The 55,673-nt window shown below is 68.2% G+C and carries 59 protein-coding genes (1 of these 59 running past the window's edge); 27 read left to right on the plus strand and 32 right to left on the minus strand.

Going from position 1 to position 55,673, the window contains the following annotated elements; all coding sequences use genetic code 11:
* Positions 1-53: 53 nt before the first annotated feature.
* Positions 54-1,007, minus strand: a complete 954-nt coding sequence (locus K7711_RS42670; RefSeq protein ID WP_222978072.1) for a threonine/serine dehydratase — start codon at positions 1,005-1,007, stop codon at positions 54-56.
* Positions 1,008-1,256: 249 nt separating this feature from the next.
* Here K7711_RS42670 and K7711_RS42675 point away from each other — a divergent pair, with 249 nt between their 5' ends.
* Entirely contained in the window at positions 1,257-1,973 is a 717-nt protein-coding gene (locus K7711_RS42675) for an oxygen-binding di-iron domain-containing protein (protein WP_222978073.1), read from the plus strand.
* 89 nt (positions 1,974-2,062) lie between these two features.
* Here the strand turns inward: K7711_RS42675 and K7711_RS42680 are convergent, their stop codons facing one another.
* Positions 2,063-2,677: a TetR/AcrR family transcriptional regulator gene (locus tag K7711_RS42680; protein WP_222978075.1), complete on the minus strand. Its 615-nt coding sequence runs from the start codon at positions 2,675-2,677 to the stop codon at positions 2,063-2,065.
* A 121-nt stretch (positions 2,678-2,798) separates the two neighbouring features.
* Here K7711_RS42680 and K7711_RS42685 point away from each other — a divergent pair, with 121 nt between their 5' ends.
* Complete coding sequence (locus K7711_RS42685) at positions 2,799-3,680, plus strand: NAD-dependent epimerase/dehydratase family protein (protein WP_222978076.1); 882 nt, start codon at positions 2,799-2,801, stop codon at positions 3,678-3,680.
* 149 nt (positions 3,681-3,829) lie between these two features.
* Here K7711_RS42685 and K7711_RS42690 read toward each other — a convergent pair whose 3' ends face one another.
* From K7711_RS42690 to K7711_RS42700, 3 genes are all read right to left on the minus strand, one after another.
* A complete protein-coding gene (locus K7711_RS42690) occupies positions 3,830-5,059 on the minus strand; it encodes a site-specific integrase (RefSeq protein WP_222978078.1) in 1,230 nt (409 codons plus the stop codon).
* A 109-nt stretch (positions 5,060-5,168) separates the two neighbouring features.
* A complete protein-coding gene (gene murJ, locus K7711_RS42695) occupies positions 5,169-6,773 on the minus strand; it encodes a murein biosynthesis integral membrane protein MurJ (RefSeq protein ID WP_222978080.1) in 1,605 nt (534 codons plus the stop codon).
* 35 nt (positions 6,774-6,808) lie between these two features.
* Positions 6,809-8,020, minus strand: coding sequence for a pyridoxal phosphate-dependent aminotransferase (locus tag K7711_RS42700; RefSeq protein ID WP_222978082.1), 1,212 nt, complete (start codon positions 8,018-8,020; stop codon positions 6,809-6,811).
* A gap of 92 nt (positions 8,021-8,112) precedes the next feature.
* Between K7711_RS42700 and K7711_RS42705 the strand changes: the two genes are divergently transcribed.
* The gene (locus K7711_RS42705; RefSeq protein WP_222978083.1) at positions 8,113-8,685 is read left to right on the plus strand and encodes a winged helix-turn-helix transcriptional regulator; all 573 of its coding nucleotides are present in this window, start codon (positions 8,113-8,115) and stop codon (positions 8,683-8,685) included.
* Positions 8,686-8,701: 16 nt separating this feature from the next.
* On the opposite strand, the gene K7711_RS49160 is transcribed toward K7711_RS42705, so the two are convergent.
* From K7711_RS49160 to K7711_RS42725, 4 genes are all read right to left on the minus strand, one after another.
* The gene (locus K7711_RS49160; protein WP_222978085.1) at positions 8,702-9,949 is read right to left on the minus strand and encodes an FAD-binding protein; all 1,248 of its coding nucleotides are present in this window, start codon (positions 9,947-9,949) and stop codon (positions 8,702-8,704) included.
* Positions 9,950-10,067: 118 nt separating this feature from the next.
* A complete protein-coding gene (locus K7711_RS42715; protein WP_222978087.1) occupies positions 10,068-10,922 on the minus strand; it encodes a class I SAM-dependent methyltransferase in 855 nt (284 codons plus the stop codon).
* Entirely contained in the window at positions 10,919-11,266 is a 348-nt protein-coding gene (locus tag K7711_RS42720; RefSeq protein ID WP_222978089.1) for a VOC family protein, read from the minus strand. Before K7711_RS42720 ends, K7711_RS42715 begins: the two co-directional genes overlap by 4 nt.
* Positions 11,263-11,442 carry a ribbon-helix-helix domain-containing protein gene (locus tag K7711_RS42725; RefSeq protein WP_040822205.1) on the minus strand — a complete coding sequence of 60 codons (180 nt, stop codon included), beginning with the start codon at positions 11,440-11,442 and terminating at the stop codon, positions 11,263-11,265. Before K7711_RS42725 ends, K7711_RS42720 begins: the two co-directional genes overlap by 4 nt.
* A gap of 75 nt (positions 11,443-11,517) precedes the next feature.
* Here K7711_RS42725 and K7711_RS42730 point away from each other — a divergent pair, with 75 nt between their 5' ends.
* From K7711_RS42730 to K7711_RS42740, 3 genes are read left to right on the plus strand one after another with little or no spacing between them, the layout of a single operon-like run.
* The gene (locus tag K7711_RS42730) at positions 11,518-12,525 is read left to right on the plus strand and encodes an alpha/beta fold hydrolase (protein WP_308015201.1); all 1,008 of its coding nucleotides are present in this window, start codon (positions 11,518-11,520) and stop codon (positions 12,523-12,525) included.
* Positions 12,526-12,568: 43 nt separating this feature from the next.
* Entirely contained in the window at positions 12,569-13,153 is a 585-nt protein-coding gene (locus K7711_RS42735) for a TetR/AcrR family transcriptional regulator (protein WP_222978093.1), read from the plus strand.
* 58 nt (positions 13,154-13,211) lie between these two features.
* Positions 13,212-14,003 (plus strand): SDR family NAD(P)-dependent oxidoreductase, encoded by a 792-nt coding sequence (locus K7711_RS42740; RefSeq protein ID WP_222978095.1) that lies wholly within the window; start codon positions 13,212-13,214, stop codon positions 14,001-14,003.
* Here the strand turns inward: K7711_RS42740 and K7711_RS42745 are convergent.
* Together K7711_RS42745 and K7711_RS42750 are read right to left on the minus strand one after the other, a co-directional pair.
* Positions 14,000-15,637, minus strand: coding sequence for an ABC-F family ATP-binding cassette domain-containing protein (locus K7711_RS42745; RefSeq protein WP_222978097.1), 1,638 nt, complete (start codon positions 15,635-15,637; stop codon positions 14,000-14,002). The genes K7711_RS42740 and K7711_RS42745 overlap by 4 nt on opposite strands.
* Positions 15,638-15,835: 198 nt before the next feature.
* Positions 15,836-16,321: a MarR family winged helix-turn-helix transcriptional regulator gene (locus K7711_RS42750; protein WP_222978099.1), complete on the minus strand. Its 486-nt coding sequence runs from the start codon at positions 16,319-16,321 to the stop codon at positions 15,836-15,838.
* Positions 16,322-16,479: 158 nt separating this feature from the next.
* Between K7711_RS42750 and K7711_RS42755 the strand changes: the two genes are divergently transcribed.
* Positions 16,480-17,481: a pirin family protein gene (locus tag K7711_RS42755; RefSeq protein ID WP_222978101.1), complete on the plus strand. Its 1,002-nt coding sequence runs from the start codon at positions 16,480-16,482 to the stop codon at positions 17,479-17,481.
* Positions 17,482-17,674: 193 nt separating this feature from the next.
* Positions 17,675-18,391 carry a class I SAM-dependent methyltransferase gene (locus K7711_RS42760; RefSeq protein ID WP_222978108.1) on the plus strand — a complete coding sequence of 239 codons (717 nt, stop codon included), beginning with the start codon at positions 17,675-17,677 and terminating at the stop codon, positions 18,389-18,391.
* 21 nt (positions 18,392-18,412) lie between these two features.
* Here K7711_RS42760 and K7711_RS42765 read toward each other — a convergent pair whose 3' ends face one another.
* Together K7711_RS42765 and K7711_RS42770 are read right to left on the minus strand one after the other, a co-directional pair.
* Positions 18,413-18,844, minus strand: coding sequence for a pyridoxamine 5'-phosphate oxidase family protein (locus K7711_RS42765; protein WP_222978110.1), 432 nt, complete (start codon positions 18,842-18,844; stop codon positions 18,413-18,415).
* 77 nt (positions 18,845-18,921) lie between these two features.
* Positions 18,922-19,503 (minus strand): TetR/AcrR family transcriptional regulator, encoded by a 582-nt coding sequence (locus K7711_RS42770; RefSeq protein ID WP_222978111.1) that lies wholly within the window; start codon positions 19,501-19,503, stop codon positions 18,922-18,924.
* Between the two features lie 129 nt (positions 19,504-19,632).
* On the opposite strand from K7711_RS42770, the gene K7711_RS42775 reads away from it, so the two are divergent.
* From K7711_RS42775 to K7711_RS48150, 4 genes are all read left to right on the plus strand, one after another.
* Positions 19,633-20,508, plus strand: a complete 876-nt coding sequence (locus K7711_RS42775) for an NmrA/HSCARG family protein (RefSeq protein WP_222978112.1) — start codon at positions 19,633-19,635, stop codon at positions 20,506-20,508.
* A gap of 182 nt (positions 20,509-20,690) precedes the next feature.
* Entirely contained in the window at positions 20,691-21,599 is a 909-nt protein-coding gene (locus K7711_RS42780; RefSeq protein WP_222978113.1) for an alpha/beta fold hydrolase, read from the plus strand.
* Positions 21,600-21,639: 40 nt separating this feature from the next.
* Complete coding sequence (locus K7711_RS48145) at positions 21,640-21,942, plus strand: MerR family transcriptional regulator (RefSeq protein WP_308015202.1); 303 nt, start codon at positions 21,640-21,642, stop codon at positions 21,940-21,942.
* Positions 21,939-22,334 (plus strand): hypothetical protein, encoded by a 396-nt coding sequence (locus tag K7711_RS48150; RefSeq protein ID WP_235748686.1) that lies wholly within the window; start codon positions 21,939-21,941, stop codon positions 22,332-22,334. Before K7711_RS48145 ends, K7711_RS48150 begins: the two co-directional genes overlap by 4 nt.
* 35 nt (positions 22,335-22,369) lie before the next feature.
* Here the strand turns inward: K7711_RS48150 and K7711_RS42790 are convergent, their stop codons facing one another.
* The gene (locus tag K7711_RS42790; protein ID WP_222978114.1) at positions 22,370-22,831 is read right to left on the minus strand and encodes a P-loop NTPase family protein; all 462 of its coding nucleotides are present in this window, start codon (positions 22,829-22,831) and stop codon (positions 22,370-22,372) included.
* Between the two features lie 413 nt (positions 22,832-23,244).
* On the opposite strand from K7711_RS42790, the gene K7711_RS42795 reads away from it, so the two are divergent.
* A complete protein-coding gene (locus K7711_RS42795; protein ID WP_235748696.1) occupies positions 23,245-24,378 on the plus strand; it encodes a hypothetical protein in 1,134 nt (377 codons plus the stop codon).
* Positions 24,379-24,850: 472 nt separating this feature from the next.
* On the opposite strand, the gene K7711_RS42800 is transcribed toward K7711_RS42795, so the two are convergent.
* On the minus strand, positions 24,851-25,690 hold the full coding sequence (locus K7711_RS42800; protein WP_222978115.1) for a dienelactone hydrolase family protein: 840 nt from the start codon (positions 25,688-25,690) through the stop codon (positions 24,851-24,853).
* Positions 25,691-25,764: 74 nt separating this feature from the next.
* On the opposite strand from K7711_RS42800, the gene K7711_RS42805 reads away from it, so the two are divergent.
* Positions 25,765-26,751 carry a GlxA family transcriptional regulator gene (locus K7711_RS42805; RefSeq protein ID WP_222978116.1) on the plus strand — a complete coding sequence of 329 codons (987 nt, stop codon included), beginning with the start codon at positions 25,765-25,767 and terminating at the stop codon, positions 26,749-26,751.
* Between the two features lie 45 nt (positions 26,752-26,796).
* On the opposite strand, the gene K7711_RS42810 is transcribed toward K7711_RS42805, so the two are convergent.
* Together K7711_RS42810 and K7711_RS42815 are read right to left on the minus strand one after the other, a co-directional pair.
* Positions 26,797-27,261 carry a YybH family protein gene (locus tag K7711_RS42810; protein WP_222978117.1) on the minus strand — a complete coding sequence of 155 codons (465 nt, stop codon included), beginning with the start codon at positions 27,259-27,261 and terminating at the stop codon, positions 26,797-26,799.
* Positions 27,230-27,862 (minus strand): NADPH-dependent FMN reductase, encoded by a 633-nt coding sequence (locus K7711_RS42815; protein ID WP_308015203.1) that lies wholly within the window; start codon positions 27,860-27,862, stop codon positions 27,230-27,232. The genes K7711_RS42810 and K7711_RS42815 overlap by 32 nt, the downstream gene beginning before the upstream one ends.
* Positions 27,863-27,995: 133 nt before the next feature.
* Between K7711_RS42815 and sigJ the strand changes: the two genes are divergently transcribed.
* The 3 genes from sigJ to K7711_RS42830 are packed head-to-tail and all read left to right on the plus strand — an operon-like array spanning position 27,996 to position 30,651.
* Positions 27,996-28,904, plus strand: coding sequence for an RNA polymerase sigma factor SigJ (gene sigJ, locus K7711_RS42820; protein ID WP_222978121.1), 909 nt, complete (start codon positions 27,996-27,998; stop codon positions 28,902-28,904).
* A gap of 35 nt (positions 28,905-28,939) precedes the next feature.
* Positions 28,940-29,731, plus strand: coding sequence for a class I SAM-dependent methyltransferase (locus K7711_RS42825; protein ID WP_222978123.1), 792 nt, complete (start codon positions 28,940-28,942; stop codon positions 29,729-29,731).
* Positions 29,732-29,778: 47 nt separating this feature from the next.
* Positions 29,779-30,651 carry an NAD(P)-dependent oxidoreductase gene (locus K7711_RS42830; RefSeq protein ID WP_222978125.1) on the plus strand — a complete coding sequence of 291 codons (873 nt, stop codon included), beginning with the start codon at positions 29,779-29,781 and terminating at the stop codon, positions 30,649-30,651.
* A gap of 119 nt (positions 30,652-30,770) precedes the next feature.
* On the opposite strand, the gene K7711_RS42835 is transcribed toward K7711_RS42830, so the two are convergent.
* Positions 30,771-31,361, minus strand: coding sequence for a CGNR zinc finger domain-containing protein (locus K7711_RS42835; protein ID WP_222978127.1), 591 nt, complete (start codon positions 31,359-31,361; stop codon positions 30,771-30,773).
* A 104-nt stretch (positions 31,362-31,465) separates the two neighbouring features.
* Here K7711_RS42835 and K7711_RS42840 point away from each other — a divergent pair, with 104 nt between their 5' ends.
* Positions 31,466-32,653 (plus strand): epoxide hydrolase family protein, encoded by a 1,188-nt coding sequence (locus K7711_RS42840; RefSeq protein ID WP_222978128.1) that lies wholly within the window; start codon positions 31,466-31,468, stop codon positions 32,651-32,653.
* Between the two features lie 120 nt (positions 32,654-32,773).
* On the opposite strand, the gene K7711_RS42845 is transcribed toward K7711_RS42840, so the two are convergent.
* Complete coding sequence (locus K7711_RS42845) at positions 32,774-33,472, minus strand: TetR/AcrR family transcriptional regulator (RefSeq protein ID WP_222978129.1); 699 nt, start codon at positions 33,470-33,472, stop codon at positions 32,774-32,776.
* Positions 33,473-33,596: 124 nt separating this feature from the next.
* On the opposite strand from K7711_RS42845, the gene K7711_RS42850 reads away from it, so the two are divergent.
* Positions 33,597-34,730, plus strand: a complete 1,134-nt coding sequence (locus K7711_RS42850; protein ID WP_222978131.1) for an FAD-dependent oxidoreductase — start codon at positions 33,597-33,599, stop codon at positions 34,728-34,730.
* Between the two features lie 230 nt (positions 34,731-34,960).
* On the plus strand, positions 34,961-35,776 hold the full coding sequence (locus K7711_RS42855) for an IQM protein middle domain-containing protein (RefSeq protein ID WP_222978133.1): 816 nt from the start codon (positions 34,961-34,963) through the stop codon (positions 35,774-35,776).
* Positions 35,777-35,941: 165 nt separating this feature from the next.
* On the opposite strand, the gene K7711_RS42860 is transcribed toward K7711_RS42855, so the two are convergent.
* Positions 35,942-37,306 (minus strand): cytochrome P450, encoded by a 1,365-nt coding sequence (locus K7711_RS42860; RefSeq protein WP_222978135.1) that lies wholly within the window; start codon positions 37,304-37,306, stop codon positions 35,942-35,944.
* Positions 37,307-37,563: 257 nt separating this feature from the next.
* On the opposite strand from K7711_RS42860, the gene K7711_RS42865 reads away from it, so the two are divergent.
* Genes K7711_RS42865 through K7711_RS42875 form a run of 3 tightly spaced genes read left to right on the plus strand, consistent with a single transcriptional unit; the run spans position 37,564 to position 39,424 of the window.
* Positions 37,564-38,166, plus strand: a complete 603-nt coding sequence (locus K7711_RS42865) for a DUF308 domain-containing protein (protein ID WP_222978137.1) — start codon at positions 37,564-37,566, stop codon at positions 38,164-38,166.
* A gap of 58 nt (positions 38,167-38,224) precedes the next feature.
* Complete coding sequence (locus K7711_RS42870) at positions 38,225-38,800, plus strand: maltokinase N-terminal cap-like domain-containing protein (protein WP_222978138.1); 576 nt, start codon at positions 38,225-38,227, stop codon at positions 38,798-38,800.
* 3 nt (positions 38,801-38,803) lie between these two features.
* Positions 38,804-39,424: a DUF4232 domain-containing protein gene (locus K7711_RS42875; RefSeq protein WP_222978139.1), complete on the plus strand. Its 621-nt coding sequence runs from the start codon at positions 38,804-38,806 to the stop codon at positions 39,422-39,424.
* Between the two features lie 57 nt (positions 39,425-39,481).
* Here the strand turns inward: K7711_RS42875 and K7711_RS42880 are convergent, their stop codons facing one another.
* Together K7711_RS42880 and K7711_RS42885 are read right to left on the minus strand one after the other, a co-directional pair.
* Positions 39,482-40,303 (minus strand): NAD(P)H-binding protein, encoded by an 822-nt coding sequence (locus tag K7711_RS42880; protein WP_222978140.1) that lies wholly within the window; start codon positions 40,301-40,303, stop codon positions 39,482-39,484.
* A 174-nt stretch (positions 40,304-40,477) separates the two neighbouring features.
* Positions 40,478-41,188: a TetR/AcrR family transcriptional regulator gene (locus tag K7711_RS42885; RefSeq protein ID WP_222978141.1), complete on the minus strand. Its 711-nt coding sequence runs from the start codon at positions 41,186-41,188 to the stop codon at positions 40,478-40,480.
* Positions 41,189-41,283: 95 nt separating this feature from the next.
* On the opposite strand from K7711_RS42885, the gene K7711_RS42890 reads away from it, so the two are divergent.
* Complete coding sequence (locus K7711_RS42890) at positions 41,284-42,864, plus strand: FAD-dependent monooxygenase (protein WP_222978142.1); 1,581 nt, start codon at positions 41,284-41,286, stop codon at positions 42,862-42,864.
* A gap of 132 nt (positions 42,865-42,996) precedes the next feature.
* On the opposite strand, the gene K7711_RS42895 is transcribed toward K7711_RS42890, so the two are convergent.
* Positions 42,997-43,992 carry an amidohydrolase family protein gene (locus tag K7711_RS42895; RefSeq protein ID WP_222978143.1) on the minus strand — a complete coding sequence of 332 codons (996 nt, stop codon included), beginning with the start codon at positions 43,990-43,992 and terminating at the stop codon, positions 42,997-42,999.
* A 68-nt stretch (positions 43,993-44,060) separates the two neighbouring features.
* Here K7711_RS42895 and K7711_RS42900 point away from each other — a divergent pair, with 68 nt between their 5' ends.
* Positions 44,061-44,648, plus strand: coding sequence for a TetR/AcrR family transcriptional regulator (locus K7711_RS42900; protein ID WP_222978144.1), 588 nt, complete (start codon positions 44,061-44,063; stop codon positions 44,646-44,648).
* Positions 44,649-44,656: 8 nt separating this feature from the next.
* Here K7711_RS42900 and K7711_RS42905 read toward each other — a convergent pair whose 3' ends face one another.
* Positions 44,657-45,553: an RNA polymerase sigma-70 factor gene (locus tag K7711_RS42905; RefSeq protein ID WP_222978145.1), complete on the minus strand. Its 897-nt coding sequence runs from the start codon at positions 45,551-45,553 to the stop codon at positions 44,657-44,659.
* A gap of 212 nt (positions 45,554-45,765) precedes the next feature.
* Here K7711_RS42905 and K7711_RS42910 point away from each other — a divergent pair, with 212 nt between their 5' ends.
* A complete protein-coding gene (locus K7711_RS42910; RefSeq protein ID WP_222978146.1) occupies positions 45,766-46,461 on the plus strand; it encodes an NAD(P)-dependent oxidoreductase in 696 nt (231 codons plus the stop codon).
* A gap of 185 nt (positions 46,462-46,646) precedes the next feature.
* On the opposite strand, the gene K7711_RS42915 is transcribed toward K7711_RS42910, so the two are convergent.
* The 3 genes from K7711_RS42915 to K7711_RS42925 all read right to left on the minus strand — a co-directional run bounded on the left by K7711_RS42915 (position 46,647) and on the right by K7711_RS42925 (position 49,138).
* Positions 46,647-47,663, minus strand: a complete 1,017-nt coding sequence (locus tag K7711_RS42915; RefSeq protein WP_222978280.1) for a HEAT repeat domain-containing protein — start codon at positions 47,661-47,663, stop codon at positions 46,647-46,649.
* A gap of 29 nt (positions 47,664-47,692) precedes the next feature.
* Complete coding sequence (locus K7711_RS42920; protein WP_235748699.1) at positions 47,693-48,343, minus strand: HEAT repeat domain-containing protein; 651 nt, start codon at positions 48,341-48,343, stop codon at positions 47,693-47,695.
* 99 nt (positions 48,344-48,442) lie between these two features.
* Positions 48,443-49,138, minus strand: a complete 696-nt coding sequence (locus tag K7711_RS42925; RefSeq protein WP_222978282.1) for a MerR family transcriptional regulator — start codon at positions 49,136-49,138, stop codon at positions 48,443-48,445.
* Between the two features lie 114 nt (positions 49,139-49,252).
* Here K7711_RS42925 and K7711_RS42930 point away from each other — a divergent pair, with 114 nt between their 5' ends.
* On the plus strand, positions 49,253-50,470 hold the full coding sequence (locus tag K7711_RS42930; protein WP_222978150.1) for an erythromycin esterase family protein: 1,218 nt from the start codon (positions 49,253-49,255) through the stop codon (positions 50,468-50,470).
* Between the two features lie 4 nt (positions 50,471-50,474).
* Here K7711_RS42930 and K7711_RS42935 read toward each other — a convergent pair whose 3' ends face one another.
* The 5 genes from K7711_RS42935 to K7711_RS42955 form a co-directional block, all read right to left on the minus strand.
* Positions 50,475-51,923 (minus strand): glycosyltransferase family 39 protein, encoded by a 1,449-nt coding sequence (locus K7711_RS42935; protein WP_308015204.1) that lies wholly within the window; start codon positions 51,921-51,923, stop codon positions 50,475-50,477.
* A gap of 448 nt (positions 51,924-52,371) precedes the next feature.
* Entirely contained in the window at positions 52,372-52,842 is a 471-nt protein-coding gene (locus K7711_RS42940; RefSeq protein WP_222978152.1) for a nitroreductase family deazaflavin-dependent oxidoreductase, read from the minus strand.
* 418 nt (positions 52,843-53,260) lie between these two features.
* Positions 53,261-53,641, minus strand: coding sequence for a GFA family protein (locus K7711_RS42945; protein ID WP_222978154.1), 381 nt, complete (start codon positions 53,639-53,641; stop codon positions 53,261-53,263).
* Positions 53,642-53,796: 155 nt separating this feature from the next.
* Positions 53,797-54,981: a hypothetical protein gene (locus K7711_RS48760; protein WP_268929765.1), complete on the minus strand. Its 1,185-nt coding sequence runs from the start codon at positions 54,979-54,981 to the stop codon at positions 53,797-53,799.
* A 125-nt stretch (positions 54,982-55,106) separates the two neighbouring features.
* Positions 55,107-55,673, minus strand: partial view of a hypothetical protein gene (locus K7711_RS42955; RefSeq protein ID WP_222978156.1) — the 3' end only. It continues 1,434 nt past the right edge of the window; the window shows 567 of its 2,001 coding nt (coding positions 1,435-2,001); its start codon lies beyond the right edge, outside the window; its stop codon occupies positions 55,107-55,109.

The following is a 55,673-nucleotide window of genomic DNA, read 5'->3' on the forward strand; positions in this document are numbered from 1 at the left end:
AGCCGACCGCCTGCCACCGAGACCGTCAGCCGAGGGCGCCGATCGGCTGATGGTCAGCCTTCGGGGGTGTCCAGGTCCGCGAGGGTGGTGTTCGCGCCGCACAGGATGACGCACACGGTTTCGCCGGGCTCCGGGACGTATGTGCCGCTGGTGAGCGCCGCCAGGGCGGTGGCGCCGCCGTGCTCGACGGCGAGGCGGCGCTCGTCCCACAGATGTGCGCGGGCGGCGATGATGGCGTCGTCGGAGACCAGCAGTGAGCGGGTGTCGCAGCCCGCCGCGGCGGTCAGGGCCAGCGGGGTGACGGTGCGTGCCCCGAGGGAATCCGCGGCGATCGAGTTCACCGGGACCGGGACGGGGTGACCGGCTTCGAGCCCGGCGTGCAGGGCGCAGCAGTTCTCCGGTTCGACCGCGATCGCACGCACACCGTAATGGGCTGCGGCGGTGGTGATTCCGGCATACAGGCCGCCTCCGCCGACGGCGACCAGCACGGTGTCCAGACTCGGCAGGTGTGCGTGGATCTCCTGCATGAGCGTTCCGGCTCCGGCGGCGATGAGCGGATTGTCGTAGGCGTGCGATTGCAGCGCGCCGGTGTCGGCGGCGAATTGCGCGCAGGCCGCGGCGGCATCGGCGTAACTGTCGCCGATCTGTTTGACCCGCGCCCCGTAGGAGACGAGCCGGGCGACCTTGACCGCGGGTGCGGTGGCGGGCACGAACACCGTCGCGGTGATGTCGTGCCGACGCGCGGCCCACGCGCAGGCCAGACCGGCATTGCCGCCCGAAGCGATGGTGACCCCGGCCTCGGGCAGGGTGTGCTCCTCGAGGTGGGCGGACAGGAAGTTCGCGGCGCCGCGCGCTTTGAAGGTGCCGGTGTGCTGCAGGAATTCCATTGCCAGCCAGAGGGATCCGTCGGATTCGGCCGGGGCGAGGGCGATCGGGCGGGTGTGGCCGTGGATGCGCCGCGTGGCGGCCTCGATGTCGTCGTAGTCGAGGCGGTCGATGGTGTCCATGGCGCTCCTGCACTGGTCGAGTGGTCGGCGGTGGCGGAATCCGCGGCGTCGGTGTCGGCGTTTCGCGCGCGTGATCGGCGGCGGGAGTCCGGACAGACGGGCGACCGTGTGTCCGGCGCATCGTATGCCGGAACCAGGTGCGATGTGCGTGCCGGGGAGGTGGCGAACCGGCTCCGGCGGTGTGGTGTGGCGGGTAGACTCCGAGGCTCCGGATGGTTGTCGGGGCGGCATCAGGGAGGGTGTTGAATCGTGCAGACCAAGACCGATGAGATCGCTGACGGTATCTATCGCTTCGCCACCTTCGTACCGGAGGTCGGTCCGAGCGGCTTCACGTTCAATCAGTTCTTCGTCGACGCCGCGGAGCCGCTGTTGTTCCACACCGGTATGCGGTGGCTGTTCCCGCAGGTTTCCGAAGCGATCGCGCGGATCCGGCCGGTGGAGGAGTTGCGCTGGATCACTTTCGGTCATGTGGAGGCCGACGAGTTGGGGGCGATGAACTCCTTCCTCGCCGCCGCACCGCAGTCGCAGGTGGCGCACGGAGAACTCGGATGCGCCGTATCTCTGGACGATATGGCCGATCGGCTGCCGCGCCGGCTGGCCGATGGTGAGGTGATCGACCTGGGCGGTCGGCGGGTGCAGCATCTGGACACACCACACGCACCGCACAACTGGGAGTCGCGGGTGCTGTTCGAGCAGACCACGGGCGTGCTGTTCTGCGGTGATCTGATGACGCAACTGGGTGACGGTCCCGCATTGACCGATGCCGACCTGGTGGGACCGGCGTCGGTCGCCGAGGACGTGTTCCATCAGACCTCGCTGGGGCCCGCGGTGCCCGCCGCGCTGCGCAGGCTGGCTCGGTTGAAGCCGACCACGTTGGCGATCATGCACGGGTCGAGCTTCACCGGGGACTGCGAGACGGCGCTGAACGACCTCGCCACGGTATATGAAGATCGACTGAATCCCTGAATATTGGTGACCGGAAGATATTGCGGCCCAGCGATATTGAGCAGGGTACGTCGTGACTGCCGGGCGCGAATGTCCGCGAGGGTGATCGCTTACCGTCTCGACGGGGGAGCAGTGATGGCGTGGGACAGGGCCTCTTCGACATGTCGGATGGTGTCCTCGTAGAAGCCCAGTTCACTCGCGACGTACTCGGCGAGTGAACGCTCGTCATCGGCGGCGACCCAGTTGCGGTACCCCTCGTAATACGACCGCACGCCCAGATCCGCGAGCACACCGGCTCGACGCGCGTCACCGAGGCGATGATCCAGTGCTTGTTCGAATGCGGCGGTGATGGCCGAGCGTTTGAATACCGCACGCTCACTCAGTTCGGCGCTCGAAGCCACGATCGGGTCCAGTGCGCGCCCGATGCCCCGATGGTCCTGGGTGTGTGCGCCCGAGAGCGCTCGCACGCCCGCGGTCACCAGTTCCGCAGGGGTGGCCTCGGCGGGCGCGTCCCGCACGGCCTCGGTGATGAGGGTGACGAGCGCGGCCTGTCCTTGGAACACGATCTCGCGTTTGTCCGGGAACAGCCGGAACAGTGTGGTCTTCGTCAGTCCGGCGCGTTCGGCGATCTGGGCCGTCGTGGTCGTGTCGTAGCCATGTTCGGCGAACAGTTCGATTGCCGCGCGGAGTAATCGGCCTCGCGCATCCGGTTCCCAGCGACCCATGAGCTCATCGTAGATGATGTGACTCGGTCACATCACTGCTAGAGTGATGTGACCGAGTCACATCAGGCGGCCGGTCGGCATGAGCCGCCCTCGCCGCCGCATTTCACGAATGGAGAGCGCAATGCGCGTGTTCATCACCGGTGCATCGGGTTGGATCGGCACCGCCCTGAGCAAGGAACTCGTCGCGGCGGGACACGACGTCGTCGGCCTGGCCCGGTCGCGCGCCTCGGCGGACAGGATCGAAGCTCTCGGCGGCACCGCGGTGCTGGGCGACATGTCCGATCACGATCTGATCGTGTCCGAGGCGATCAAGGCCGATGCGGTCGCGCACCTGGCGTTCACGCTGGACTTCGCCGAATTCGAGGCGACCGTGGACAACGAGGTGGCGCTGCTGGGCAGGATCGGCGACGCCCTCGCGGACAGCGGCACAGCGTTCATCGCCGCCTCGGGAACCCCGATCCTGGCCGGGCGGCTCGCGACCGAACGTGACCACCTCGAGGCGGCCGGGCCCGCCGGTGCGCGGGCAAGAACCGCGAATGCCGTTCTGGCGCTGGCAGATCGGGGAATTCGCGCCGGGCTGGTGCGGATGCCGCGTTCGGTGCACGGCGCGGGCGACCGCAACGGCCTGATCTCGGTACTCGTGGGTTTGGACCGGCAACTCGGGACCGCCGCCTACGTCGGCGACGGCCACAACCGCTGGCCCGCAGTGCATATCGACGACGCCGGGCGACTGTTCTTCCTGGCCCTCGAAAAAGCCCCCGCCGGTTCGGTCCTGCACGCGGTCGGCGAAGAAGGCGTACCGATGCGCCGGGTAGCCGAAATCATCGCCGCGAAAACCGGATTGCCCGCAGGCCCCGTCGACCCCGCGCAACTCGGCGCCTTCGGCCAATTGCTCGGCGTCGACCAACCCGCCTCCGCCGAGGAAACCCGTGCACTCATGGATTGGAAGCCGACCGGGCCCACGCTGCTCGAGGACCTCGAGGCGGGGTACTACACCGACTGACCGCGGCGCGGCCAGTCCGAGTTGTCAGCTCATCGCCGCAGCGATGATCCGCACAACCTGAGGCAAGTACCTTGTCAGGCAGCGCACGGGACGTCGCTGCATCACCCTGTGCAGTGTTGCGTTCGATGCAACTCCGCGCGATATCGCGTTCACAAACCCAGGCGGGTGACCGCGTTGTCCTCGAGGGGGTTCGCGGTGCGGATGTAACCGTGCACGGTGCGGGGGTTGGACCAGCGGCCCTGGCGCATGATCTCGCGGTCGCTGGCGCCGCCGAGGGCGGCCTGGGTGGCGAATCCGGCGCGCAGGGAATGTCCGGAGAACAGGGACGGGTCCAGTCCGGCGCGGGCGGCGTAGCGTTTGACCAGTTCAGCGACCGCGCGGCCGGACATGGCCGTTGCGCCGATTCCGCCGTGTCGGGAGACTGCCGGGAACAGCGGCAGGTCCGGATCGGCGAGGGTGGTGCCGGTGAAGCCGTGGCAGCGGTGAATGGCCGGATCGGCAGCGGGGGTGTGTTCGAACCAGGCGGGGAGTGCGTCGCGGCCGTACTGGATGTGGGCCTCGCGCAGACGAATCCAGTCCGCGTACGCACACACCGGGCAGGTGTGCGGGTGGCGTCCACGCGGCAGGGCGACGCGTTGGGCGGCGACACCGGTGGGGTCGGTCTTGGTGGCGGGCAGCTGAATCAGCAGGAGCGGCTCACCGGTGGCGTGGTCGGTGTCCACCTGGACATCGCCGACGCGCAGGCCCGCGATCTCGCTGCGGCGCAACGCCCCGGCGAATCCGACCAGCAGGACCAAGGTGTCGCGGCGGCGGGCGGGTTCGGCCGGCCAGCCCGGATCGGGCAGACCCCGCAGGAGTTGTTCGAGGGTGTGCAGCAGGACCGGGCGCTTGCGCCGCGGTTGGGTGCGGCGAGTGCGGCGGATACCCCGCAGGGTCAGGCGCACCACGTCGGTGCGGGTGGGGGAGGCCAGCCCGTTGGCGGCGTGCACCGCGGCGATCGCGGCGCTCTTGCGTTCGAGCGTGGCCGCGCTGAACGCCCACGCGCCATCTGGTTTGCGGGCATCGGCCGCGGCGGCCAGATAGACCGCCACGTCCAACGGGTCGGCCGGAAGCGCGCAGCGTCCTTCGGCAGCGCACCATGCCGACCAGGCGATCCAGTCCGATCGGTACGCGCGCACCGTGTTCGGGGATTGGGAGGCCTCGAGGTACCGTCCCAGCGCGGCGGCCTGCTCGTGATCGAACCGCTCGCGCACCTGTCGCAGTGCGGCGGCGTCGACCAGGACGCTGCGCACCCCGCGCCGCAACTCGGACCGGACCCGCTCGGGTACCGCGACCTGTCCCGGCGAGCCCGCGTCGGCGGGTTCGGCTGCTGCGCTCATCGGTCGCCACCGTACTCCGCCGACCGTGGTGATCCGGGCGCACCCGCGTGATCGCAACCCGAATGTGGCTGGACACACGCATTTTTCGGGATAGCTGGACAGGAGGGGTTCAGACGCTGAGCAGGCTGCGCGCTCGGCGCACTTCGGGGATGCCGATCACGGTGGCGGCCAGCAGGAACACCGCCGCGCCCGCGGCGGCGCCCACGACAGCCATGAGCAGATGGGCCACGATCGGGTCGGGGAGCAGATGGCGGGTCGAGGCCATGGCCAGCAGACCGGCCCAGCCCGCGGCCGCCGCGGCCCACCCCACGCGCGTGAATGTCGCTGCGACAGCGGAGAATCCGAGCAGCCCGTAGCGGCGGCGCAACAGTATGTGCCCGAGAACCGCCCCGGCCACATAGGACAGTGATCCGCCCACACCGAGCATCACCACGACCACGTGCGGTGGCGCGAGCGCCGCCGCGACGGCGATCACCACGATCTTCACCGCCACCATGACCCCGTTGATGAGCGTGGGAGTGCGCAGGTCGTTGTGGGCGTAGCAGACTCGCATCTGCAGCATCACCAGCGCGAACGGGGCCAGGCCGAACGCGGACAGGGCCAGGCTCGCGCCGATCAGCCGGGCCGCGGCCGGATCGACCCGACCGGTGAACACCACCTGCGCCAGCACCGGCCCCAACAGCGCCATCGCGACGGTCACCGGGATCAGCGCGGTCACCAGATAGCGTGCGCCACGGCCCAGATCGGCGACCACGGCGGCATCGTCACCGGCGGCCGCGGCGCGCGCCAGACGTGGCATCAGCACTGTCAGCAGCGAGACCGCGACAATTCCGTTGGGCACCTGGAACAGCAGATCGGCGTAATAGTTGACCGACACCCCGCCGTGGTCGAACGCGACGCGCAGAGTCAGCGCGACCCCCAGCTGACTCAGCGCGACGTACCCCACGATCCAGCCCAGCATCGGCGCGCCCGCGCGCACCGGACGCCACGTGTAGGGCAGCGGACGCACCCGCCAACTCCACCGGAACCCGGTGCGGCGCAACGCCATCGCAACCCACACCGCTTGTCCGGCGATACCGGCGGTCGTGCCGATGCCCAGCACCGCGACCTGCGCGCCCGACATGGTCGCGGGCGTCACCACGACCGGGCCGGGTATCAGGACGTAAGCCCCGGCAGTGGCCAGCACGATGAGATTGTTGATCACCGGAGCCCAGGCCGCGGCCGCGAAACTCTCCCGCACGTTCAGCACGGCGGTCAACAGCGCGGCCAGGCCGTAACAGAAGATCTCCGGCAGCAGCAGATACGCGAACAGGGTGGTCAGATGGCGTTCGCCGGAGTCTGCGACGAAGATCCGCACGATCAGCGGTGCGCCCGCGATCGCGGCGAGGGTCAGCGCGGCCATGGCCAGGGTGGCCGCGACCAGCAGCCGCTGGGTGAATTCGCGCGAATGTTTGCGACCGTGCCGCCGCGCACGCATCAGCAGCGGCAATACAGCGCTGCTGAGCACGCCACCGATCAGCAACTCGTACACCATGTTCGGCAATGTGTTCGCGCCGTTGTAGGACTCGCCGACCGCGGCGGTGCCCAGCACCGCGGCCAGGGCCACGCTGCGGGCGAATCCGGTGATCCGGCCCACGGCTCCGGCCAGCGCGACGCGGCTGCCGTGGCGCGCGAGCGTCGTGGATGCACTTACCTGCGATGCGGGTTCGGGCATCGTGCCAGGATGTCACAGCGCCGCAGCGCAGGCGATTACTGCCGGTAGGTGGACAGGAATCGGCCGATGCGTTCGATGACCGCCTCGAGATCATCGGCGTGCGGCAGGGTCAGGATGCGGAAATGATCCGGGCGCGGCCAGTTGAATCCGGTGCCCTGCACGATGTGCACCTTCTCCTGCAGCAACAGATCCAGGACGAATCGTTCGTCGTCGTGGATCGGGTACACCGCCGGATCGATGCGCGGGAACGCGTACAGCGCGCCCTTGGGTTTCACACACGACACGCCAGGGATCGAGGTCAGCGCCTCCACGGCGCGGTCGCGTTGTTCGCGCAGCCGCCCGCCGGGCAGGGTCAGGTCGTAGATGCTCTGATATCCGCCCAGTGCGGCCTGAATCGCCTGCTGCGCAGGGACGTTCGCACACAAGCGCAGACCCGAGAGCATGGTCAGGCCCTCGAGATAGTTGGCCGCATGCTGGGTGGGTCCGGACACGACCAGCCAGCCGGAGCGGAATCCGGCGCACCGGTATCCCTTGGACAGACCGGAGAAGGTCAGGCACAGCAGGTCCGGGGCCAGGGAGGCGGTCGCGGTGTGGGTGAGGCCGTCGTAGAGGATCTTGTCGTAGATCTCGTCGGAGAACACCACCAGGTTGTGGCGGCGTGCGATGTCCAGGATCGGGCGCAGCACCTCGGGCGGATACACCGCGCCGGTGGGGTTGTTCGGGTTGATCAGCACGATCGCGCGGGTGCGGTCGGTGATCTTGGCTTCGATATCGGCCGGGTCAGGACACCAGTCCGCGGCCTCGTCGCACACGTAATGCACCGCGCGACCGCCGTTGAGGGTGGTCGCGGCGGTCCACAGCGGGAAATCCGGTGCGGGAACCAGGACTTCGTCGCCGGTTTCGAGCAGCGCGGTCAACGCCATCATGATCAGTTCGGAGACGCCGTTGCCCAGGAACACCTCCTCCACGTCGACCCCGTGCACGCCGAGCGTCTGGTAGTACTGCACCACCGCGCGTCGCGCCGGGAGCAGGCCCTTGGCCGTGCTGTAACCACTCGAGCCGGGCAGAGCGCGCACCATGTCCTGCAGGATTTCCGCGGGGGCCTCGAAGCCGAACAGCTGCGGATTACCGGTGTTGAGTTTGATGACGTGGTGGCCCTCGGCTTCCAGGCGCGCGGCGTGTTCGGCGACCGGGCCACGGATCTCGTACGACACGCCAGCGAGTTTGCTGGACTGGGTGAGCTGCATGAACGTCCCTCCTCGAGATGATTCCGCACACTGTACTTGGAAATTCCAAGTTTGCACTTGGTATTTCCAACCGTTCGGCTACAGTGTGCGGTATGCCCCGCCGAAACTACGACCACTTCTGTTCGGTGAGCCGCGCCCTGGACGTCGTCGGGGATCGCTGGAGCCTGCTGGTGGTGCGCGAATTGTCCTCGGGCCCCAGGCGATACAGCGACCTGTTCGCCGATCTGCCCGGCATCAGCACCGATATGCTGGCCACCCGGCTGCGCGACCTCGAGCAGGACGGCATCCTGATCCGTCGACGTGTCGGTCCGCGCGCGGCGACCACGGTGTACGAACTCACCGAGTCCGGTGCCGCGCTGCGCCCGGTGCTCGAAGCGCTGTCGGACTGGGGCACACCGCGGTTGGGCACACGCCGGGCCACCGACGCGGTGCGCGCGCACTGGTTCGCCCTGCCCCTGGGCCATGCCGTGGCCCGACAACTACCCCAGGGCAGCGCCACGGTGCACATCGGCGACGCGGTGTTCCACTACGTCATCGACCACGACACCATCACCCACCACGACGGCCCCGCCACGGATCCGGACCGCGAGTTCCATCTACAGCTGGACGAGGCGATCGAGGTGGCATTGGGGGCGCCCCTGACCGCAGCGCAGGCCGAGCGCTGAGTTCGCTTGTGCGGGTTCAGGATCGAGTGAAGTAGCGGTCGAGGAACTCGTTGCTGAACTTGCCCGCCGGATCGTACTGCCCCAGCAGACGTTCGAAATCGGCGTAACGGTCGTAGCGGGCACGCACGGTCGCCGCATCGCAGGTGAACAGTTTGCCCCAGTGCGGGCGTGTCGCGAAGGGGCTCAGCAATTCCTCCATCACCGGCAGCAGGGCCAGCACCGCGGGAGTGTCATCGATCCAGGTGAAATGGAATGCGGCCGAATCGCGTTCGGCGGCCGGAGACAGCCACAGTGGTTCCGCGGCGATCGTGCGGATCTCACAGGTCTGCACGAGCGGGGCCATCCGGTCACGGATCGTGTCGAGGGCACGGTAGGCCGCCACGACGTCCGCGCGGGGAACGAAATACTCCGACTGCAGTTCACGACCGGTGCTCGGAGTGAAATCCAGCCGGAAATGCGGCAGGCGGTGCTGCCACGGGCCCGGTTCGCCCAGCTGGGTGGTGCAGTGCCGGGCGTCCATGCCCGGGACCGGATGCCGGGGTACGTCCGCGCGGGTCGCGCCGAACCACCGCGCACCCGGAACATCCGGTGTGCGTGGACCTTTCACCCACACCTGATCCAGATGATCGGCCCGCCAGGTGGTGAACACGCTGACGCTGTATCCCGCGGCGAGGATCTCCTGCGCATGCTCGGCGAAATCCTCTGCGGGCAATCGGTCGTAGACGTACTGCGCCAACTCGAAGGTGGGCACCAGATCCAGAGTCAGCGCCGTGACCACCCCGAACCCGCCCAGCCCGACGACCATCCCCGCGAAATCCGGGTGCCCACGCCGGATCTCGAGCAGCTCACCGTCCGCGGTGACCACCTCGAGACCGGATACCGACGCGGCCAGACTGCGGTTGTCCACTCCTGAGCCGTGCGTCCCGGTGGCCACCGCCCCCGCGACCGAAATATGCGGCAGCGAACCCAGCGTCGGCAATGCGAACCCCGCCGCGTGCAGGCGATCCGCGAAATCCCCGTACCGCAACCCGCCCGCGACCGTGACACACGATGCGTCGGCATCGATCTGGACCCGTGGCGGCAGACCGGTCAGCGAAATCTGCTCACCGGCGGTGTCGGCGATCCGATTGAACGAATGCCCGCTGCCCAGCGCGCGCACCCGCTCGGACCGTGCCACCAGCTCGCGCACCTGATCCACATCGGTGGGCCGATGCACGCCGCGAGCCTCGAAAGCGATATTGCCCGCCCAATTAGTCCGCACCACGCTCTGTCCTCTCCTGACTCCGTTCGCACACGCTAGCGCGGTCCCGGATCTGCGTCGGGTGATCCCGGGCGAGCGCCGAACCGCTGACACCTCGTAGCCGCGAACCGGCCCGATCGTTCTAGGTGCTCGCCACGAGCAACTCCTCCGACGCCGCGGGGCGCAACCCGTCGGGGCGGCCACGGAAGTAGCGGTCGGTCAGATCGTCCCCGGACACGGTGCGGGCGTCGCGGAAACCTGATTCGAGCGCCAGTGCGCGGATTTGCTCGGGATCGTAGAAGCTGATGAACGGCGTGCCCGAGGACCGCGCACCACGCTCGGCGAACTCGCGCAGCATCCGCTCAGGGGCGCCGACTCGATCGATCGGGAGCATGTAGGTCATCACCAGCGTCGACCCCGGTGCGAGGGTGGAAATACGTTGCAGGGTGGCGGTATTGGCGGCATGCGTCAGATACATCGAGACCCCGGTGGAGGCCACCACCGCCGGGCGCTGCGGATCGAAACCTGCCTCGACGAGCCGCTCCCACCACGACTCGGCCTCGAAATCGACCGGCACCAAACGCAATCCGGTCGGCGCGGCCAGTCCCAACTCGTCCAGGCGGCGGCGTTTCCACTCCTGCGGGCCGGGCTGGTCGACCTCGAAAATGGTTATGGCCGAGGCGAGTTCGGGGCGACGCTGGGCCAGCGTGTCCAGGCCCGCGCCCAGTAACACGTACTGCCCGACGCCCGCGGCGGACTGCTCGACGATCAGATCCTCGATGAACCGCGCTCTCGCCACGACTCCCGCGCGCATCGGACGGGTGGAATCGGGATCCATGTCCGGGCGTTCGCGCCAGCCGTCGTCGGGATCGACCAGGCGCAGGCCGATCTCGTCCCGCACCACGTGCGGGGGCGGATCCGCCTCGAGATGCAGTGCGCGCCACAACGCCACCCGCGCCGCGGTGTGCTCGGGCGCGACGGCGTCCGAGCCGCTCATGCCGGATCCGCCGGGGCGGCCTGCAGGGTCCACAACCGTCCGTCCGGATCGCGCACGACCATCTCCCTGGTCCCGAAATGCGTGTCCTCGAACTCGGTGACGACCTCGGCGTCGGAGCCGAAGTGCACGGCCTCGGCATCAGGCACCGACAGGACCAGGCGGGTGTCGGGCTGTTCGTGCGGAACCTCGGCGACGAACACCGAGGGGCCCTGGCTGTTGCGGAACAGGCCGGAGTTGTGATCGGTGGTGAAATCTACTTCGTAGCCCAGGGATTGCATGAACCGGGCGGCCTTGCCCCAGTTGCGGGTCGTGAGATAAACGGCCGCGATACCGGTGGTGGTCACGATCGGCGCTCCTTTCGCTCGGGTGGTTGCTCGGTGGGGGAGTTGTCCAGATGTGCGCGCAGCGCCTCGGCCACGAGCGCCGACAACGACTGCCCCGACTCGATGGCCCGGATCTTGACCTGCTTGATCAAATCCACCGGCAGATACACGTTGAACTGCTTGACCTCGTCACCCACGCCTCGAAGCTAGCATGCTAGCAAGCTAGAAACAACAGCCGGAATACCCCGCCCGTGCACCGGCTTGGGATGAAGGTGACCGATCATGAGATCTTCGAGCTGGGCGATTTCACCCTCGGGGGCATCACCGTGCCCGACGTGCGACTGGCCTACACGACCTACGGTCAACTCGCGCCCGATGCGGCCAACGCCATCGTGTTTCCCACCTGGTTCGCCGGAACTCACGAAGCCAACGAATGGCTGATCGGCGCGGGAAAGGCGCTGGACACGGACCGGTACTTCGTCATCGTGCCCAACCTGTTCGGCAACGGGCTGTCCAGCTCGCCCAGCAACACCCCTGCACCCCACGACCGGGCGCGATTCCCGCACGCGACGATGCTCGACAACGTCACCGCGCAACACCGCCTGGTCACCGAGCGGTTCGGGATCACCCGGCTGGCGCTGGTGCTGGGCGCGTCGATGGGCGCGGGGCAGACGTACCAGTGGGCGGTAGCGCACCCGGACATGGTCGAGCGCATCGCCGCGATCACCGGCTCACCATGCACCAGTCCGCACAATCAGGTGTTCCTGGAAGGGTTGCGCGCAGCGCTCACCGCCGATGCCGACTTCGCCGACGGCGAGTATCGCACCCCGCCTCGGCGCGGGCTGCGCGCGTTCTCCCGGATCTACGCCGGGTGGGGCCTGTCCCAGGCGTTCTACTGGGAGCGGGTGTACGCGGCGCTGGGCTTCGAGACCCTCGAGGATTTCCTGACCGGGGTGTGGGAGAACAACTTCCGTGACTGGGACGCCAACGACCTGCTCGCCATGATGCACACCTGGGAGCACGCGGATATCGGGCGCACGCCCGGATTCGACGGCGACACCCGCGCCGCGCTGGCCTCGATCACCGCTCGGACCCTGTCGATGCCCTCGCGCAAGGACCTGTACTTCCCGCCCGAGGACGAACAGTGGGCCGTGCAGCACATCCCGGATGCGGAACTGCGCGTCATCCCGGGGATCTGGGGACACCTCGCCGGCGGCGGCGCGGACCCCGACGCGGCCGCATTCATCGACGCTGCCCTGCGCGAGCATCTGGGCCGCTGACTTCAATGGACCCGTGAGTCCATTCGATCGGTATCCTCGCGCTATGACGATCACCGCGAAGGGACAGGCCACGCGCCGGCGGATCATCGAGGGCGCCGCGGTGCATCTGCGCAGTGAGGAACCCGGCACGGTGACCCTCGACGACATCCGGGCGATCACCGGCACCAGCAAAGGGCAGATCTTCCACTACTTCCCCGGCGGCAAGGAGGAGTTGCTGGTCGCGGTCGCCCGGTACGAGGCCGAACGCGTGCTCGAGGATCAGCAACCGCATCTGGGTGCATTGACCTCGTGGGCGGCGTGGGAGCGCTGGCGAGACGCGGTGCTGGCCCGGTATCGCGCACAAGGGCGGCACTGTCCGCTGGGTTCGCTGATGGCACAGGTCGGGACCACCGCCGGGACCGCCGAGGTGGTCGGCACACTGCTGGCGCAGTGGTGTGCGCACATCCGGCGGGGCATCGCGACGATGCAGGACGCGGGTCTGGTGCGTGCGCAGGTGGATCCGGACGCGGTCGCGATGACGTTCGTCGCGGCCATCCAGGGCGGGGTGCAGGTGCTGCGCACCACCGGCAGCGTCGAGTACCTGGAGACCTCGATGAACACCCTCGTCACGCACCTGAGGGAGGGGTGAGGCAGTACACCCCACTTTGGACTTGCTGGTCCAAAAATTCGCTCGTAGCGTCGGCCCTATGACACGACTCTCCGGAAAAACAGCCCTCGTCACCGGCTCCACCAGCAATATCGGACGCGCCATCGCCGAGGCGTACGGCGCGCAAGGCGCACACGTCGTGGTCTCCGGCCGCGACGACGCACGCGGCAACGCGGTCGTCGAACGCATCCGCGCCGCGGGCGGGCGCGCGGACTACGTGCACGCCGACCTGGACGGCACCCTGGCCGCGAGCCGCGCCCTGGCCGACGCGGCCACCGGCCTGCTCGGCGGGCGGATCGACATCCTGGTGAACAATGCCGGAATCTACCCGCCCTCGACCACCCCGACCGCCGACGAGGCCATGGTCGATCGCGTCTACGCGGTCAACGTCAAAGCCCCGTTCTTCCTCACCCAGGTCCTCGCGCCCGCCATGGCCGAAGCCGGCGGCGGAGTGATCATCAACCTGGGCTCGTGGGTCGCCCGCCTGGCGGTGCCGGTCGGCGCGCTCTACGCCTCCACCAAGGGCGCGATGGAAACTCTGACCCGCGCGTGGTCCGCGGAGTTCGGCCCGCGGGGTGTGCGGGTGAACGCGATCTCCCCGGGCGTGATCCGCTCCGGAGACCAGATCGCGGACGCGCCCAGCCCCGCGGACACGATGATGTACGGCACCCCGGCCGGCAAGCTCGGCACACCCGAGGCGATCGCCGCCGCGGCGGTATACCTGGCCTCCGACGACGCGGAATTCGTACACGGCACCGTCCTGGACGTCGACGGCGGCCGCACCGGCGTCGCGGTCGTCGCCGAACCCGCCGCGGCCGCCGCGGGGGCCTAGGCCGGATCGGGTGCGGCGACCTGACTCAACCGGCCCTCGGCCACGCGCAGCCACCGCTGCACCCGCACCTCGGTCAGAAAACGTTCGTCATGGCTGACCACGACGAACGCACCCCGATACGCCTCGAGCGCACTCTCGAGCTGCCCGACCCCGACCAGGTCCAGATTGTTCGTCGGCTCGTCCAGCAGCAACAGATGCGGCGCCGGTTCGGCGAACAGCGCGCACGCCAGACTCGCCCGCAACCGTTCCCCACCCGAGAGCGCCCGCACCGGTCGATGCGCGGCCGGTCCGCGAAACAGCAAGCGAGCCAGCACGTTCAGCCGTTCCGCGGCGGACAGCTGCGGTGCGCTCGCGGCGAGATTCTCCGCCACGGTGAGCGTGGGATCGAGCAGATCCAGTCGCTGGGACAGATACGCCACCCGCCCCGGCGCATGGCGCACCCGGCCGCGGCCGGGGGTGAGCGCACCGGCCAGGATGCGTAGCAGGGTGGATTTGCCTGCACCGTTCGGCCCGGTCAGCGCGATCCGTTCGGGTCCGCGGATCGTCAGATCCACCCCGTCGCCGGTGAAGATCTCCCGCCCGCCCAGCTCGATGCCGATCCCCTCACCCTCGAACACCGTGCGCCCAGCGGGAACCTCGGTGCCCGGCAGATCCAGCACGATCCGCTGATCCTCGCGCACCGCACGCTGGGCTCGGTCGAGCCGCTCGCGGGCCGCGCCGACCCGCGCGTTATGGGTCTGATTCGCGCGTGCCGCGGACTCCTGGGCGTTGCGTTTCATGGTGCCCGCGAAGATCTTCGGCAGTCCGGCATCGCCCAGGGTGCGCGCCGCGTTGCCCGCCCGGCGCGCGGCGCGTTCGCGGGCCTGCTGCATTTCGCGCTTCTCCCGCTTGACCTCCTGTTCGGCGTTGCGCACATTCTTCTCAGCGACTTCGCGCGCGGCCTGCACGCCTTGTTCGTAGGCGGTGAAATTGCCGCCGTGGAAACGGATTTCGGCGGACTCGAGTTCGGCGATGCGGTCCATCCGATCCAGGAGCGCGCGGTCGTGACTGACCACGAGCAGACCTCCGGTCCACTCCTCGAGCACCCCGTATAGCCGCTGACGCATATCGATGTCGAGGTTGTTGGTCGGCTCGTCCAGCAGCAGCACATCCGGACGGCGCAGCAGCTGCGCGGCGAGCCCGAGAGTGATGATCTGCCCGCCGCTGAGCGTGTCCAGATCGCGGGACAGTGCGATATCGGCCAGTCCGAGCCGCTCGAGCTGGGCGCGGGTGCGTTCCTCGACGTCCCAGTCCGAGCCGATGACGGTGAAATGCTCCTCGCGCACGTCACCGGACTCCACCGCGGCCAGCGCCGCGAGGACCGGCGCGATGCCCAGAACCTGCGCGACGGTCGATCCCATCGTCAGCGGCAGGGTCTGGGGCAGATACCCCAGCACTCCCTCCACGGTGACGCTGCCGCCGCCGGGGCGCAGGTCGCCGGCGATCAGGCGCAGTAGCGTGCTTTTGCCCGCGCCGTTGGGCGCGACCAGTCCCGTGCGCCCGCCGGGCACGGTGAACGACAGATCCCGGAACACAGGGGTGTCATCGGGCCAGGTGAACGACAGATTCGAACAGACGATGCGAGCATCGGACATGAGGGCGACTCCCGGAGTGAGGCGGGCGCAGATCGGCTGCGCCGCATGGCGTTTCGGTGGAACGACGACATGGCCACAACAGCCGCACCGTGTGCGCTGGTGGCCGGACTCCGGGGTCTATCCGGAGATGTCGAGTTCACCCGCCATGTCTGGTCTCCTCAGGGATCGGATCGAGCGGGCGTCACTGTACCGCACCGCTCACTTTCCGGTGGCCGCGGCGTCGTTCTCCGCACGTTCGAGCCGGGCGCGCGTACGAGTGAAAATCTTTCCCAGACATGCGAGTTCGTCATCGGTGAGCTCGTCCAGGAACAGCTCACGCACGGTGCGGGCGTGCCCGGGAGCCGCGGCCAGGAACGCTTCGAGTCCGGTGGCGGTCAGCACCGCGCGATAGCCGCGCCCGTCGCCGGGGGCGGGTTCGCGGGTGAGCAGGCCGCGTTTGATCATCGAATTGACCTGATAGGTGATGCGGCTGCGGGAGAACACCATGCGATCGGCCAGCTCACTCATCCGCAGCCGGTGTTGCGGGGCTTCGCGCAGCAACAGCAGCAGGTGATAGTCGATCAGACTCAGCCCGCTCGAGGCGCGCAGGGCCGCGTCCACGCAGGTCTCGAGCCGCACGCTGCCCTCGAGATAGGCGCGCCAGGCCTGCACTTGATCCGCACGCAGTTCGCTCGACTCAGGCATCGCACTCCTCACTACTACAAATCTTGATCATACGAGACGACCCGGTGCGCGGACGGCGATCGACCTGCCGGTCGACTTCGCTCTGAACGACCGGGAATGTTCGGCGACGCCCTATGGTTGTCACGGTAGACAAAATTTCAACTACATTGGAGGTCGTCATGCCAGCTGTGACAGCGGACACGCTGACGCTGCCGCGGGTGCCCGCACCGGACGCTGCGGTGATGTCGCAGCGTCGCGTTCGATCGGTGACGACGGCGCCGACCGGATTCGAAGGCGAAGGATTCCCGGTACGCCGCGCGTTCGCCGGGGTCTCGCTCGCGGACCTGGATCCGTTCATCCACATGGACCAGATGGGTGAGGTGGAGTACGCACCGGGCGAGCCCAAGGGCACCCCGTGGCACCCGCACCGCGGATTCGAAACCGTCACCTACATCATGGATGGCACCTTCGAGCACCAGGACTCGCATGGTGGCGGCGGCACCATCAGCAACGGTGACACCCAGTGGATGACCGCGGGCAGCGGCCTCCTGCACATCGAGAAGCCGCCCGAGTCGCTGGTGGTCTCCGGAGGGTTGTTCCATGGCATCCAGCTGTGGGTGAACCTGCCGCGGGCGAACAAATTCAACGCACCCCGCTATCAGGACATCCGCGGCGGACAGGCCACCCTGCTGTCCTCCGAGGACGGCGGCGCGCTGCTGCGGGTGATCGCCGGTGACCTGGACGGGCATGCCGGTCCGGGCAACACCTTCACCCCGATCAGCCTCGTGCACACCACCATCAGCCCCGGAGCCCGGCTGAACCTGCCGTGGAACCGCGAGTTCAACGCGTTGGCCTACGTGATGGCCGGTGTCGGGACCGTCGGGCAGGACCAGCAGCCGATCCGCAAGGGCCAGCTGGCCGTGTTCGGCCCCGGTGACGCGCTCACCCTGACCGCGGGCACATCCACTCCGGCCGCCGAACCGAACCTGGAAGTGCTGCTGCTGGGCGGCGCCCCGATCCGCGAACCGGTCGCGCACTACGGGCCGTTCGTGATGAACACCCGCGCCGAGCTGATGCAGGCGTTCGAGGACTACCAGGCCGGCCGCTTCGGGGTCATCCCCGCGGAGAAACTGCCGCACACCGACGGCGATCCGGCACCGGGGTCCGGCGCGCGGGCATGAGCCCGCACTCCCGATCGCGCGGGCGATATCCCTGCCCGCGCGATCCGGAATCGCACCTTCGCCCGGCATCGTCCGGATCGATCGCCGGACACGCTGGCCAGCATCGTTGACACGCCCCGGTGGGCATCCACTACGGTCGGGACCCGACACACGGGCACGGCACCATTCCGGCGACCGACGAAGGGGACACCCCTTGACCACCAGCGATTTCGCCTACACCGGGTGTGACAACCTGGAAGCGATGGCCGAAGCGGTCAACTACAACACTTTCCTGGTCGACACCGTCGACCGTCACCTGGCCCCGGCGGGTGCCGCATCCGATGTGCGGGTGCTGGACTTCGGGGCCGGATCGGGCACCTACGCCGATATGCTCGCCGCCCGTCAGATCACTCCCGAATGCCTCGAACCCGACGAGGAGCTACAACACATCCTGCGCGCCAAGGGGTACAAGGTCCTCGACCACGACGGGACGCCCGAGCACGACGGTGAGCGGTACGGGCTGATCTACACCTTCAACGTGCTCGAGCACATCAAGAACGATCAGACCGCCTCCGAACATCTGGCCGCGCTGCTACGTCCCGGCGGCACGCTGGTCGTCTACGTGCCCGCGCTCGAGATCCTGTACACCGCAATGGATTCCAAGGTCGGGCACTACCGCCGTTACCGGCGCACCCAGCTGAACCGGATCCTGCGCAATGCGGGTCTCGAGATCGTCGAGTCCCGCTACTGCGACCCCCTCGGATTCTTCGCCACCCTGGCTTACAAAATGCTGGGCCCCGGTGACGGCACCATCAATCCGCGCTCGCTCAAGCTCTACGACCGCGCCGTGTTCCCGATCAGCAAAGCGCTGCAGATCCTGACCAGCCGATTCTTCGGCAAGAATGTACTGGTCGTGGCCACCAAGGCCTGACCGACGGCCGCGACACGACTTTCAGAGATCGCCCGAGTAGTCGATGCTGATCCAGCGATCGGGACGGATGGTGAGCAGGGCCGACCCGTTGCCGTCCATGTTGTCGGCGAAGGCGCGGCCGCCCTCCGCACCGAGGTAGCGGACCGCGATCTCCTCTCGGGCTTCGTGGGGAGCGGGGGTGACATCGTCGACGACGGTGCCCTCGACGATGACGTACTGGTACGGCAGTTCTTCCCGCTGAACGGTCAGCGTGACCACGCCGGCCGCGCGCATGAGCCTGACCTTGCGGCTCTTGGCTCCGGTACTGATCCTGATATTGCCGCCCGGGGTGTAGTCGTACCAGATCGGCACGGCCGCGGGCGGGCGGCCGTCGGTAGCCGCGACCGACAGCACCGCAATGTGCTTGTCCGCGAGGAACTGCTGACGTTCAGTCTCCGTGAAAGGTTTCGGCATATAACTACGAACATCCCGATACCGCAGGATTATTTCGATGGCAGCCTCGGGACCTGGACTGCGATACATGGCCCCGGTTATCTGACGCTGAGCCCGTCGAGCACGACTGTGATCAGCTGGTTCGGGGTGCCGCGCAACCGGGCGCGACGCTCGGCTGCCGCCACACCGATGACCAGGTCCAACACGTCGGCGATATCGACATCGGATCTCGCCGCCCCGGCTCGTTTCGCTTGGGAGAGCAGGGTTTCGAACGACCGGAGGAACTCGTTCCGAAGCTGGCCGGGGATCGCGATGATGGTGCCGGTGCTGCCGTCGATTGCTTCGCACAGCGCCTGGTTGAGGGCGACTTCGCCGACGAGCTCGGCGAAGTACCCGCGAAATGCCTCCTCCGGTGCGGCGTCGGCCGCTGCAAGCGTGCGTGCTCGCTCGGTGAACTTCTCGATGCGGCCGAGAATGACCGCCTCGAACAGCGCGTTGCGGGTGGGGAAGTGCCGGTAGACGGTGCCGACACCGACCCCGGCTCGGCGTGCGATCTCGTCGAAGGACACCGACGAGCCGTCGACGGCCAGCATCTCCCGAGCGACGGCCAGCACCTGATCCCGATTGCGGCGCGCATCCGAGCGCAGTGGCTTGGCGATGTGCCCGGTGTTGTCACCCATCGTTCGATCGTAACGGTCAGCATTGCGAAACGGAGAAGTATCTCCGTATAGTCGAACGAATCGGAGAGCTTTCTCCGCTTATCGCGGCCCGTAGGCGCGGTGGATCCGAAATCCGATCACGGAGGACACATGGACCAGGTTGTTTTCGTCACCGGTGCGACCGGGCAGCAGGGTGGGGCGGTCGCGGACCGCTTGCTCGCCGACGGATGGCAGGTGCGGGTGTTGACTCGCCGTCCGGACAGCAGCAGAGCTCGGGCCCTGACGAGTGCAGGCGCAGATCTGATCGCGGGCTCGCTGGAGGATCCGGCGACGATCGAGCGCTGCGTCGAGGGAGTGTACGGGGTGTACAGCGTGCACCCGGGGCCGCTGGCCCCGGAACAGGACGAGGTGAAGGCCGGCAAGGCCATCACCGACGCCGCGGTGAAATACGGTGTGGCACATCTGGTCTACAGCTCGGGTCTGGGTGCCGACCGCGGCGGGCAACCGACCAAATGGGACATCGAGCAGTACATCGCCGCGTCGGGTGTCTCGGCCACCGTGCTGCGGCCGAGTTCCTTCATGGAGAACCTGATCACGCAGTCCGCCACGGTCGGGATTCGAGACGGCGCGCTGCGCACCGCCGCGGCTGCCCACGTGCGCCAGCAGTTCATCGCGCTCGACGACATCGGCGCCTTCGCCGCATTCGCGTTGCAGCACCCGGATGACTACCGTGGCCGGACGTTCGAGCTGGTCGGTGACGCGCTGACACCGCCCGAGGTCGCCGCCCAGGTCAGCGCCGCAGTCGGGCAGCCGGTCCCGTATCTGCAACGTCCGATCGAGGAACTACGCCGCATCAACGAACGATTCGCTCGCGGCTACGAATTTCTCAACAGCGGCGACGGCAGCGTGCCCGACGTCGATATCGACGAACTGCGTGCACTGCACCCGGGGTTGATGAACTTCCGAGACTGGCTCAGCCGTAAGGGTGCGGAACTGATCCGCCCACTGCTCGGTCCGCGGCCCTGATCACCGTGCATCCACACACCGCGTGGCTGACTGCACTCGCTGTCGGATTCGATTGCCGCGGACAACCTGTCGATATTCCGTGGCAAGGTGAGGCCCGGCATCGCGGTTGACTCGTCCCTGACCGCTGCGACCTCGCGGGAAGGCTTGACCCTGACGCTGCGTCGGGGTTGCACGCTTGCTGCATGACGAAGAACATCGCTTCCGCGGCACGGCCTGCTCCGCCGATCGGATCCTTCCGACACGTCGATGGCCGCCGGGTTTTCGTGCATCGGTTGGGCCGCGTTGGGCTGCCCGTGGTGTTCCTGCCAGGTGCCGGCGCGGTCGGTCTGGACTATTTCGCTGTCCAGCAAGGGGTTTCGCGGTTCTGCAGCGCGGTGGTGTACGACCGTGGCGGCAGCGGGTACAGCGATCCGGTCCCGCTGCCGCGCACCGCCGCCGCGGTCGCGACGGAACTGCACGAGTTGCTGCACGCCCTCGACCTCACCGCCCCGTACGTCCTGGTCGCGCACTCGCTCGGCGGGGCCTACGTGCATCGGTTCACGCAGTTGTACCCGCACGAAGTGGCCGGGCTGGTCTGGGTGGACGGCTTGCACCGCGATTGGGAGGACTTCATGCCCGCTGCGGCGAGCCGGGCCAGCGGGCAAGCACCGGGGTCCGAGCAGATCGGGCAGATGCGCCCAGCCCTGCACGAGATGTTCGCCGAACTGCTGGCGCACTATCCGCAGCACATGCGGCAACCGCTGATCGAAGCCCATCTCAGCGACGAATGGCTCCGGGTCGGCATCGCCGAGCGGGGCACGCTGGTCGCACTGGCCGACGAATTGCGTGCCGGGCCGGACATTCCCGACGTGCCGATGGTTGCGCTCACCGCAGCAGGTACCGACCCAGGTCCGCAAGCGGCGATGCCGAAGCAGACGATGCGCGCGATACACGAGGGGATGCGGAAGATGACTGCGGCGATGGTGAGCAGGGTGCCACTCGGGGAACATCGTGTGATCGCCGATGTCGGCCACAACCAGCTGTGCTTCACGCACCCCGATGCCGTGGTCGGGGCGATCCGCGACGTCGTCGACCGAGTTGTTCGCACCTAAAATCGGCTTGGCGACGTTTCCCGAAGACCGGAGGCACACGGTGCTCACGATCGGCCAGCTCGCGGCGACCGCCCGCGTCAGCGTGCGCACCGTCCGCCACTACCACCAGGTCGGCCTCTTACCCGAGCCCGACCGCGATGCCTCGGGCTACCGCCGCTACAGCGCACAGGCGGCAGTGGATCTGGTCCGGATCAGAACTCTGGCCGATGCCGGAGTGCCACTGGCCCGCATCGAGACGCTGCTACACGCACAGCCAACCGAATTCGCCGCCGCCATCACCGATATCGACACCGCATTGCCGAATTGGCGAGCGGCGAAGAACTTGTCCTGCCTCCCGAGATGATCGCCGTACTGAACCGGCTGCGCGGCCTCGGAGTCAGCGAACGCACGATCCGCCTCGAACGCGACTGGTCGATCCTGCTGCAAGCCTCGGACCCGGATGCGTTGCCGCAGTGGATACGAGACAAGAACCTCGGCCTCGAAGACCCCGAGAAGACGCGCCTGTATCTCGCATGCGATCAATGCGTCGGCTGGGATCCGCGCGATCCACGCGTGGATCAGCTCATCGACGACCTGGAAACCTGGGAGATCGAACGCGACGGCAACAGCAGTCGGCCCGAGCACCCGACGCCGCTGTTTTCCCTGGTCCTGCGGGAATCACCGGCATGGCATCGAATCCTCGATACCCTCGCGCGCCGCGCGGAGGGTCGACGAACCACCATGCCCGACAGCTGACCGCGGACCGCTGGCGTCACGTGTCGGCAACGGTTTCACCGTCGGTCGCGCAGGAACCGCTCGACCTCGCGAGGATGCCGCAACAGCTGCAAGTTCACCTCCGGTGCGCAGCGGGTCACCGCGGCGAGGATTCCGGGGAGGCTGCGGCGGCGGTAGCAGATCACCCAGCGCCAGAACACCAGACTTTCGCGAGAGCGGCGCAGCGCACGCCGGACACAGGTGCCGAGCGGAAAGTCCAGCACGACAATCGTATCGGCGGCGCGGAGCCGGGGTTCGAGTACATCGAACGGGCCCAGATCGCCATCGAGAATCCAGGCCGGCGCGGCGACGAGTTCCCGCTGGAGGGCTGCCCACTGCTCGCGGGGGAGCGGTGTCGCATCCGCCGACCAGAACAGCTCGTCCAATTCGGTGACCGGCAACCCCATCACCTCGCCTAACCGGCGCGCGAGCACCGATTTGCCCGCACCGCCGCGACCGAGCACGACCACTCGTTGCACACAGCCTCCGTGGGAATCGGATGATCGCCTTCGCGCGGATCACTGTCGAGTATGTCCGCACAGTGCCGCCGGGGGAGCGAGATGTAGCTCGGCAACGACTCGATTCTCACCGATGGTTTCGGTCGTTCTCCGCGTGATCGCGACTGCTGGCCGAAATTGGTACGCCCGCACCAGCGACCCCAGTTTTCGAGGGATTACGTAGCTAATACGTTTCGTTGGCGAAACGCAAACGGAAACGATAAATCTGCGACGTCCTCAAGTTACTGAGGTCGATTCCAGGACACCTGACCGCCGATAACGTTCACTTATCGGCGGTCAGACAGGGGTTGACCGTCCTGTGCCGCACTGGGATTCGTTTCGTGTCATTGCGTTGGAATTGACGAAACAAACGCTACGATTCTCCGGTGTCGACGATGTGCAACTACCCGGGATGTTCCCGAACCATCACCAAGAGCGGCGGCCCGGGACGACCCTCGGAATACTGCGAACACCCCGAACACACCCGGTGGCGGGCCTGGCGAGAACGCCAACGACTGCAACAGGAGCAGGACGACACCCCGTCCGCGAACGTCACTGTGACGCAACAAGGTCCGGTGACCGCGGCCCGGGTACGGGCCGATGAACTGCTCATCCAGTTCCGGACGCTGGCCGAACAGCTCGGCGGCACACTGAATTCCGCGGTCGCCGAACTATCCACCCTGGCCGATCCGTCGATCGCTGAGGCCCAGGTCCAGGCCGTCCAGGCCGAGGCCGCACGTCGCATCGCCGAAGCCGAGATGGCCGCAGTCACCGCCGAGCAGGCCCGTCGCGAGGCCGAACAGGCCAGGGCCGCCGCCGAATCCGCCGCCGAGGACGCCGCTGTGGCTGCGGAGCATGCCGAAGCCCGCATTGCCGAAGCGCTCGCCGCCCGCGACGACGCACTCGGTGAGGTGCAGAAGGTCACCACTCAGGCCGCGGACGAGGTGTTCACCGCCCGCACCGAGGCCGAAGCCCAGGTCCGCGCCATTCGCCGCGAAGCCACCGAGGACCTCGAACGGGCCCGGGACCAAGCGAACGAGGAGATCACCCGGGCCCGCACCGCCTGCTCCGCGGATGTCGAACGCGTCAAACGCGAAGCCGCCCAGCAGATCACCGCGGCCGCGGCCGAACGCGACCTGGCCGTTCAGCGCGTCGCCGATGCCGAACGCGCCATCGATCGCGCCGAAGCCGCGGCCGCCGAACGCGCCGAAGCCCTGTCGGACACGCGCGCGGAACTCACCCGCAGCCGCACCGAGCTCACCGAGGCTCGGGCGGAGATCACCACCGCGCGAGCAGAACTCGCCGAAACAAGGCGCACGGCAACCGAGGACACGGCCGCCTTGCGCACCACCCACAGCGCCGCACTGGCCGCCGCGCACCGCGACGCCGCCGAACGCCTCGCCGCCGTCGAGGACGCACGAGCCCAAACCCTCGCCCGCGCCGAACGCGCCGAACGCCTCGCCGACGACCTCCTGGCCCAATCCCGCCGCAGCGGAACAGGAACTGAAACCACCAGCACCGGAACCTGATTCGCGCCGTCGTCCACCGATCGCGTCGACCGGTGGACGACGGAATTTCGACTCCCACCGTTTCCCGGCAACGACTCGGCGGTTGAAGCGCGTATTCGCCCCTGCCCGCGAACGATGAGTTCGTCGACGTCGAAGCGTCCTTGTCTTCGAGAGTCGATCCCCGACTTCGGGATCGACTGAGGCAAGGAGCCTCCGACGCGTCTGAGGGTAACGACGCTCATGACCTCGTACGGGGTAGCGCAGGGGCCGGGAGCACCCGATGAGGACCGCAGCGGCGGGGGCGTCGAGCAGGTCGCAGCACTCGAACAACTCCCCAGCGGCGAGTTACAGGTGCCCGGCAGCGGAACGCTGGTCAGGCCATTACGGCTCGGCATCGACACACGCCTGGACTTGAGCCGAGAACGTGTTGCGGGCTGGAGAATTTCAGTATGTTGGATATGGCCGCGAAGCTGGACCAGCAGTAGACGCTGTGTCACCGCAACGGGACGTCCGGAGTCAGCCGGTCCACGAGAAAAGCGAGGATCTCGTCGCGGGCCGCGACGGTCGGCTCCCCGGCCGTATCGACCAGATGCGCGGTGACCACACTGTGCGGGCAACCGACGATCTGCGAGAAGAACGGCGGCGGAGAGGGATTCGCCGCCTCGGCGGGCAGCACTCGCGGCTCGAAACGTGGACCCAGCGCTGCGGCGTAGGCGGCGAAACGCTGCGCGGTGCAGAAGCGGTCGCCCTCGAAGCGATAGGCGCGCACCACGAGATCATCGCGATCGAGTCGCTCCCGCACGGCCGCGAGCTCACCGGGCGAAATCTCCAGTCCGCCAGGGTCATCCAGTGGCAGGGACGGCTGGCACAACACCGGCGCCAGCATCGTGGGCTCGAGCATCATGGTGAGCGCGAAATTGCCGGTGAAGCACATACCCAGCGCGCCGACCCCGAGACCGCCGCATTCGCGATGGGCCAGGGCCGCCAGCGCACGCAGCCACACCGCGACCGGGCTTGACTTGCCCGCGCCGAAGGCCCGGAATTCCGCACTGACACAGGCTCGTTCGAAGACTTCCACGCCGGCCTCCGCCTCCGGATAGGCACCGTCGCGGCCGAACAGTGACGGCAGGTAGACGGTGAGCCCGGCCTCGCGCACCCAGCGGGCGAATCGGGCCACATCGGGGCTGATGCCGGGCATTTCCGCCATGACGATGACGGCCGGTCCGATGCCGCTGACGTACACGGTGCGGGCTACTCCGTCGAGCGTGATCGACCGGGGTGTGAAATCGGCGAGGTCGTCGTCGAGAGGATCCTGCGGGAGTGATTGCTGCACACACCGAACTCTGCCGCAGCAGGTCAGCACACCGCCATCGGCGAGATCGCCACTCTTCGGTCTAGTCTCGCCACATGATTACCCACCTCGCACTGGACGGTGTGCTCGAAGGTGCACTCGGCCTCGGTGTCGACATCGTCGACACGGCAGCCGGGATCGCCGGTGACGCGACGGGCGGGCGGCTACGACAGCGTGTCGCATCACTCGATGGGCTACCGGTCCGATCCAGCGGTGGGCGGCTGATCAGCGTCGATACCGCAACCCCGCTCAGCGCGGCGGAATTCGAACCCGGCGATGTTCTGGTGCTGCCGGGGCCGTCCGCGTCCGGCGAAGCACGTGTCGAGGAGCTGCTGACCCGACCCCGGACCATGCAGGCCGTCGAAATCATCCGGCGTGCCGCTGATTCCGGCGCCACGGTAGCTGCCTCCTGCTCGGCTGTCTTCGTGCTCGCTGCCTCGGGGCTGCTGTCTGGCCGGGCCGCCACCACTACGTGGTGGCTGGCGCCGCTGTTGGCCCGCCGCTTCCCCGATATCACCGTGCAGTCCGATCGCATGGTGGTCGACAGCGGCGCAGTACTCACCGCCGGTGCGGCTTTCGCCCACACGGACCTGCTGCTGGCGCTGGTCGCCCGCCTCGGCGGCGGTGCACTGGCCGAGCAGGTGGCTCACTACCTGGTGCTCGATGCCCGCATGTCGCAGTCGCGCTACATGGTGCTCGAGCATCTACGGGCCACCGACCCGGTGCTGCGCGCCGTGCAACAGCACGTGCACGCCAATCTGCACCGGCAACTGTCACTGGACGAATTGGCAAGTGTCGCAGCGGTTTCTCCGCGCACTCTGACCCGCCGCATCCGGGACCGCGTCGGCGTCTCGCCCATCCAGTACGTTCATCGCCTCCGGGTCGGGCACGCGGCCACCCTGCTCACGACCACCCGCGAACCCGTCGATGTGATCGCGGGCGCGGTGGGCTACGCCGATCCGGCGGCGTTCCGGCGCATCTACCGCAGGCACACCGGCGAGACACCGACCGCCACCCGCACCCGCGCGGCCGAATCGACCTGATCGGAGTGCCGCTTCAGGATTCCGGGGCCGGATCGGCGCGACCCGTCAGGGCTCGAGATCGACTACGCCTCTGCCGCTCTCCACGTCGAACGGCACCGAGACCTGGTCGTGTGCGATCAGCCAGGCTCCGTCGATCCGGCGCATTCCGTAGGTGACCCGGACCCACATACCGTTCGTGGCGCCGCCCTGCTTCAGGGTTCCGCTCAGGCGAACGAAGGCGTGCCCGAATGCCACCTCGTCGCCTACGGTGAACCTCAGGTCGCGGACCTCGTAGTTGACGGTCTCGAAGATCCGGAACACCTTCGCCCAGTTCTCGAGTTTCGCCGCCACCCCGACGTGCTGCAGCGGCGGTTCGACGTCGAAGGACACCACGTCGGTGGTGTAGAGCTGCCTCAGGGCCTCGAGATCCTTGGCGCGCAGTGCGTCGACGACCTTGTCGATGTGTCGGCGAATCTGAACTTCATCCTCGGCGGCGCGGTCAGCGCGTGATCGAAAGTCGTTCGGCGTCATCGTGATCGGTTCCTTCCTTGTCGATGTGCGGGGTGTCGGTGACGGGGCGACGCAACGGAGCCAGGGCGGTACTCCATGCGATGACCTGATCCAGCGTTCTGGTCAGAGCGGCGGCATGGTGTTCACGCGGTACGAAGGTGGTGTGGTTCTCGAAATCGGTGAGCAGCGAGATCGCGACCTGATGGCCGACATCGGCCATGCCCAGCGTGCCGCACACGGTTCGCAGTTGCACGACCGCGCGAGCGCCGCCGCCCGCGCCGTAGGAGACGAATCCGACCGCCTTGTCGGTCCATTCCGCGAACGCGTGATCGATGGCGTTCTTCAGCACGCCGGGAACGCCGCCGTTGTATTCGGGTGTCACCAGCACGAAGCCGTCGAACGGGGCGATCCGCTCGGCCCAGCGCCGGGTGTGCTCGTGCGCCGACGGGCCGAACATCGGCGGCGCGGGTTCGTCCAGATGCGGTAGCGGGTGATCGCGCAGATCGATCAGTTCGAACTCGGCGTCGCCGCGCTGCGATGCCGTGTCCTGAACCCACTGGGCGACCTGCGGGCCTCTACGGTTGGGGCGGGTACTGCCGAGAATGATTCCGATTCTGATCACTGTCCGAACTCCTGCTCTGTCGATAACCTCACGACCTTCCGACGACGCAGCCGCCGAGAATGTCAGGCCGCGTCACGAATCGGGTCGCTGATTCGTCGAATTCGGTGAGGACACGAAGACGAAGGAGCCGACCATGACCGACCCGCACCTGCCGATGGTGATCAGTGAACGCCGTCAACTACTGAATCTCGCCTACCGGCTGCTGGGTTCGCTGGCCGAGGCCGAGGACGTTGTGCAGGAGACCTACGTGCGCTGGTATGCGCTGTCCGATCAGCAGCGGCGGGAGGTGACGGTGCCCGGCGCGTGGTTGACGACGGTCGCGAGCCGGATCTGCCTCGATCTGCTCGGCTCCGCGCGGGCCAGACGGGAACGCTATGTGGGCGCGTGGATTCCGGAACCGGTGCCAGGCCATGCGGAATGGTTCGGTGGCCCCGTCCCGGCCGATCCCGCCGACCGGGTCACGCTCGACGAGTCGATCAGCATGGCCTTTCTCGTCGTGCTGGATTCCATGACGCCGGCCGAGCGGGTGGCCTTCGTCCTGCACGACGTGTTCCGCTACTCCTTCGCGGAGGTCGCCGACGTGGTCGGGCGCAGCCCCGCGGCCTGCCGTCAGCTCGCCTCCTCGGCGCGCCGCCGCCTGCGCACCGTGCAGAGGCCCTCGGCCGACCAGCGTGCTGAGGTGGTCAGGGATTTCAAACGAGCCTGGGAGACAAGGGATATCGAGGCGCTGATCGGTCTGCTCGATCCGACCGCGATCGCGACCGCCGACAGTGGTGGGCTGGCCCCGGCGTTCCTGGATCCGATCATCGGCGGCGAGCAGATTGCCTACACCTGGCTGGACATCGCCGCTCGCAACTCCGAGGTGACCCTGCTCGAGCGTACGGTCAACGGCCAGCCCGGTCTGGTGGCACAGCTCGGCGACGCCATCGTCTCGGTGTACGCCTTCGACATCGCCGACGGCCGGATCACGCACATCTGGGCAATCCGGAATCCGGAGAAGCTGCGGCCCTGGACAGTTGGGGAATCCACATCGGATATGTAACTGGTTACTAACCACTTACTTATAGGATGGTCGCCATGACCGACGACGTCTGGGCCGGACTGGCCGATCGCTTCGCCGACGGGGCCTACGCCACCGTCAAAGGGCGGGTACGCACCTCGGTGATCCACCGCCATCTGCTCGAACATCTACCACCGGCTCCGGCGCGGGTACTCGACGTCGGCGGCGGTGCGGGGCATCAGTCGTTCCCACTGGCCCAGGCCGGGTACGAAGTGACGGTTCTGGATTCGTCCCCGGCGATGTTGGACAAGGCGCGCGAACGGCTCGCGCGCCTTCCCGAGGAAGTCGGCTCCCGGGTCACCTTCGTGCAGGCCGAGGGCGAGCACGCCGAACAGGCAGTGAACGCAGAGCGTTTCGCCGCGGTGCTGTGCCACGGCGTGCTCGGTTACCTCGACGAGCCCGAACCGCTCGTCGAGCAGCTGTGCCGATGCGCGGCCGACGACGGGATCGTGTCCATCATGACCGCCAACGCGCACACCACCGCGGTTCAACCGGCCTTGGAACGACGCTGGCGTGACGCGCTCGCCGCCTTCGACACCCGGCACGGGACCGTTATGGGACTGCCCGGCCGCGCGGACACCCCCGAGGAGGTCGGCAAACTACTGCTCGGCCACGGCGTGGAACCGGTGCGCTGGTACGGGGTGTGGCTGTTCGTGGACTGGCTCGAATTCAGCGGAGTCGACCTGGATGTGAACGACACCGAACAGGTCGCCGCCACGATCGCGGTCGAATACGAAGCCAGCCTGCGCGATCCGTACCGTGCGATGAGCCGGGTCTTTCACCTCCTCGGACGCAAAACCCTGAGCTGAGACGCCATGCTCGGGTCCCATCGCTCGGTGCTGGGTAGGGTCGGGGAATGGCGCGGATCGCATGGCTGGGACTCGGCCGGATGGGGTCGGGGATGGCGGCGCGGATGGTCGCCGCCGGGCACGAGGTGCACGTGTTCAACCGATCCCCGCAGCGGGCCGAACCACTCGTTGCGCAGGGGGCGATCGCCGCATCCACTCCGCGCAAGGCGGTCCGGGACGCGGCGATGATCGTCGCCATGGTCGCCGACGACCCGGCTTCGCGGACGGTGTGGCTCGGTCCGGACGGCGCGCTCGCCGGTTCGCCCGCGCCCGGCGCGTTCGCGGTGGAGTGCTCCACGATCTCCCGCCCGCACGTGCTGGCCCTGTCCAGGCAGGCGGCCGAGCGAGGCCTCCGGTATCTCGACGCCCCGGTGACCGGGTTGCCCGAAGCGGCCGCCGCCGGTGCGCTGACCCTGTTCGTCGGCGCGGACCGAACGGACCTCGACGCGGCCCGCCCGCTACTGGAACCGTTGTGCACCAACATCGTCCGGTTCGGTGAGGTAGGTGCGGGCACGTCCTACAAACTGATGCAGAACCTGCTCGGCTCGATCCAGATCGCCGCGACCGCCGAGGCACTTCGCACCGCGGAACTGGCCGGACTGGACCTGCCCACGGTGGTCGACACGCTCTCGCGCGGTGGTGCGGCCAGCCCCACCGTGGTGCGCGTTGCCCGGCTGATCCTCGAGGACGCCCACGATCGCGACATCAGTTTCACCGCCGCCCTGCGCCTGAAGGACACCCGATTGGGCGTCGAAGCCGCCGACGCGCTGGGCACTCCGGCAGCTCTCGGCCACACCGCGCTGGACATCTTCACCCGCCTGGTCGACGCGGGACACGGTGACATGAGCGAGACCAAGGTGATCGATCTGCTGCGGGAGTGAACTGCGTACCTGGGAGGTCCTGTGCCGCTTCGTGATCGGGCGACTCAGGACGGCGGTCCGGGAAGCGGATCGGACCGACACCTGCTCGTGCGCCGGTCTCTCCTGCCAGGAAAGGCGGATCAGCCGGCATCGGTGCGTACCGCAGTGTCGTTCTTGCGCTGGTTGGCATTGAAGCGCGCCTTCTTCTGACGATTCCCGCACGTGTTCATCTCGCACCATTTGCGGGTGCGACTTTGGCTGGTGTCGAAGAAGGCTGCTCGGCAGGTCGGCGACGCGCACAGGGCCATTCTTCCGTCTCGCTCGCCCGAGATGATGTCGATCGCGTCGGCGGCGATCACGCCCAGGGCGTCTTCTACGCGGGAAGCCGAGCCGAGTCGCCATTGGCGATTTCCCTCGGGCGTCAGGATGGCCGCCGCACGACCCCGGATGCTGCAGTCATTGATGACTTGGACCGCAGTCGCAGGCAGAGTGTCTCCGGTCGCGGCCGCTGTCGCGACGGCGTGAATCGACTCCCGCAGTTCCCGAGCGAGTTCGAGCTGGGCAGTGGTGCAGGAGTGCACGGCCAGGCCGCTCACCGCCAGCCAGTCGACGAGTCGCTGCGGGGTGGGAATGCGCTCCACGGCGTCGCCCTGACGCTCGGTCAGCGTCGCGGTGAAGCTGGTCGCCAGGACGCTACCGAGGCGGAAGTCAGGGAACCCAGCAGCAGGCATGGGACCACCTTAGCCGGTTGCAGGCGGCTGTGATGACGTGTTAGAACCGTCTTAGCCGGTTCTCGGTAGGTGTCAGAGCCGGTTCGCGACAGCCAGGAGGTCTCATGCCCCGTTCATCCAGCGACGTGCAAGCATTCGAAGCCCACGCAACCGAGGCCGACCTCGACGATCTGCGCGCGCGATTGGCCGCGGCGCGGCTGCCGGAGGCCGAGACGGTCTATCGCGCCGCGCCCGACCCTCGCCGATGGGAGCAGGGCGTTCCGCTCGCCGACCTCGTCGATGTCGTGAATTACTGGCGCACCGAGTACAACTGGCGGTCGTTCGAGGAGCGCCTCAACCGGATCGGCCAGTTCCGCACGATCATTGATGATCTGGGAATCCATTTCCTGCACCGCCGATCCGCGCGGGCAGATGCCACTCCGCTGATCCTGACGCACGGCTGGCCGGGCAGCATCGCAGAGTTCATCGATGTCGTGGACGAGCTGGCGGATCCGAAAGATGTTGACGCCCCGGCGTTCCACGTCGTGGTTCCGTCGCTACCGGGGTTCGGTTACAGCGACAAGCCCGCCACCACCGGGTGGGGAACCGAAAAGATCGCGGCCGCATGGGTGGAACTGATGAGCAGGCTCGGCTACCGCAGATTCGCAGCCCACGGCGGCGATTGGGGAGGCAATATCACCACGGTTCTCGGCGGCAGGTTCCCGGCGCACGTTCTCGGCATCCACACACTGTTCGCGGAGGCGCCGCCCGGGTTGGCCACGGACGGGCTGACGGCCGCCGAGCGCACATGGACCGAGGAAACCCGCGACTTCTGGCACGGCACCGGCCGGCGCCACCGCGCGGCGTATGCGAAGCAGCAGGCGACCCGACCGCAGACCATCGGCTACTCGCTGGTCGACTCACCCGTCGGGCTGCTCGCCTGGATCCTCGACAAGTTCGCCGAGTGGAGCGATACCGAAGACAGCCCGTTCGAGACGATTTCCAGAGACAGGATTCTCGACGACGTCACCCTGTATTGGCTGACGCGGACCGGCGCATCGGCGGCCCGCATCTACTACGAGAGCCACAACTCGCTGGACCCCGAACTCCGGGTCGACGTCCCGTCGGCAATCACCATGTATCCCCGCGACATCGAGAAGACCCCGCGCCTCTGGGCGCAGGAGCGGTACCGACAGATCGTCCGGTGGAATTCGCCCGAAACCGGGGGACATTTCCCGTCGCTGGAGGTTCCCGAGTATTTCGTCGAGGACCTGCGAGAAGGGCTCGCGGCAGTGCTGGCCGCTCATCGGTGAACGCGGCTGCCAGGACTCGGATTTGGGTCCGGGACCCAGCTGCGCGCCGAATGCCTTGCGCGGCAAGGAGGCCCGGGGGCGATTACTGTCGAAACCCGAGCATTCGGGACCGGTCGGGGACTAACGGTCGGGGGAATGCACGGTGGTGATTCCGGACACGACCAGATCCAGGCCGTCGAGGAACTGCTCGCGGTCGTCGTGCCCGCGTAGCTGACGGGCGACCGCTCGGGTGAACGGATACTCCTCGGGGTCGAGGTTCTCCCAGGTGGTCGCGACGGTGTCCAGGAAGTCCGGGCGGTCCGGATGCGTGGCGTTGCGACCGTTGGTGGCGTTCTGACCCGCAGCGCCCAGGATGTAGTTCATCAGGGCGGAGGTCGCGGTGAACCAGGCCGCCTCGGGGACGTCCAGGGCGCTGATCTGCCGACCGAGCCCCTCGAACAGGCGCGGCGCCAACGTCCCTGCGGGATCGCGGGACATCTGAATGGCCAATTGCGTTGCGAGCCAAGCATGCTCGTCGATCGCATCGAACAGGCCCAGGGCCACCGCACGGATCCGTTCCCGCGGAGTGGCGGCAGGTTCGGCGGGCTCGCGGGACAGCGCGGCGGTCACCACCGCGTCGGTGGCCGCGGCCAGGAGCTCGCCCTTGTTCGCCACATGCCAGTAGATCGCGCCGGGACCGGTGGCCAGGCGTTCGGTCAGCGCGCGGAACGTCAGCCCGGTCTCACCTGCGGTGTCGAGCAGATCGATCGCGGCCGCGACGATGCGCCCGCGGGACAACGCCTCGGTGCGCCTCGATGATCGGGGAGTGCGGGTGGGCATACCGCCATCTTGACATGTCTGGAGCATTGTTCCAACATGGAATGGAATTCCAATCATGGAACGGCGTACCAGTCAGGTCGGCCGGGTCACCTCCCGAGCGGCCGCATCCCGAAAGGAGCCCACGATGAGCGCACCGATCACCATCATCGGCGCCGGACTCGGCGGCCTCACCCTCGCTCGCGTCCTGCACGTCCACGGCATCCCCGCCACGATCTACGAGGCCGAATCCTCGCCCACCGCACGCACCCAGGGCGGCATGCTCGACATCCACGAACACAACGGCCAGCCCGCGCTCGCCGCGGCGGGACTGCTCGAACAGTTTCGCGATCTCGTCCTGGAAGGACGCGAGGCGATGCGGGTGCTGGCCCCGGACGGCACCGTACTGCTCGACGAACCCGACGACGGCACCGGCACCCGGCCCGAAGTGCAGCGCGGCGAGCTGCGCCAACTCCTGCTGGACTCGCTACCCGAGGGCACCGTGCGGTGGGGACACAAGGTCACCGGCGTGCGCGTGGTGAAGCCGGGCCGTCACGAGGTGAGCTTCGCCGACGGCTCGAGCGTCCTGACCGGTCTGCTCGTCGGTGCGGACGGAGCCTGGTCGCGGGTGCGGTCGCTACTGTCCGAGGCCAGCCCCGAATACGTCGGCACCACCTTCGTCGAGACCTACCTGTTCGACGCCGACACCCGGCATCCGGCTGCGGCGAAGGCCGTCGGCGACGGAGCGCTCCTGGCCCCCGTGCCCGGGAAATCCATTCAGGCGCACCGCGAGACCGGCGGAACCTTGCACGCCTACGTCGCGTTGTCCGCGGCGCAGGAATGGTTCGCCGAGATCGACCTCACCGATCCCGCCGCCGCGATCGAGCGGATCGCGCGCGAATTCCACGGCTGGGCACCCGAACTCACCGCCCTGATCACCGACAGCGACACCACACCGGTGCTGCGCCCGCTGTTCGCGCTGCCGATCGAACACCGCTGGCAACGAGTCGCGGGAGTGACCCTGCTCGGCGACGCCGCGCACCTGTCCCCGCCCAACGGCGAGGGCGCCAACCTGGCCCTGTTCGACGCCGCCGAACTCGGGCGCGCACTCGCCGAGCACCCCGGGGATCCCGAAACCGCACTCGGCGCATACGAGCAGGCCCTGTTCACCCGCAGCGCCACCGAAGCGCTCGAGGCCGCCGACGACTTCCAGCGCTGCTTCGGAGAAAACACCCCGGACAGCCTCCTGAACCTGCTCACCGGAGCCGGCCGAACTGCCTGAGCCAAGCGTGCCCCGCTGCGACTTCCCCGAGATCCGCTGGCGAGCAACGATTTCCATGGGGACATCCGTTTGGCAGTCGCCTCCGGCGAAGTGGTGCGACTCACCCGGGTCCGCGTTGCCGCTGCTGCGTTTCGGGCTCGGGGTGTGAAGGGCCCTGTGGTGCGGGGAGACTACGGAATCCCGATGCGGAAGGATTTGCGGCCGCACAGCGGATGAAGTAGAAAACGCAGGTGGAGGCAGATGATTTCACGGGGCGGCCGGTCGCCCGTGTGATGAAAGACGTCGCCGAAGCCGCCACCAAGGCCGCGCAGGACGCTGCCGAGCAGGCAGCCCGCCCGTTGCGGGAAATGGCCGACACGGTCGATCTGCGTCGCACCTCACTTGTTTCCGGCGATGCGGATGGTGTGCCCCTGGTCGACGGGCAGACGCTCGATCTCGGCCGGATGCCCGAAGCTGATGGTTCGGAGAGGGTCGAGCACTGGGAGACCGAATCCGATGGTGCCGAGGGGGTCGAATACTGGGCGCCCGATGCCCAGAGCTGGGGAGAGTCCGAGGCGCAACGGTTCGACACGACCGAGATGGGCAGCGGTCATATCGGCGAGCATCTCCCCACCGCATCGGAGCCGGGCGTCACGTACCTCTACAGCGAAGCCGATCGGCGCCCGTTCCGGCTCGAGGTCCGTGACGACGGCCTCGTCTACGATGCGAACGGAGACCTGTTCGACACCACCGCGGCCGAGGTGTTCGACAGAATAGGTCGTCGAAGACCTCGGCGAGCCCTATTCGTCATGGACTCCGATGGAAATCTGTATGCCTCGCTGTTCGGAGGAAGACCACACCGGTTCCAACATTCCAGTTTCCTTGCCGGAGCACCTGTCGCGGGTGCCGGCGAGATCGAGGTCGTGCAAGGCCGACTCCGGTTGCTCAACGATGTGAGCGGCCACTACATGCCCGAACGGCGCTACGCGATGCAGGTGGTGCAACGCCTGCGCGAACTCGGCGTACGCGTCGGCCCGGAACAACTGGACATCACAGCGCCGGAATGACCTCGACGCTGGGGCGGTGCGTCGCCGGATACGGCACGAGGGCGTGAGCGCACCACTGTCGGCCAGCATCAGCGATGGCGGGATCTGCGGCACCGCAATGGGTTCCGGATGCGTTCGGTGCATCGGTGCACCCGATGCGAAGACGCATGGTGTGCGGTCGCTGGGTCAGGTGTGGGTCGGGGAGACCTCGCGTACCGGATCCGCCGGGGCGTCGTCGCGGGGACGGGCGGTCAGCACCACCTGCGCTCCACCGGCGGGGACGTGGGTGATGTTGCGGATGCGTACGCGCTCACCGTGTACTCCCGGCGGCAGGGACAGGGCGTAGCGGGAGAGCACCTCACGCAGTACCACCGTGCCTTCCATGAGCGAGAAGCCCGCCCCGATGCAGCGGCGCACCCCGCCGCCGAACGGAAGCCAGGTGTTCGGGGCGACGCTGCCGTCCAGGAAACGGTCCGGGGAGAAGCGTTCCGGGGCGGGGTGACGGTCCGGATTGCGGTGTGCCAGCAGGATCGAGGTCGACACGACGGTGCCGCCGGGCAGGCGCCAGTCGCCGATTGTCATGTCCCGGGTCAGTTTTCGGCCCGCGCCGCCGATCACCGTGCGGCGGCGCATCGCCTCCTTCAGGACCGCCTCGAGGTATTTGTCGTCGCCTTCGAGGGCGGCGTGGTGTGCGCGATCCTGCACGGTCGGGTCCGCGGCCAGTTCGTGGAACGCCCACGACAGCGCCGAGGCGGTGGTCTCGTGCCCGGCCAGCAGCAACGTGACGAGCTGATCGCGCAACTCCGCGTCCGAGAGCGGGACATCGGTGGCATCCTCGCCGGATCCCACGGCCAGCAGTCGCGAAAGTACATCCGCGCCATCGGAATCCGGTTCGGCGCGACGGCGCGCGATCTCCTCGTACAGCAACGCGCTCAACGCATCCTGGTTCTCGCGCATCCGCCGCCACGGGCCCAGTGTCTGCAGACGCGGCCAGATTCCGCCGAACAGCATGATCGGGTTGATGTTCACGATGCGCCGCAACCGGGGTGCGAGCAGCTCTCGCCGACGCGGATCGCCCACCCCGAACACCACCCGCATGATCACCTCGAGGGTGAGGTCGTTCATCCGGTCCAGGGTGTGCAGGGCGGTGCCCGGCGTCCAGGATTCGACGTGGTCGGCGGCGATCTGCTCGACGAGCCCGCGATAGCCGCGCAACGCCGACGTGGCGAAGGCGGGCATCAGCAGTCGGCGCGCCCGCGCGTGCTCGGCCTCGTCGGTCAGCAGCACCGAATGCTCACCCATCACCGCGCCCAGCACCCGATTGCCTTCTCCGGCATGCATATCGGCCGGATCACCAGCGAAGACCTCCCGGATGTGCTCGGGCCGGGAGAACACCACCAGATGCTCGGCGTACGGCGGCAGCAGACGCAGGCTGAACACCTCGCCGTAGCGGGCGGACATCGCGGTCAGCAGCCGTGGGCGCGCGGTGGCGTACAGCAGGGTCTGCAGTAGTCGCGGCAGCCGCGGGCCGGGGGGATATGCGATGCTCACCAGCTCGTGCCTTCCTCCGGGACGCCCGTGTCGCGAAACGACCGACGCGGGTCGAATACCACGGTACGGCCCGCGGGTTCGGACCGTCGTCGCGGATCGGCACCAGGGGCATGCAGTGTTCCGCAGTCGATACGAGCAATTGTGTGGCGACTGTAATGGCATCGCGATTTTCCTGATATCTATCGCAATGCCGACATCTCGGACGATGATGACGCAAATATTAGGCAACACAAGGCTGTTGCTCATATCATGACGCTATGCCCACCTTCAGAGTGGCCGGGCGCACCGATGTGTACATCGGCGAAGCCTGGCAGGCGGCGTTGGCGATCGGCTGTACATCGGTGGTGCTGGGGGTGGTGATGATGGTGTGGCCGGGCAACTCGATCTGGATGTCCGAACTACTGTTCGGCATTGCCATGCTGTTGACTGCGGCCTGGCAGATGGTGCTGGCGTTCCGCGGCCGCATCCGCACCGGACTCAAGATCCTGGAGTTCGGCACCGCGCTGGTGGCGGTGCTGCTGGCGATGTGGTGCATGCGCAGCGGAGACTGGGTGTCGCTGGTCGCGCTGTGGGTCGGGCTGGGCTGGGTGATCCGCGGCATCGTCCAGGCGACCGTCGCGGTCTGGTCCGACCAACTGCCCGGCACCGGCCGCCAGGAGATCGCCGGACTGCTCACCCTGCTCGCCGGGCTCGCGGTGATCATCTGGCCCATCGACACCCTCGACGCGCTCGCGGTGCTGGCCGGTGTGTGCCTGATCCTGTTGGGAATCAGCGAGATCCGCATCGCCACCCGCATCGCCCGGCCGGAATCCACCCCCGAACACGTCGGCGTGCAGGGCCTGCTGCGTTCGCACTCCTGAGCACACCCTGTGGCGTTGGCGCGCCGAAGCATTCAGGTGCACGACGTACCGTCGGAACATGGCCGTCATCCACCACACCACGCTGATTCCGACCAAACTGGAACTCTTGCGAACGTGGTTGCCCGCGCAGGACTGGTTCCGAGGCACGCGAACACCCGAGCTGGTCGCGGTCGGCGGATTCCGTCTCGACGATCCAGCCGGAGAGGTGGGCATCGAATGCTGTCTGGTGACCGACACGGTCACCCCCCACACGTACCACGTGCCGATGACTTACCGCGGCGCCCCACTGCCCGATGCGCGCGATGCGTTGATCGGCACTCTCGAACACGGTGTGCTGGGACGACGGTGGGTGTACGACGGGCCGGGTGATCCGGTTTTCGTCGCTCAGGCGCTGGCACTGTTGACCGGGCGAGCCGAAGCGCAGGATCAGCAGCGGGATAACACCCCGGACCCGGATATCGATATCACCTGTGCCGCTGTCGATGCGCCGATCGCCCTGCGTGTCGTCCGGATTCCCGGGGACGGTGATCCGCACGGCCGGTGCGGGTCGGTGCGCGGCCCGTGGCGCACACCGCAAGGGCGCGAGACCCACGGGGTGCTGCTCGAGGCGACCGCGGTGGACGGGAGGAAATAGCAGATGGTGACCAGGACAAGGGTTCTCACGGCGGTGCTGTTCTGTGGCGTGGTCGGTGGCGTGGCGGGATGTTCGTCCACTTCGACCGGGACAGCGGCGACCGGAACGGCGGCCAGCGGGACGAGTGCGAGCGCGGTGACCAGCGCAGACGTGTCGTCCGGGGATTCCTCTGCCGCGGCCGGACCCGGTAGGACGGTGCGGAATTCGGCGACCCCGGCAGCGATCGCGCCGTGCGCGGGCAGCCAGTTGGTGGTCAGCGGTAAGGCATTGGGTGCGGCGATGATGCATCGCGGTGTGCAACTGACCTTCGCGTTGGCCGCGGGCGCTGCGCAGTGCACGCTGCAGGGTTATCCGGGCGTGGACACCGGCGTGGGCGGACCGGTCGTCCACGCCGCGCGCACACCGACCGGCTATATGGGCGGTCCGGGCGCGGGCACCGTGGTGACCGTGCGGTCCGACAGCCCCGCGCACGCGATCGTGGAGGCCACCGCCATGGGACCCGACGGCGGTGAATGCACCATGTATTCGACCCTGCTGGTCACCCCGCCCAACACCACCGACACCCGGACCGTGAACGTCGGCATCAACGGCTGTGAGCTGCAGGTGCATCCGATCACCGGGTGAACCCGCCGCTGACGCGCGATGCCGATGCTCGTGCGCGGTGGACCGACGTGACGCGGGTCAGCCGAACGCGCTCATATGGTCCCGGGCCCATCGGTCGAAGGTGCGCGGCGCGGCGCCCGTGAGGTCCTGAACAGTCGAGCGGACGATCGATTCGTCGATGGCTCCGGCGACGTAGAAGTCGAAGAACGCTTCCACGTACTCGGGCGGAGTGGTCGCCAGCAGTTCGGTGCGGGTCTCGTCGTTGCTCATCGGAACGCACCGCAGATCTCTGCCGAGTACCCGGCCCAGGATCTCGATCTGGTCGGCGGGCCGCAGCGCCTGCGGTCCGGTCGGCCACAGGATTTCACCGTGGTGGGCGTCGGTGCGCAGTACGGCGGCCGCGACCGCCGCCAGATCCGCCGGATCGATGCTCGCGGTGGCCACGGTCGGGAACTGGGCGCGCACCGTGTCACCCTCGCGCAGTTGCGGCACCCAGCGCAGCGCGTTGGACATGAACGCCGAGGGCCGCAGAATCGTCCACGACGAACCCGAACCGGTCACCTCGGCCTCCGAGGCCGCCATGTACCGGGTGATCGCATTGTGGTCGTTACCTGTCCCCGCCGAGGAACCCGACAGCAGAACGATCTGCCGCACACCCGAATCCTGCGCCGCGGCAACAACTCCCGGATAGCCGGGCAGTACGAACGCCGCACGCGCCCCGGCGAACGCCTCGGCCAGCGACCCGGGATCGGTGAGATCCCCGGCGACCGGCTGCGCCCCCTCGGGCAGGTTGGCCATACGCGGATCACGCACCACCGCCCGCACCGGCTCCCCGGCCGCGACCAGCGCGCCGACCAATTCCGCACCGACATTCCCGGTCGCACCGGTTACCACGATCACAGCCGTTCCCTCCGCCGTCGACGTCGGCCACCACCTTGGCATGCGATCGCCCGAGCGGCATCGGGTTCGCTCCCGGCTGAACCGCTGCCGCTCGCACCGAGTCGAGCTCGACCGCTGCCCGGGTGCGGGACGGGCACTCGAGGAATTCGCTTGTCCGGCAACAGTCCTGCGCGATCAGGGCTCGTCGCGCCCGGCGTGGGCGATGCCGTCCAGCAGGGCGGTGAGGCCGAAGGTGAAGGTGTCCTCGGGGGTGGGGTCGGTGTCCTGGTGGATGCGGCGGGACAGGTGGGGATGCTCGCCTGCGGCGAGGATCGTGCGGATGTAGGGGGCGACGGCGTGGCGCCATTGATCCTCGGTCAGGCCCGTGTGGCGATGTGCGCGCTGCTCGGCGAGCTGGCGGGTGGTCGCGCCGAAGATGTACGCGCCCACCGCGTCGACGATGTAGGTGACGCGGGCGATGTCGGGGGTGAGTTCGGCGGCCGCGGCGAGGGCGAATTCCTGTTCGCGCAACGAATTCGGGCCCAGCGCTGGACGTCCGGCGATCTGCGGGCCGAGCCACGGATGCCGTAGCAGGGTCGCGCGCAGATGGTGTGCCAGGGCGGTCAGGTCCGCGCGCCAGTGCCCGGTTCGCTCGGGCAGGTCGCGTTCGCCGCGCACGCGGTCGATCATCAGATCGATCAGGTCGTCGCGGCCGGTGAGGGAGCGATACAGCGACGCGGTGCCCGAACCCAGGTCCGCGGCCACGCGCCGCATCGACACCGCCTCGAGTCCGTCGGCGTCGGCGATGGTGACGGCCGCGGTGACGATCCGATCGATGTCGGGACCCTGCCGTCGCGGGGCGCGGGGTTCGCGCATCCACACCAGGATCGGCTCGTCCTCGGACATCGAAAACTCCTCCTCGACACTGGCGGGTGGCACCGCCGCCACTCTTATGGCTACAGTGTATCCATAAGCGAACAGTGTATCCGTAAGGGGTGGTCATGTCCGATCGAGTGCTCATCGTGGGCGGCGGCAGCGTCGGGCTGGCCGCTGCGGTATTCCTGACCCGGCACGGTGTGACGCCGCTGGTGCTCGAACAGCAGCCCGGGATCTCGGTGCATCCGCGGGCGACCGGCCTCGGACCGCGCACGATGGAATTCCTGCGCCAGGCCGGCCTCGATCGGGCGGTCGACAATGTCGCGGTGGACATGTCCGCGGGCGGGGCGGTGAAGATGTCGACGCACACCCTGGCCTCGGCGGATCTGTCCGCGGCCGCGCCCGGGGCGATCGTCGGAAATGCCTGGGGCGAGGTCGATCCCGGCCCGGCGCGGGTGCGCGGGGTCTGCCCGCAGCATCGCCTGGACTCGGTGCTGCTGCCCGCGGCGCGCGAAGGCGGTGCGCGCGTGCGGTTCTCGGCGCGGGTACGCGAGTGCGCGATCGAATCCGGGGGAGTGACGGTCACTCTCGATACCGGCGAAACCCTCGGCGCGGACTATCTGATCGCCGCCGACGGGGTGCGCAGTACGGTGCGCGAACACCTCGGTATAGGAGTGAGCGGGCCCGGCGCGCTGGGCGAGCCGACCGTGAGCATCCTGTTCCGCGCCGATCTGACCGCGTACACCGGTGGCCGTCATTTCGTGAACTGCACCATCACCAATCGCGACGCACCCGGGCTGCTGGTGACCGTCGACGGGGAGAAGGAATGGATCTTCCATACCCGGTCCGGCGATATGTCCTCTGTGGCAGACCATTTCACCGACGATCGCTGTCGCGAGCTGATCCGTGCCGCAGTGGGCGATTCGGCCGTTCCGGTGGAGATCGTCAGCGTGCTGCCGTGGCGGCCGCGCGGCACTCTCGCCGACCGATTCGGGCTCGAACGAGTGTTCCTGGTCGGCGATGCCGCACACACCGTGCCACCGATCGGCGCGTTCGGCCTGAACACCGGAATGGCCGATGCGCACAATCTGGCCTGGAAACTCGCCGCGGTGCTACGCGGTGACGCCGGGCCCGCGCTGCTGGACACCTACGAGGCCGAACGCCGCCCCGTCGCGGAAATGACGTTGGCGCAGGCCATGATTCGCCTGGCCGACCCGATGCTGCACTGGGACGCGCACGCCGCCGAACGCCGTGCGGCCGCGGGCGCACTGCACGCACCCGTGGTGCACCTGGGCTACCGCTACGACTCCGCCGCGGTCATCGACCCGCAGCCGGATCTGCCCTCCACCGAGGACGTGTTCGCCGACCTGGACGGCACTCCCGGCTCGCGCCTACCGCACCACCGCCTGCCCGGCGGCGCATCCACCCTGGATCTGATCGGCGCACACTGCACCGTCATCGCCGGTAACCACCGCTGGATCGCCGCGGCCTCCGACGCCGCGGACCGTCTGGGCATCCGAGTCGACGCACACGTGATCCCGCTGTCCGACAACGATATCCGCCCCTGGGCCGACATCGTGGGCATCGAACCCGACGGCGCACTGCTGGTCCGCCCCGACCAGATCATCGCCGCCCGTATCCCCACCGCCCCACCCGCCCCCGCGCACCTACTGCATCGAATGCTCACCCGCGTCCTCGCCCGATAGACCGAGCCCCGCACTCACCACGGGATACCTGCTCGGGGACCGTGATGTCGACGTGCTCGATCTCGAGCCGCCCGTCGGTGGTGTCCTGCAGTTCGTGTTCGGGGAGGTCTCGGGCATCGCGTCTCCTCGGGGCTACCGGGTCGGCTGGGCGGAAGAGGTCGTGAGGCCGTAGAGCGCATCGGCGTTGGCGTGAGCGATCTTTCGGCGGTCCTCGGGATCGGGGACGGCATCCAGGAAGTCCGCGACCGAGGTGGGCCCGAGGCGGTGGAACGGGTAGTCCCCGGACAGCAGGATCCGGTCGGCGGTGGTGAAGTCCAGGGCGTGGCGCAGCAGGCGCGGGGTCAGCATGCCGCTGGTCGCGATGTGCACATTGGTGCGGAAGTATTCCGCCACACGGTGATTCAGATCGGCGACGTTCGAGAGGCTGTCGGCCCGGTCCAGCCAGAACAGCAGCATCTCACCCCAGTGGCCCAGCACTATCTGCAGGTCCGGGTGACGGTCGAACGCGCCGCTGAGGATCAGGCGCAACGCGGCGGTCCCGGCCTCCATGTGCCACCCCCAGCCGAAAGTGGCCAGTCCCAGATCGACGATCTCGCTCAGGCCGGTGTAGGACGCCGCACGCACTTCGTCCGGCGGGATCTGCGGATGAATGAACAGCGGGAGAGCGTGTGCGGCCGCGGCGGCGAGCAGATCGTCGTAGGCGGGATCGTCCAGCGGGCGGTCGCCGCAGCGCCCGTAGGACATGATGCCCACGTGCGCGCAGGAGGTCGCGGTCCGCTCGAGTTCGGCGACCGCGGCGACCGGATCGGACATCGGCAACGTCGTCATCGCCCGGAAGCGGTCCGGATGACGCTCGACAGCTTCCGTGGCGCGATCGTTGGCCTCGCGGCACAACGTCACCGCCTCGGCGGGCGGCAAGCCGTAGGTTCCGGGCGGGGACAGGGAGATGATCTGCACATCCACCCCCGCGGTGTCCATCGCCGCGATCCGGCTCTCGTCGAGGTCGAACAGTCGCTCGGGGATATCACCTCGATCGTTGAAAACCACACTGGCATCGAGTGCGTGGGCGCGCACTGCCCGGTCGATGCCCTCGGTGTTCCAGTGCTCCTCGACGGTGACGACTCTCATCGCACTCCTTCGCTCATCGGCTGTTGAGTGAGAATATCAGATTCGCTCAACGGATGTAGAGTGACGAGGTGGACGAACCGACGACACGCGCGGCCCGGCGCGCGGCCACCGCGGAACGGATTCTGCGTGCCGCCCAGGACGAATTCGGCGAATACGGACTCGAACGCGCCACCGTGCGCGGTGTGGCCCAGCGCGCGGGAGTCGACCCCTCCCTGGTCCTGCAGCACTACGGTTCCAAGAGCGGCCTGTTCGCCGTCGCCACCCAGTTGCATCGCGGCAGCGCCGACGATCTGGACGCCTCGAGCACTCCCGAGGAGGTCGCCGAGCACCTGTTCGAGATCCTCGGCATCCGCCTGAACACGCCGCCGCCCGAGGCCCGCGCCCTGGCGCGATCCATGCTGACCGCACCCGAGGCAACGGCCGCGATGCGCAACTTCCTCGACGAACGCGTACAGAACCTGGCCCGCGCCGACGACGGCCCCGACGCCGAACTGCGTGCGGCCCTGACCGTCAGCAGCATTCTGGGCCTGACCATCGCCCGGCACTTCCTCGAACTCGAGGCCCTGACCGACATCTCCGAGGAGCAGATCGACACGATCCTGCGTCCCTGGCTCACCGCCGCCCTCGTCGCGCCGCCTGGCACGGAGACGACGTAGCCGAAGGCTCAGCGGTCCAGTGTGGTTTCCCTGTGCAGACGGGAGAGCTTGTCGGGGTTGCGCACGTAGTAGAGACCCGTGACCAGGCCGTTGTCGATCCGCACCGCTACGACGCCGTCGACCTGTCCGTCGAGTCGGATGATCAGCGCGGGCCAGCCGTTGACGTGCGCCGGTTCGGCCGAGGCATGGCCGCCCATCCAGCCTGTGCCGCCGCTCAATACGCGCGCCACACGATCCACGCCCACGATGGGGCGCAGCGTGGCCTGCTTGACTCCGCCGCCGTCGCCCAGGAACACCACATCCGGCGCCAGGATGTCGAGCAGGCTCTGTAGATCGCCGGTTTCGACCGCTCGGTGGAACGCTCCCAGCGCTTCGCGCGCCTGAACCGCGGATACGGCTCCACGCGGCCGGCGAGCCGCGACGTGCGCACGGGCTCGGTGGGCGATCTGGCGGACCGCGGCGGGGCTCTTGTCCACGGCGGGAGCGATCTCGGTGTAGGACATGTCGAATACTTCGCGCAGCACGAACACCGCCCGCTCGGTCGGGGCGAGCGTTTCGAGCACCAGCAGCATCGCCATCGAGACGCTGTCGGCCAGTTCGACGTTCTCGGCCACATCGGGTGTGGTGAGCAACGGTTCGGGCAACCAGGGGCCGACGTAGGACTCCCGGCGGCGGCCCAGGGTGCGCAGCCGCCGGATCGCCTGCCGGGTGGTGATCCGAACGAGGAAGGCGCGGTGGTCGTGCACCGTGCCGAGGTCGACCGCGGCCCATTGCAGCCAGGTCTCCTGCAGGACGTCCTCGGCATCGGCGGCCGAGCCGAGCATTTCGTAGGCGACGGTGAACAGCAGGTTGCGGTGCGCGACGAACGCCTCGGTGGCGGGATCGGTGCGTTCGTCCTCGCTCATGGTGCGGTCCTGCCTTCCGGTTTCTCGACGATGTCGTGCATGAGTGGCGCGCTCCGGCCGGTTTGTGACACCCGGAGGTGGTGGCGCTCGTCACAGGTTCGCACTGTCACAGGTCCGGGGCCGCTGGGCACTTGTGTTCGTCCACATATCCAGACAGCGCGTTCTCCAACGCTCGCGCCGGCGTATCCCGTTTCCAGGAAGGACATTCCGTCATGCGCATCACCGTCTTCGGCGCCAATGGTCCCACCGGTCGTCTGTTGACCGGTCGGGCACTGGCCTTCGGACATGACGTCACTGCGGTCACTCGTCAACCGGAATCGTTTCCGCTGCACCATGATCGGCTCGACGTGGTCGGGGCCGACGTACTCGATCCCGCGGCGGTCGACGGCGCCGTGGCGCAGCGGGATGCGGTGCTGTCGACCCTCGGGGTTCCCGCGGGCAAGGAACCGATCAGCACCTATTCGAGTGGTGCGGCCAATATCGTCTCCGCGATGCAGCGGCATCGGGTGCGTCGGCTCGCCGTGGTCAGCTCCAGCGGAGTCGATCCGCACCCCTACACCGACGGCGGGATCCTGTTCAACCGGCTGCTGCTGCCGTATGTGACCCGGGTACTGGGCAAGACGCTCTACGACGACATGCGGCGGATGGAAACGCTGATCCGCGCCACCGATCTGGAGTGGACGATCGTCCGCCCGAGCGGGCTCTACCACCTGCCCTCGGTCACCGACTACGCCATCGTCGAAGGCCATGCCGACGGCCGGTTCACCGCACGCGCGGATCTGGCCGCCAGCCTGCTGGCCGTGCTGGACGACCAACGCTACGTACGCAGAACCATCGGCGTCATCACCACCGCCGACAACCCCACACTGTTCCAGTGGATCCGTCACGAAGCCCTGGCCAAACGCTGAAGAATCGCCAGAGCCGCTCTTCGATGCTTACAGCGTATCGCCGGTCGCCCGCACGAATCAGGCATCAGCTCCGGTGAACTGGTCGAACCCGGGCACCCTGTCTCGCTGGTGGCTTGTCCGACATCACCTTTGGCGGTCAGCGCGACCGGCCACGACCGCCTCGCCGATGGCGCGGTGGATGCGGATCACCCCTTGCCGCGACGGCGACGGTCGCGGGCACCCAGGATGGCGGACGCGGTCGCCGCGACGGTCCGATCACTGTCGGAGGTGAGGTCGGTCAGGGCTGCTCGGGCCGCGTCGCCGGGAATCTCGGCCAGCGCCTGCGTGATTCGCAGGCGCGTCGCGGAATCGGCGCCGCTGTCGAGCGCGTCCCGCATGGCCCGGACGAGATCCTCGGCGCGAGCGGTGGCGTGCGCGAGCGATCCGAGCACCTCGGCGGCCTCCACATCGGAACGGCCCGCGACGACCATCTCCAGCAGGGCGGGCGTCGCCTCGCTGACCTGCCGCGATCCCAGAGCCAGCGCGGCACGTTCGCGGACGATCGGGTCGGTGTCGCCGAGAGCCCTCCGCAGCAGCGGTGTCGCTTCCGCGCTGGGCACCGCCGCGATCGCCAGGACCGCGCGACGGCGAACCTGCACCTGCGCCGCATCCAGACCGGCGGCCAGCTCGGTCAACCCGGCCCCGGCAGCTCGGGCCAGCGACCAGCGCAGCGCCCCGGCCACATTCGGGTCCTCCTCGGTCAGCGCCGCCTGCACCACCGCGTCGACCGGCAGCGATCCGGCCGCGTGCTGGGACAGCACCGCCTGCTGACGCCGGTTCCCGGAGTCCGATTCCAGCCCGCGCAGCAGCGCGACGATACTGGTGACCTCGTCCCACTGCGCCGGAGCCGCGGCATCGATGCGCTCGAGATTGCGCAGCAGCTCCTGTTCGGTGGCGATCCGCGCACGGGTGTGCGCGATCAGTTCGCCGACCAGCGCGGTCGGTGCGAACTCGGGATCGTCCAGTGCGCGTTTGGCCTCGTGCAGTGACAGTCCCAGCGTGCGAAGACATTCCACGTGAAAGAGGCGACGGATGTCCTGCGCGGAATATTCGCGGTAACCGCCGACGGTGCGGCCGGTCGGGGTGACCAGACCCAGCGCGTCGTAGTGACGCAGCATGCGCGTGCTGACGCCGGACTGCCGCGACACCTCACCGATCAACATCCCATCGCCTCCTCCCATGGGCTGGAACCCTATGTGCCCGAACCGGTTACGGCCACGCGCTTGGCCAGCTCGAGCGAGGGCGCGAACCCGCTGTCGGGATCGCGGCGCAACTGCTCGGTGGCCAGCGCATGAGCTCGAACCCGGGGATCGGGATGCTGTGCGGCAGTGGCCAGGAACGGTGCAGCGGCCTCGTCGAGCGCGGCCAGTGCCCGGCTCAGGCCCAACTGCACCGGGTGCTCGCCACGCCCCAGCGCGGTCGCCAGATCCGCGGCCAACGCTGCCTCCTCATCGTGCGGAACGAGGGCCACCGCGGCGCGCCAAGCGCTCAGCGCGACCTCGTCGTCCGGGTCGTGCAGCAGCTCGGACACCGCGGGCCAGGCGCTGCGATCCCCGATCTTGGACAGCGTGTGCAACGCCTGACTTCGCGCCTGAGCCGTGGTGGACCCGAGCTCCACGGTCAGCCTCGGCACCGTCATTTCGGCCGGTAACCGGCACAGCGCCCAGGTCAGCATGTCCCGGACGAAGAAGTCCGGTTCGAGCGCGCACCGCGCGACGAGCACCTCGACCAGACGCGGATCACCCAGCGTGCCCGCCGACAGCGCGGCGCGCAACCGCACCGAGGACTCGGCATGGGCGAGGGCATCGATGAGGCGAGCATCCGGCTCGCCGTGGATCGTCATGTTCACGACAACCACCTCCTTCGCTGCCCATTGGAGTCCTTGTCACAGTGTGAAGGTCAAGTCGTCGCGGCATACACCTTCCGTGCGGCCGAATGTTCGCTATTCGCGGTCCAGGAGGGTGAGGTAGCCGTCGAGTTGGGCCGCACCGGCCAACAGGGCGCGAGCGCGGGAGGTCAGCCGGTCCTGCCAGGAATCGAGAAATACCCGCAGCGGTTCGGCTCCACCGGCCTCGCGCAGTGCGTCCAGGAATCGGGCGACCTGCGGCAAAGGATAACCGCCACGGCGCAATTCGCGGGCGATCTGCGCATCGCGCACACAATCCGCACCGTATCGGCGATAGCCTGTCACCGGGTCCCGGTCAGGACGCACGATGTCGTGGGATTCCCAGGTGCGCAGTGTGGCAGGGTGCACGCCGAGGCGGCGAGCGAGTTCACCGACGGTCAGCGGCTCCCCGCGCAACCCGGCCGGAGCCGTGCCGGACAGTGCGGTCAGGGCCGAGGCGACATCGGTGCGGGTGCCGCGTTCGGCGACCAGCGCCAGGTGCGTGGCGTCGATCAGCCGGTAAGCCGATTCGACCCGACCCTCGTTGATCGCGCACATGATCTCCATCGCCTGCTGATGTCCGTGACCGCGGCGCAGGGCGAGAAATGCGCGCAGAGCCTGGGCGTGCACCGGGGTGTAGCGCCGATGGCCCGATGCGCTGCGCTCGGTCTCCGGCAGGATGCCCGCCTCGTCGTAGTTGCGGATCGCCTGTGCGGACAATCCGTGCTCACGGGCCAGGTCGACGGGGCGCAGGGTGTACCTCCGATTGAAGTTTTCACCCGGAATCACCAGGTCGATTTCACCAAATCCTCACTCGATTCTTCAACGATATCGTCAAAGGGGATATCTTCCGGAAAGGGGTATTCCATGTCCACAGCCGCCGCACTGCATGCGATCGGCCGCCCACTGGACGATCCGTCGAGTCCGGCCCGAGCGCTGGACGAGTTGCTCACCGCACGAGCCGAACCGCCCGCGCTGCTCGCACTGGGCGAGCCGGTGCACGGGATCGAGGCATTTCCGTTGCTGCGCAACGACATCCTGGCCCACCTCGTCGACCGCGGATATCGCTCGATCGCGCTGGAGACCGACGCGCTGGCCGCATCGGTGGTCCAGGACTACGTCGACGGCGCGAGCACCGATATCGACACCGTCCTGGCAACCGGATTCAGCCACGGATTCGGTGCCATCCCGGGTAATCCTGAACTGCTGCAATGGCTTCGCGCGCACAATGCCACGCGCGCGCCGCGAGATCGGGTGCGGTTCCACGGCTTCGACGCCCCGGTCGAGTTCGCCGCCGCACCGAGCCCGCGTCGCTCGCTGTGTGTGGTTCGCGACCATCTGCCGGAGGCGCTGCGTCCCGCCTCGGTCCGGCAACTCGACGAGTTGGTCGGCCGGGACGCCGAGTGGAGCGCCGAGCCGGCCATGTTCGATCCGGCCGCATCGGTCGGCGATTCCGCGCGTGCTCGCGCCCTGCGCGTCGTCGCGGACGATCTGGTCAGCGCGTTGCGGCGGGCCGCGCCGAGCTTGCGCGCGGCCGACCCACAGCGCCACGACCGTGTCCTGGCGCATGCGCGCGCCGCCCAGGGACTGCTGCGCTATCACGCGGTGATGGCCACGCCCGCAGCCGATCGCATAGGGAACCTGGGCAGCGTGCGCGCGGAGATGATGGCCGAGAACCTGTTCGCGATCCTCGCCGAGGAACACCACCGCGGCCCGAGCCTGGTCTTCGCGCACAACGCGCATCTGCAGCGCGCCCGGTCCCTGATGTCCACGGACCGGGACGGGGTGAGCTGGGGCAGCGTCGGCGCACTGGTCGGCTCGGTGCTCGGGGACCGCTATCTGGTCGTGACCACCGATGCCGCCCGCTCCCGCGATCCGCACACTCTGCAGGGCCTGCTGGCCGAGGCCACCGTCCGCCGCACCCTGTTCCCGGCACCGGCCCTGCGCGCTACCCTTACGGATCCGGTCGAGGCCGCCGAACCCCTTGTACCCGGCCACATTCCGCTCCAGCAGTCCGATCTCGAAGCCGCCGACGCCCTCATCCTGCTCACCGATACCGACGGAAAACAGTACCGATACTGGTAGTGGATCAGGTCATGCCCAGATGGCGCAGCCGCGGCCACAGTTGCGCCCACGACTCGTGCGGGCCCGTGCACCACCACACCTTCTGGCTCGAATCGTCTCCGATCATCGTGCGGCACCGATCGAAACGGCCCCGCAGCTCATCGATGTCCGAACCGACATACAGCACGCTGCGCGCGGAATCCGGCGGGGCGGGGAAATATCCGTACGCGCGGTTACTGCTGTAGGCGGGAGGAAGTCCGGCCTCGCCGTACACATCGATGTAGGCGGCGACGATGTACGACTGGCCCATGATGATCGTGTCGCGGCGATCCTGCTCCGGCAGGTCGTGATAGGTGCGCGTGGCCCGCTGCGCAATCGTCTGTGCCGCACCGGGATCGGCCGCGGAGGTGGAGATCACCACGATTCCCGCGGCCGCGGTGGCGCTGACCGCGTACGCGGGCCACACCACCCACCCTCGGCGGCCACCGGCGAGCCTGCGCTGCTGGAAGCCGAGCGCACCCGCCGCGCAGAGCGGACCGTAGATGCCGTCCAGATAGTAGGGCCGCCCGACCGTGACGACGAAGAAGACGAACAGCGCGATCGCGCTCACCCCCACGAAGCGGTACGGGCGCAGCTCCGGAGCCCGCAGCAACCGCCACAATCCGTACAGCGCCAACACCGTTCCGGCCACGCCGCCCACGGTGATCAGCGACAGCGCCACACCCGTACGTCCCCCGTACAGTGCCTCGGCCTCCGAGGCGACCACCGAGCCCATCCGCAACTGCGGCCAATCGTTGTGCGCCTGCCACAGCAGCGTCGGGGCGGCGATGAGCACCGCGATCCCGGCACCGGCCCACAACAGCGGGCGGCGCAGCAGCTCACGCGGCCCGAACACGGCCGCCGCGGCCAGCAATACCGCGCACAACAGCAGCACCTGGAACTTCGTCTCCCCGGCCACCCCAGCGACCACGCCGATCGCGAGCAGCAAGCGATCCCGTCGCACCCGTACCCAACGCACCAGCAGCCAGATCGCCAGCAGCCACTGCACCGGTTCGAGCGTGTACGGGGTGAGCCAGTGCCCGACCAGGTTCGCCCACAGCGCGGTCGCCTGCGCCCCCGCGGTGAGCAGTTGCGCGCGCCGATCGCCACCGAACTCCCGCGCGATCAGCGCCGCCAAAACAACCGCCGCCGCGGTCGCCAGCACCGCCGGAATCCGCAGCAGCACAAGCGAACCCGGCGCCAACCAATCCAGCGCACCCGCCAGCGCCGGGACCAGCGGCGGCTGATCGGCCGACCCCCATGCCAGATGGTGCCGGCCGATCGCCACCATGTACGCCTCGTCGAACCAGTAACCACCGCACACACTGCACACCAGATGAACCACACCCACCACGGCCGCGACCGCACCCACCGCCCATCCGGCGAATGCGGGCACCACCGGGCCACGGGTCTCGGACCGCACCGTGAGCTGCACCGTTGGACCTCCTAGCGGAAACCTGCCGTGCCTGATCCTGCCGCGCCCGAGTACTCCCGCACATCACCCGCCGCACACAGCCGCGGTGCGACCGCAGGACGACATCGGTGTGCTCGCCTCATCCCTGGGGATGAGCGGCAGTGCCTACTGTCAACCCGGATGCTGCTCGGGCGGCAGCTCGATGTCCAGCAAGCGGACGTCCGTGGGATACGCGAACATCGACTGCTACAGCATGATTCGGCATACGGAGGTGAATCGGCGCGAACCCGCAGAGGTCACGCCCCGCTGTCCGACAGGCAAGTGATCCACGACAGTACGGTCGGACCCGCGACCGAAACCGCCGGCTTCGATGGCCGAATGACGGCATCCGCGAGGACGACCTCGGCGGCACGGCGGACCCGGGTGCGTGGTGGAGCGTCCGGCCCAGGTGAGAACGGTGCGCGTGTGGTCAGCGGGTGGGGACGTGGACCGAGACCATCGGGAGGGTGTCCACCGGGGCGTTGGTGGCGCGTTCTATGGTGGCGCGCAGGTTCTTCCAGGCGCGGGGGTGTTCGTGGATGTAGTGGTCCAGGGCGGCGGCCGACTCGTCGTCGGTCATCGGGGTCGCGGTGCCGGGAAGTGCGCGGCGGCCACCCACCCAGACTCGCACGCTCGGGTGGGCCGCGATATTGCGGTACCACTGGGCCGTGCGGCCGAAGCCGGACACGATGACGTACCGGTCGGGTGCCGGATGATCGACCACCTCCAGCACCACGTACCGGGGCACGCCACTGCGACGGCCGATGTGCTCGATCATGATCATTCGCGAGCCGAACAGGAATCCGAATCCGGCACGGTAGAGGCGAATCGGAGCGCGAACCACCCAGCGGGTGCGCAGCGCGCGGGCTCCCAGTGCGGTCGCCGCGTCGGAGAGGGACATATCCGTACCTCAGGGTTGTCCGGTGTGGTCGATCCGACGATAGTCCATCCGGATGGCGTTCGCGGGTACCTGACGGGTCGTCCGGTGAAGGCATGTCACGTCGACCGAGCCGACTGTCGATCCTGCTGTGTCGCAATGAGATCAGTGGTCGAGCGTGAACGATGAGCGTTGCGGTGACGACGCCTTCGAGTGAGGCACTCGACGAAGCTGAACTGGGCGATGACGAGGCCGGAACCTCCGAACCGACGTCACGGGTCCTTCTCGCGACAGAGCCTTTCGGAGACAGCGCGATTGGTCCGGCCGACGCCGGCCGGAGCGGTCATGATCACGCTGGCGCCATCGCTTGTCACTGGCTGGAAGAACCACACGGCGTCCGTGCGGGACGGCCCGGGATGGCCTTGTCCCGCACGGCGACACCTCAGCCCAGCTGGGCCATCCACGGGACCGCGTTGTCTTTGAACGACTGATGCTCGGGGACGAGTTCGGAGTGGTCGTCGAGCGCGAATATCGTGACGCCGACATTGCCTGGCACGTCGCCACGTGAGGCCACGCTCGCGCCGCAGTCGGGGCAGAAGCCGCGTTCGATCGCCGGATGCGTCTCGGTCGCGGGATACGTCTGGAACCACCGCGGTTCGCCGCCGGGCCCGGTCCAGCCGAATCCTTCCTCCGGAAAATCGACCCATGCCATCACCGGGGCACCCGACAGTCGCTGGCAGTGCGGACACGAGCACAGGTGAGGGAAATCCGGCGAGCCCGTCGCGCAGAACCGGATATTGCCGCATACACAACCGCCGTTCACATCACTCCTCGGTCTCGAGCATCATGTGCGAATGAGTTGGGCCGACCTCGAACAGCCTCCTCGTCGACGCCCCCGAGCAGGCACCGCCCCACTCTGTCACACAGTCGACGACCAGTCCGTTGCTCAGTGCAGAGATGTGAGAAGGAGGCTGCGGATCAGTGTTGTGGTGACGGCGGTTGCTGCGGCTGGCCCGACGAGGCAGGGGGTGGCGTGGGGGTCGAGCCTCCTGGCTGAGCCGGACCCGCTTGGACGGGCGGCTGGCTCGCCGACGGGGTCGCCGGGGTGCTGCTCGGCTGCGGCGCGGCCGAAGTCTGGGCGGCGGAGTCGGGCTGCTGCGAGGCGGTCGGTGGAGTATCGGAGCCCGGGAGAGTGCCGAATCCACTCGGTCGCTGCAGGACTGTGGGTTCGGCTCCGGAATTCTGTGCCTGCCCGAAGGGGGTGGGCGGCTGAGGAATCGAGCCCTGGCTGTCGGCCGGAGTCGGAGGCTGCCGCAGGATCGTCGGATCCGCCGCCGGGGGCTGCGGCGCGCTGAAGGCGGGCTGCTGCGGTGGTGGCGACGGGTACAACGGCTGCTGAGGTGCCGATGGCTGTTGCGGCTGGGGTTGCGGCGCGTACCCGGGCTGAGGGTAACCAACAGGCTGGTACGCGGGCTGCTGGGTATAACCGGCTGGAGGCTGCGGAGCGGGAAAACCGGTGGGAGGCTGCATGTTCTGCGCCGGAGGCTGCGGCCATTGCGGACCCTGCGCGGGGCCGGGCTGCGGCTGTTGTGGCCAGCCGGGCTGTGCGGGAGCGCTCGGCTTGGCGGGAGATTTCGCGGCGTTCACGCGAGAAGTCGTGTACAGCAGGACGATCGCGGCGAGGACCACCAACAGACACGGGATCGCAAGCCAGTTTCCATGGCTTTCCAGATCTGCCTGGTATCGGTGATAGCCGTAGAACAGACCGCTGATCTGATGAAGGAGAATCATGCCGCTCGCCAAGGTGAGGGTGAGGCGGGCTGTAATGAGGTTGCGGTTCATCAGCACCTGCACCACGCCCGCCACCGACAATCCGACGATGACGATCCACACTGCGATAACCCAGGCGGTCAGCAGGCCGATACCGCTTGCCCAGAAGGCGTGGGCGACATCGATCAGCATGGCCAACAACACCAGTCCCGCAGCGACCTGGGTGAGCACATTTCGTTCCGCCGCCGGACGCGGCACCCCGAACGGGGAATTCGGCTGCCCCACAGGAAAACCCGACTGAGCCGGCGGCACACCCGGTTGCGCGGGCCACCCGTAACCCTGGGGCGGTGGCGACGGCATCGGCGCCGGGCCGGGGTGATACGGGTTGGCCATCGCTGAAACTCCCTGCTGTCGTGCGCAAATGCTGAAATCGGATCGCGATCAGCCTAAGGGGTGCGCGCACGTCCGGCAGCGTTACCGCGGTCCGAGCAACCTGGTCGGCCCGGCGACGACGTCGGTTACTGTTCCTGCGCCCACGGTGGCGGTGCGAGGCGTTTGGGCGGTGACTGCCGATGATCCAGATACGCCGGCGGCTGTGCTTCGTCCTCGGTGTGTGGCGGCTGCGGCTCACGCGGGCCGGGGCGTTCGGCGGACGACACGTCGTGCAGTTGCGAACGCCGGCCGTCCGGATGTGGCTGTCCGGGACCGGGGTGCGGCCATCCGGTAGCCGGGGTGGGCTCGACCGGCGGCGGGGCGAGGAACCCCCCGGGCTGACGCAGCACCGGCTGACGCGGAGCGGACTGTGCGGGAATGGGTTCGGTGCCCGGCGGTGGTCGCAGGGAGCCCTGCTGACCGTCGTTCGGTGGGTACGGGCTGTTCTGCGGCGGTCCGAAAGGCTGATGCATCGGCGCGCCGGGTTGCGGAGCGCCCTGATACGGGGGAGCGCCGTCGCCGAATCCATTGTGCGGCGGCCCGGACGGCACATCGGGACGTTGCGGCTCGGGCGGAGCGGGCGGCTGCGGCGCACCCGGATGCCCCATGTTCAGCGGGGCGGTCTCGGGCGCATGCATATTCGGCGCGATGAC

It is taken from the genome of Nocardia coffeae (genome assembly GCF_019890715.1).
GTDB lineage: Bacteria > Actinomycetota > Actinomycetes > Mycobacteriales > Mycobacteriaceae > Nocardia > Nocardia jiangxiensis.

What these genes read in the sequence shown, in the direction of transcription:
- K7711_RS42780 (WP_222978113.1), top strand. Translation starts at nt 20,691, where the DNA reads ATGACGAAGAACATCGCTTCCGCGGCACGGCCTGCTCCGCCGATCGGA.
- K7711_RS42810 (WP_222978117.1), bottom strand. Translation starts at nt 27,261, where the DNA reads ATGACGCCGAACGACTTTCGATCACGCGCTGACCGCGCCGCCGAGGAT.
- K7711_RS42840 (WP_222978128.1), top strand. Translation starts at nt 31,466, where the DNA reads ATGCCCCGTTCATCCAGCGACGTGCAAGCATTCGAAGCCCACGCAACC.
- K7711_RS42895 (WP_222978143.1), bottom strand. Translation starts at nt 43,992, where the DNA reads ATGAGAGTCGTCACCGTCGAGGAGCACTGGAACACCGAGGGCATCGAC.
- K7711_RS42930 (WP_222978150.1), top strand. Translation starts at nt 49,253, where the DNA reads ATGTCCACAGCCGCCGCACTGCATGCGATCGGCCGCCCACTGGACGAT.
- K7711_RS48150 (WP_235748686.1), top strand. Translation starts at nt 21,939, where the DNA reads ATGATCGCCGTACTGAACCGGCTGCGCGGCCTCGGAGTCAGCGAACGC.
- K7711_RS42870 (WP_222978138.1), top strand. Translation starts at nt 38,225, where the DNA reads ATGGCCGTCATCCACCACACCACGCTGATTCCGACCAAACTGGAACTC.
- K7711_RS42830 (WP_222978125.1), top strand. Translation starts at nt 29,779, where the DNA reads ATGGCGCGGATCGCATGGCTGGGACTCGGCCGGATGGGGTCGGGGATG.
- K7711_RS42715 (WP_222978087.1), bottom strand. Translation starts at nt 10,922, where the DNA reads ATGAGCGGCTCGGACGCCGTCGCGCCCGAGCACACCGCGGCGCGGGTG.
- K7711_RS42735 (WP_222978093.1), top strand. Translation starts at nt 12,569, where the DNA reads ATGACGATCACCGCGAAGGGACAGGCCACGCGCCGGCGGATCATCGAG.
- K7711_RS42805 (WP_222978116.1), top strand. Translation starts at nt 25,765, where the DNA reads ATGATTACCCACCTCGCACTGGACGGTGTGCTCGAAGGTGCACTCGGC.
- K7711_RS42740 (WP_222978095.1), top strand. Translation starts at nt 13,212, where the DNA reads ATGACACGACTCTCCGGAAAAACAGCCCTCGTCACCGGCTCCACCAGC.
- K7711_RS42845 (WP_222978129.1), bottom strand. Translation starts at nt 33,472, where the DNA reads ATGCCCACCCGCACTCCCCGATCATCGAGGCGCACCGAGGCGTTGTCC.
- K7711_RS42835 (WP_222978127.1), bottom strand. Translation starts at nt 31,361, where the DNA reads ATGCCTGCTGCTGGGTTCCCTGACTTCCGCCTCGGTAGCGTCCTGGCG.
- K7711_RS42910 (WP_222978146.1), top strand. Translation starts at nt 45,766, where the DNA reads ATGCGCATCACCGTCTTCGGCGCCAATGGTCCCACCGGTCGTCTGTTG.
- K7711_RS42940 (WP_222978152.1), bottom strand. Translation starts at nt 52,842, where the DNA reads ATGTCCCTCTCCGACGCGGCGACCGCACTGGGAGCCCGCGCGCTGCGC.
- K7711_RS48760 (WP_268929765.1), bottom strand. Translation starts at nt 54,981, where the DNA reads ATGGCCAACCCGTATCACCCCGGCCCGGCGCCGATGCCGTCGCCACCG.
- K7711_RS42670 (WP_222978072.1), bottom strand. Translation starts at nt 1,007, where the DNA reads ATGGACACCATCGACCGCCTCGACTACGACGACATCGAGGCCGCCACG.
- K7711_RS42915 (WP_222978280.1), bottom strand. Translation starts at nt 47,663, where the DNA reads ATGTTGATCGGTGAGGTGTCGCGGCAGTCCGGCGTCAGCACGCGCATG.
- K7711_RS42890 (WP_222978142.1), top strand. Translation starts at nt 41,284, where the DNA reads ATGTCCGATCGAGTGCTCATCGTGGGCGGCGGCAGCGTCGGGCTGGCC.
- murJ (WP_222978080.1), bottom strand. Translation starts at nt 6,773, where the DNA reads ATGCCCGAACCCGCATCGCAGGTAAGTGCATCCACGACGCTCGCGCGC.
- K7711_RS42920 (WP_235748699.1), bottom strand. Translation starts at nt 48,343, where the DNA reads ATGACGATCCACGGCGAGCCGGATGCTCGCCTCATCGATGCCCTCGCC.
- K7711_RS42775 (WP_222978112.1), top strand. Translation starts at nt 19,633, where the DNA reads ATGGACCAGGTTGTTTTCGTCACCGGTGCGACCGGGCAGCAGGGTGGG.
- K7711_RS42755 (WP_222978101.1), top strand. Translation starts at nt 16,480, where the DNA reads ATGCCAGCTGTGACAGCGGACACGCTGACGCTGCCGCGGGTGCCCGCA.
- K7711_RS42865 (WP_222978137.1), top strand. Translation starts at nt 37,564, where the DNA reads ATGCCCACCTTCAGAGTGGCCGGGCGCACCGATGTGTACATCGGCGAA.
- K7711_RS42690 (WP_222978078.1), bottom strand. Translation starts at nt 5,059, where the DNA reads ATGAGCGCAGCAGCCGAACCCGCCGACGCGGGCTCGCCGGGACAGGTC.
- K7711_RS42750 (WP_222978099.1), bottom strand. Translation starts at nt 16,321, where the DNA reads ATGCCTGAGTCGAGCGAACTGCGTGCGGATCAAGTGCAGGCCTGGCGC.
- K7711_RS42765 (WP_222978110.1), bottom strand. Translation starts at nt 18,844, where the DNA reads ATGCCGAAACCTTTCACGGAGACTGAACGTCAGCAGTTCCTCGCGGAC.
- K7711_RS42700 (WP_222978082.1), bottom strand. Translation starts at nt 8,020, where the DNA reads ATGCAGCTCACCCAGTCCAGCAAACTCGCTGGCGTGTCGTACGAGATC.
- K7711_RS42905 (WP_222978145.1), bottom strand. Translation starts at nt 45,553, where the DNA reads ATGAGCGAGGACGAACGCACCGATCCCGCCACCGAGGCGTTCGTCGCG.
- K7711_RS42745 (WP_222978097.1), bottom strand. Translation starts at nt 15,637, where the DNA reads ATGTCCGATGCTCGCATCGTCTGTTCGAATCTGTCGTTCACCTGGCCC.
- K7711_RS42885 (WP_222978141.1), bottom strand. Translation starts at nt 41,188, where the DNA reads ATGTCCGAGGACGAGCCGATCCTGGTGTGGATGCGCGAACCCCGCGCC.
- K7711_RS42770 (WP_222978111.1), bottom strand. Translation starts at nt 19,503, where the DNA reads ATGGGTGACAACACCGGGCACATCGCCAAGCCACTGCGCTCGGATGCG.
- K7711_RS42680 (WP_222978075.1), bottom strand. Translation starts at nt 2,677, where the DNA reads ATGGGTCGCTGGGAACCGGATGCGCGAGGCCGATTACTCCGCGCGGCA.
- K7711_RS42685 (WP_222978076.1), top strand. Translation starts at nt 2,799, where the DNA reads ATGCGCGTGTTCATCACCGGTGCATCGGGTTGGATCGGCACCGCCCTG.
- K7711_RS42875 (WP_222978139.1), top strand. Translation starts at nt 38,804, where the DNA reads ATGGTGACCAGGACAAGGGTTCTCACGGCGGTGCTGTTCTGTGGCGTG.
- K7711_RS42850 (WP_222978131.1), top strand. Translation starts at nt 33,597, where the DNA reads ATGAGCGCACCGATCACCATCATCGGCGCCGGACTCGGCGGCCTCACC.
- K7711_RS42795 (WP_235748696.1), top strand. Translation starts at nt 23,245, where the DNA reads ATGTGCAACTACCCGGGATGTTCCCGAACCATCACCAAGAGCGGCGGC.
- sigJ (WP_222978121.1), top strand. Translation starts at nt 27,996, where the DNA reads ATGACCGACCCGCACCTGCCGATGGTGATCAGTGAACGCCGTCAACTA.
- K7711_RS42825 (WP_222978123.1), top strand. Translation starts at nt 28,940, where the DNA reads ATGACCGACGACGTCTGGGCCGGACTGGCCGATCGCTTCGCCGACGGG.
- K7711_RS42705 (WP_222978083.1), top strand. Translation starts at nt 8,113, where the DNA reads ATGCCCCGCCGAAACTACGACCACTTCTGTTCGGTGAGCCGCGCCCTG.